Origin of the sequence: Actinomadura sp. J1-007 (assembly GCF_009793335.1) — a bacterium.
Classification (GTDB): Bacteria; Actinomycetota; Actinomycetes; order Streptosporangiales; family Streptosporangiaceae; genus Spirillospora; species Spirillospora yumaensis.
This window is the reverse complement of the sequence record NZ_WING01000002.1, coordinates 339,854-395,948: the sequence shown is the minus strand read 5'-3', so window position 1 is coordinate 395,948 and position 56,095 is coordinate 339,854. Positions and strand designations below refer to the sequence as shown.

Here is a 56,095-nt window from a genome sequence, read left to right as displayed (position 1 = left end):
GGTGCTCGGGCTGGAGGGCGGAGAGCTGGACCTGACCTGGCGCTCGCTGCGGGGCATCGGCAACCTGTCGTCGGTGTCGGTGCTGAACGTGCTCCAGGAGACGATCGCGCGCCGGCGGCCCCCGGCGGGCGAGCCCGGCCTGCTCATGGCGCTCGGGCCCGGGTTCTCCGCCGAGCTGGTCCTGCTGCGCTGGTGATCCCGTGGCCGCCTACCTCCTGCTCATCGCACTGGTCGCCGCCGAACGGCTCGCGGAGCTCGTCCTCGCGCGGCGGCACCTCGCGTGGGCGCGGGGGCTCGGCGGCGTCGAGCACGGCCGCGGCCACTACCCGCTGATCGTCGCCGTGCACGCCGGGCTGCTGGCCGGCGCGCCGCTGGAGGCGTGGGGGCTGGACCGCCCGTTCGTCCCGGCGCTCGGCTGGCCGATGCTCGCCGTGACCGTCCTCGCGCAGGGCCTGCGGTGGTGGTGCATCACCACGCTCGGACGGCAGTGGAACACGCGGGTGGTCATCGTCCCGGGGATGCCGCTGGTGGAACGCGGCCCGTACCGGTGGCTGCGCCACCCCAACTACGTGGCGGTCGTCGCGGAGGGCGTCGCTCTGCCGCTGGTCCACACGGCGTGGCTCACCGCGCTCGTCTTCACCGTCGCGAACCTCGTCCTGCTGAGGCACCGCGTCCGCGTCGAGGACGCCGCCCTCGCCTGACCGCCCTCCCTTCGGCCGCGCCCCGCCCGGCTCCGTCCGCGCGCCGAACGGACGCAAACCCGGAATGCGGGGGCGCCCGAAAGTGCCCGGACCCCTTATTCCACGGGGCCTCCGGGCGTCGCGCGCGTGAAATCGAGGCACGAAATCATCGGCCACAAGGCCAGTCAAATATGCGCCACGGAAGGGTCGAAGGCCGCCCGTTAAAGGGCTGCCGCGTTCCGTTACCGAGTCAGCCGAAGGTGCTTCCGCCGTTGACCGCGAGGGTCTGGCCGGTGACGAACGCGGCGCGGTCGGAGGCGAGGAACGCGACGGCGCCCGCGACGTCCGAGGGCGCGCCCATGCGGCCGAGCGGCAGCGCCCCGGCGTACTCGTCCTTGACGTCGGCGGGGACGCCCTCGTGCCGGTCGGTCGGGATCCAGCCGGGCGCGACGAAGTTGACGGTGACGCCGTACGGGCCGAACTCGCGCGCCCAGCTCCGGACGAGCCCGAGCTGCGCCGACTTGGCCGCGACGTACGCGCTGGAGCGCGCCGGGCCGACCGCGACGACGTCGGATCCGACGTGCACGATGCGCCCGTACCGGCGCTCCTTCATCCCCGCGATGACCCGCTGGGTGAGCAGCAGCGGGCTCTTGACGAAGAAGTCGAGCTGCCCGAGGACGTCCTGCCAGCGCAGCTCCTCGACCGCGGCCTCGGGCTGCGGGCCGGTCGCGTTCAGCACCAGCACATCGACCGGGCCCAGCTCCTTGACGACGCGTTCGTGCAGGTCGTCGACCTCCGCCTCGTCGGTGACGTCGGCCTGGAACAGCTCGGCCCGGCCGCCGGCGGCGGTGATCCGGTCGCGCAGCGCCTCGGCCGTGCCGCGGTCGCGGCGGTAGTTGAGGGCGACGGCGAGGCCGTCCGCGGCGAGCGCGGCGGAGATCGCCGCGCCGAGGCCGCGGGAGGCCCCGGTGACCAGGGCGGTCCGCCCGCCGGTCACGGCCGGGCCCCGCCGTCCGCGCGCGCACCGTGTCCGTTACGTCGCATGACCACCTCACCGCCTGGGCCGCCGCCGGCCCCGTACAGGCATGGCCCCCACGCTACAGATCCTGATCCGGAAGGGAAGCCCGCGAACCGGCGGGCGGTGCTCCATGGCGGACCCATCTCCTCGCGACGGGCGGGTCTTTGCCGTACGGCGCGGCGCGTTGCCGTGCCGTGGCCGGGGCCTGGAGCGGCCCCGACGGGGGCGGTGCGGCGGGCCGTTCCGCGGGTACGGCCGACATGTCGGGCTTGGTGGAGGGTGCCCGGGAAATCCGCGCCGTCAAATCAGGAAAAAGCCGCCCACAATCGGCCAACACTTAAATAAAAGATGAAAATACAGCGGGAACGCAGCGCATTAAGGTGGACATCGAGATCGGGTTACTATTTTCTTCCCCGCAGTCGGTACCGTGCCGAGGTAATACTCAATTACCATCAACTTGACAGACGGCCGGGATCCAGCAAACAGGTAGATCCCCTCTGCCGCAACTTTAATTCTAATTTACCCTTCGCGGGTCCGGTAGCGGAGATGCTCTGGAGAGCGGGTTACCGGAGAGCCAAGACGACCGCGCGTGACGCGGCCCGGCACATCCACGAGATCGAGAGAGCGGAGCGTCGCATGGCGTACCAAGTCCCCTACAGCGGGATCTCCAACAGACTGGGCGACGAAGAGATCAAGGCGGTGACCCAGGCGCTGGGCCAGGACACCCTGGCGATGGGGCCGAGCGGCGCGGAGTTCGAGGAGCGGTTCGCCGAGGCGCTCGGCGCCCGCCACGTCAAGGCGACCAGCTCCTGCACGACCGCGCTGTTCCTCGCCGCCCAGGTCCTGGAGCTGCGGCCCGGAGACGAGGTGATCACCACCCCGCAGACGTTCTGGGTGACGACCTGGCCGCTCCAGGCGCGCGGCTGCGTCGTCAAGTTCGCCGACATCGACCCCGACAGCCTCAACATCGACCCGGCCACCATCGAGCCGCTCATCACCGAGCGGACCAAGTCGATCTGGGTCGTGCACTACGGCGGCCAGGCCGTCGACATGGACCCGGTCATGGAGATCGCGCGCCGGCACGGCCTCACCGTCGTGGAGGACTGCGCGCACGTCGCGGGCGGCACCTACAAGGGCCGCTCCCTCGGCACCATCGGCGACATCGGCTGCTTCAGCTTCCACTCGCTGAAGAACATGACCACCGGCGAGGGCGGCGCGTTCGTCACCGGCGACGACCGCTACGCCGAGATGGCGCGCGCGCTCGGGACGATCCACAACTACGGCGAGATGCGCGAGCGCGAGGACCCCGCCATCGGCCCGTACCGCCAGCCCGCCTACTACAAGGACGCGCACGTCCTGCGGTCCTACACCCACGACTACGTCGACGGGCGCTACCTCGTCGGCAACAACTACCGGATGAGCGAGCTGAGCGCGGCCCTCGGGATCGTCCAGCTCGGCAGGCTCGACCGGCTGAACGACCGCCGGCGCGAGATCGCGCACCGCATCGACGCGGGCGTCTCCGGCGTGCCCGGCATCGGGATCCAGCACGAGAAGCCGTACGCGCGCCACGTGTACCACCTGTACACGCTCTTCTACCAGCCGGAGACCGTCGGCGCGCCCAAGGACGACTTCATCAAGCACCTGCAAGAAGAGGAGGGCATCGAGATCGTCATCCGGTACTTCCCGATCCACCTGCTGCCGGAGTTCCGGGCGCTCGGCCATCGCTACGGCGAGTGCCCGGTCGCCGAGAAGACCTACTTCGAGCACCAGATCCAGCTTCCCATCTACGACCACCTGACCGACGCGCAGATCGAGCACATGATCGGCGCCGTCCGCCGCGGGGTCGCCGCGCTGAGCGGCACCGCCTGACCGGACGCGCGGAGTCGCCCTCTCGGCCGGCGCGCCACCGGGCCCCGGGCCCGCCTTCGCCCCGCGCGGCGGGCGCGTCGACCGCCGAGACGTCCACGAGACGCCCCGGACCGCCCCGCTGACGCGCGGGGACGCGCCGGGCGGCGTCCCGACCAGCTCCGCCCCGTCCGCCGAGTCTTCCCCGAGACACCCCCTCACCGCCCCCTTCAGGCGTTCCGGCACGCCCATGTGCCCGGACGCCCCCGCGGAGCGCGCGCATCGCCTCGCTCCGTCCAACCCCCGTGCCCGCACGCCGGGACACACGACAACGGAGTCTCACCATGGGCAGCAACCCCCTCGGACCCACCACCCAGGACGACCGCGACACGGTCGCCGTCACCGGAGGGTCCGGCTTCGTCGGCGGCCATCTGGTCGCCGCGCTGACCGACCTCGGCAAGAACGTCGTCATCGTCGACCTCGCCAAGCCCCCGAAGGCCCTGGCCGACCTGCCGGGCGTCCAGCACCGGCGCGCCGACCTGCGCGACTACGGCGAGACGCTGCTCGCGCTGCGCGGCGTCGACACCGTCTACCACCTCGCCGGGAACGCCAGCGGCACCCTGTCCGTCGAGTACCCGCGGTTCGACTTCCAGATCAACGGGCTCGGGACGTGCAACGTCGGCAACGCCTGCGTGGAGCTCGGCGTCCGCCGGCTCGTGCACATGTCCTCGGCGATCGTGTACGGGACGCCCCGGCACTTCCCGATGAACGAGAAGCATCCGACCGCCCCGTTCCTGCCGTACGGCGCGTCCAAGCGCTCGGGCGAGCTGACGCTGCTCAGCCTGCACGAGGCGTTCGACCTGCCGGTGATGATCGGCCGCTCGTTCGTGGTGTGGGGGCCCGGCGAGGACCCGCGCACCGCCGGCGGGGAGGTCTCGCAGTTCCTGCGCTGGCAGCTCAACGAGCTGCCGATCCCCGTCGTCGGCGACGTCGACCGCAAGACCCGCGACTTCGTGCACGTCACCGACGTGTGCCGGGCGCTGATCGCGCTCGGCGACGCGGGCGAGCCCGGCGAGATCTACAACATCGGCAGCGGGACCGAGGTGTCCATGCGCGGCCTCGCCGACGCGGTCGCCGACGCCACCGGCAGGCCGGCGCGGCTCCAGGCCGACACCTCGGTGCTGGACGACAGCTTCCGGCTGGTGGCCGACATCGCCAAGCTGCGCGGCATCGGCTACCAGCCGAGCGTCCCGCTGGAGAAGGGCCTGAAGGACCTCGCGGACCTGCTCGGGCCGTTCCCCGAGCTGCCGACCGTGACGGTCGCGTTCCGCCGCGAGCACGCCGAGCGGGCGTAGGCGCGGCCCCGGCGGCGGCGCGGGCCGCCGCCGGGCCCCGGCCGCCGGCGACCCCGCGCGGCCGGGCCCCCGCCCGTCTCCACCTCACCCGACCCACAAGGAGGGACTGTGCGCAGAAGCGAGCGTGAAGCCGGCGCGCGCACCGTAGACGCGAACGCTTCTGTCGCTGGCCGTACGGCCAGGACGTATGAGGCGCTGCCCACCGCGCGCAAGCGGGCGGCGCGGGCCGCCGTCGGCGCGGTGTTCTTCGTGAACGGAGCGACGTTCGCCACCTGGGCCGCACGGGTGCCCGCCATCCGCGAGGGGCTCGGCCTGTCGCCGGGCGGCCTGTCGGTGGCGCTCACCGGGCTCGCCGCCGCCGCGTTCGCGGGGCTCCCGCTCGCCGGGATGCTGGTGGCCCGGTGGGGCAGCCGGCGGGTGCTGACCGGCGCCGCCCTGTACCTCGCGGCGCTGCCGCTGATCGCGCTGGCCCCCGGGCTGGTGTGGCTGGCGGCGGTGCTGGCGGTCTTCGCGATCGGCAACAGCACCCTGGACGTCGCGATGAACACCCAGGGCGCCTTGGTGGAGCGGGCCTACGCCCGCCCGCTCATGGGCAGCTTCCACGCGATGTTCAGCCTCGGCGGCGTCGTCGGCGCGGCGTTCGGCGGGGTGGCGGCCGACCTCGGCGTCAGCGTGCGGTCGCACTTCCTGCTGACCGTCGTGGTGCTGTCGTTCGTCCTCGCGGTCGCGACGGTGTTCCTGCTGCCGGACGTCCCGTCCGGGGACGCCGCGGGCCTGACCCTCGCGCTGCCCGACCGGCGGCTGTTCGCCCCGGGCCTCATCGCGTTCTGCGCGCTGATGGGCGAGGGCATGATGAACGACTGGAGCACCGTCTACCTGCACGACGTGGCGGAGACCTCGAAGAGCACGGCGGCCACCGGGTTCTCGGTGTTCTCGGCGGGGATGGTCGTCGGCCGGCTCGCCGCGGACCGGATCCAGGCCCACCTCGGCCCCGACCGGTTCGTGCTGGCCTGCGGGCTGCTCGCCTCGACCGGGTCGGCCCTCGCCGTCGCGGTGCCGACCCCGACGGCGGGCCTGGCGGCGTACGCGCTGATCGGGCTCGGCCTGGCCGCGATCATCCCGGTGACGTTCAGCCACGCGGCGCGGCAGCCGCACCGGGCCCCCGGCCCGTCGATCGCCGCGGTCTCCACGGTCGGGTACGTCGGGTTCCTCGCCGGGCCGCCGATCGTCGGCGCGGTCGCGCAGACGACGGGGCTGCGCGCGGCGATGCTGCTGTTCCTGGTGCTGACGACGGTCATGGTGTGCCTCGCGCCGCGGCTGCGGGCCGTCCCGGCCCGGCCCGCGCCCGCCGGGCCGCAGGCGCCGCCCGGGCACCCGTCGTCCAACGGGTCCGGGACGCGGAAGCGCTGACCGCGGGGCGTTGTAGCGTTCAGTGGCCGCCGGCGGCGGCATGACCGGAAGGGGGGCGGGGCCCGTGCGGATCGTCGATCTGTCGGTACCGATCGCGTCGGGGATGCCGGTGTATCCGGGCGACCCGAGGTCAGCGCGTGCCCGGCCCTCACGGTCGCCGCCGACGGCGTGAACGTCGCGCGGCTGTCCCTGGGCTCCCACACCGGCACGCACGTGGACGCCCCGTTCCACGTGGACGACTCGCTCCCGGCGCTGGAGGACCTGCCGCTGGAGCGCTTCGTCGGGCGGGCGGTCGTCGTGGACGCGCGGGGCCTGCCGCCGCGCGCGCCGCTCCGCCCGTCCCTGTTCGAGGGGCGGGCGCGGCCGGGCGCGATCGTGCTCGTGGCGACGGGCTGGTCGGGGCACTGGGGCACCGGGCGGTACGCGGCGCACCCGCACCTGACGGCGGAGGCCGCGGCGTTCCTGGTCGAGGCGGGGGTCCGCACGGTGGGGATCGACGCGCTCAGCGTCGATCCCACCCCGGCGGACGACTTCCCCGCGCACCGGATCCTGTGCCACGCCCACGCGGTCATCGCCGAGAACCTGACCGGGCTCGGCACGCTGCTGGACGCCCAGGAGGACGGCTCGCCGATCGAGGTGTCGCTCCTGCCGCTGCGGCTGCGGAGCGGCGACGGCTCCCCGGTCCGCGCCGTCGCCCGCATCGGCTGACGCGCCGTTCCGCGCGGCGGCCGGGCGGGACGCCCAGCGACCCAGGCGCACGCGGGCGGCACGCGGGCGGAGGACGGGCCGTGTCCGGAAGCGGGCACTTCGCCCGTCCGGCGCCCGCCCCCTGGCGGACCGGCCCGATAATCGGGCCGGGTAACCGTCCGACGCAGGGGGCTCATGTGATTCCGCTGACCGACAACCCGCTCGCCTTCCTCCACGAGGACGCGTACGGGTTCCGCCCCTTCGTGGAGCAGCTCGACGCGGCGGTCGCGCAGGCGCGCCCGCTGCCGCTGACCGTCGGCGTCTTCGGCGCGTGGGGCACCGGCAAGTCGAGCTTCCTCGGCATGTGGAGCGACCTGCTCGCCGAGCAGCCGCGGAACCGGCAGGTGCGGTTCAACCCGTGGAAGTACGACCGGAAGGTCGAGGTGTGGGCGGCGCTGCTGCACACGATCCTCGGCGAGCTGAAGAAGGAGGAGCGGCTCCGCGAGAAGGCCGGCCGGCTGGCGCGGGCGGCGACCTGGCTGTCGCTGCGCGCCGGGCTCGGCAGCGCGGCGACGCTCGCGACGGCGGGCATCGTGCGCCCCGAGCACGTCAACGAGCTCCTCGACACCTTCGCGCAGAACGACGCCGACGAGTACAGCCAGGTCAACACGTTCGAGGACGAGTTCGCCGAGGCGGTCGAGGAGTTCGTCGGGCCGGAGGGCCGGCTCGTGGTCTTCGTGGACGACCTGGACCGCTGCACGCCCGAGGCCGCGATGACCGTCCTGGAGTCGCTGAAGCTGTTCGTCGGGCACGCGCGCTGCGTGTTCGTCCTCGCGCTGGACGTGGACGTGCTGGCGGCGGTCGCGACGAACAAGTTCGGCGTCGACCTGAAGGGCGCCCCGAGGAGGCGATCTCGGGGATGAACTACCTGGAGAAGATCGTCCAGCTTCCGTTCTTCCTGCCCGACGTCGAGTTCGCGACGCTCCGGGCGACGCTCGCGCCGTACGTGGAGGGGCTGGGCGGCAACGAGGCGTTCTGGGAGCTGGTGCGGGTCGGGCTCGGCACCAACCCCCGGCGCGTCAAGCGCTTCGTCAACGTGCTGAACCTCGCGGTGGCCGCGCTCGGCTGGGACACCGGCCCGGCGGAGACCGCCACCGGAGGGCAGGACCCGCACTGGAAGCAGCTCCAGCTCGCCGAGCTGCTCATCATCCGCGGCCAGCACCGCGCGTTCTTCCGCACCCTCACGCAGCATCCCGAGGCGTGGCAGCTCCTGGAGCGTGCGGGCGGCGACATGGCGCGTCCCGGCGGCGGCCGCGACCTGGCCCTCAGCCAGCTCCCCCCGTACCTGCGCCCGTTCGCGGACGACGCGGCGCTGATGAGCCTCCTGGACACCCGTCCCGGCGGCCGGTACGAGCATCCGCCCGCGCCGGGCCCGGACGAGGTCGTACGCCTGTTCAGCACCCTGCACCGGGCCGCCGGGCCCCTGCCGGACGAGCAGTCGTCCGTCGCGCCGCCCCAGCCCGCGTAGCGGGGCCGGGGCGCGGAACGCCCGGCGGGGCGCGGCTAGCGGCGGTGGCGGTAGCCGATCCAGGCGCGGCGGCGTTCGGCGTTGGGGTCGTCCACCACGCGGGACGCCTCGTCGATGATCAGCGTCTCGCGGCGGCGCGCGGTGTACGCGGGCCATGACGGCCCCGGCGCGCCGTCCCGGACGAAGGCCAGCCAGTGGTCCTGGACGGTGCGGGTCACGGCGCGCAGCCCGGCCCGGCCGCCGAGCAGCGTCGCGGCGCGCCCGGCGCGGCCGTCCCCGGCTCCGAACAGCGCGAGCAGGTCGGTGCCGTGGGTGGCGCGCATGCCGGTCAAGTCGAGCAGGCGCGGGGCGTAGTCGTACCGGTAGGCGTAGGTGGGGGCGTGCGGGGCGTGGCCCTGCGCGCAGAGCACCGACGGCTCCCAGAACACGATGTCGCCGCCGAGGTCGGCGGCGGCGCGGCGGCCGGGGTACCCGGGGTAGGCGGCGAGGGCGCGGGCCTTCACCTCGGGGTCGGTCCCGTTGAACATCTTCTCGATCCGGGCCCGGTCGGTCGGGAGGATGTCGAGCAGCAGCGGGAACATCCGCCCCTCGTGCGCGGTGGTGCCGATGAGGAGCGGCACGGGGTGCGCCGCCCCGTCCGCGAACACGTCGAGCGGGTAGCGGGGCAGCACGTCGTCGCCGTGGAGGGGCGCGGTGGCGCGGGTGCCGGGCTCGGCGTCGGCGTTGCGCCGCGTCAGGGTGTGCTCGGCGGCGACGAGCGCCTCGGCGGGCGCGGACATCAGCGCCTCGGCCTCCTCCCCCGGACGCGCGCCGAGGACGCCGAGGAACTGCCGCGCCCACGGGCGGGCCCGTTCCGCCCCGTACACCGACGCGGCGGGGGGGCTCTGGGCGATCGCCCGCGCGAACAGCCCCCGCGCGGACGGGACGCACATCAGCGTGGTGACCGCGTTCCCGCCCGACGACTGCCCGGCGAGCGTGACGTTCCCGGGGTCGCCGCCGAACGCGGCGATGTTGCGCCGCACCCACCGCAGCGCGGCGATCTGGTCGCGGAGGCCGAGGTTGGAGTCGAACGCCGCGCGGGGCGTGGAGTGGTCGCGGAAGTCGAGGTAGCCGAGCGCGCCGAGCCGGTAGTTGAACGAGACGTAGACGATGCCGCCCCGGCGGACGAGGCGGTCGCCCGCGTACAGCGGCGCCGCCGACGAGCCCGCCACGTACGCGCCGCCGTGGACGAACACCAGGACGGGCCGCGGGCCCGCCGAGGGCTCGGCCGGGGCCGTCACGTTCACGGTCAGGCAGTCCTCGCCGCACGCCGCGCGCCGCCGCTGCGGGGCGGACGGCCCGAACTCGGCGGCCTCGCGCACGCCCTTCCACGGCTCGACGGGCTGCGGGGCCCGGAAGCGCAGCGGCTCGACGGGCGGCGCGGCGTAGGGGATGCCGCGCCAGGTGAGCAGCCCGTCCCGACGCCGTCCGCGCACCACGCCGTCGGCGGTGGCGACGTCGAGGCCGCCGGCGGCCCGTTCCGTGGGGCTGCGGCGTCTTCCGGGGGCGGCCATGCGCGCAGCCTAGCGATCCCCGGTACGCCCGGGACAGCCCGGTTGACGTGCATGAATCCGTCTTGCCCGGGAAGGGGCGACCGTACGGGCGGCCGTCCGAAGTGCCCCACCGGGCGCGGGACGGCCCCGATCGCACGGAACGAGGAGGCAGCGGCATGCGGATCGTCGTCATCGGGGGGACCGGCAACGTCGGTACCGCCGCCATCCGCGCGCTCAGCGCGGACCCGGAGGTGACCTCGATCCTCGGGGTCGCCCGGCGCGGCCCGGAATGGGAGATCGCCAAGACCGAGTGGGCCGCCGCCGACGTGGCGCGCTCCGACCTCGTGCCGCTGATGCGCGGCGCGGACGCCGTCGTCCACCTGGCGTGGCTGTTCCAGCCGACCCACGACCCGTCGGTGACGTGGCGGGTCAACGCCCAGGGCAGTTCCCGGGTGTTCAAGGCGGTCGCCGAGGCCGGCGTCCCGGCGCTGGTGTACGCCTCGTCCGTCGGGGCCTACTCCCCCGGCCCGAAGGACCGCGCGGTGGACGAGTCGTGGCCCACGCACGGATGGCCGACGGCGGCGTACGGCCGGGAGAAGGCGTACGTCGAACGGCTCCTCGACACGTTCGAGGCCGAGCACCCCGACCGGCGGGTGGTGCGGATGCGGCCCGGATTCATCTTCCGCAAGGAGACGGCGAGCCAGCAGCGCAGGCTGTTCGCGGGGCCGCTCGTCCCGGGCCGGATCGTGCGGCCGGGGCTGATCCCCGTCGTCCCGGACGTGCCCGGCCTGCGGTTCCAGGCGCTGCACGCGGCGGACGCGGGCGAGGCGTACCGGCTGGCCGCCACCCGGGACGTGCGCGGCCCGTTCAACCTGGCGGCCGACCCCGTCGTGGACCCCGCCGTGCTGGCGGACCTGCTCGGCGCCCGAACGGTGCGCGTCCCGGTGGGCGGGCTGCGCGCCGCGCTCGGGCTGGCCTGGCTGCTGCGGCTCGTCCCGGCGTCGCCGCAGCTGCTGGACCTGGCGCTGCGGGTCCCGATCATGGACACGTCCCGGGCCCGGAACGAGCTCGGCTGGACGCCCGAGCACACGGCCCGCGACGCGCTCGCGGAGTTCCTGGAGGGGCTGCGCGAGGGCAGCGGGATGGCGACGCCGCCGCTGTCCCCGGACACCGGCGGCCCGATGCGCGCCCGAGAGTTCACCACGGGTGTGGGAGGCAAGCCCTGATGGCGGAACGGCACGCGGAGCCCGAAGCCACCGGAACGAAGGCGGCGTCGGCGGACGCCCGGCGCGTGGTGATCGAGGACGGGGGCCCGATCCTGGTCGAGGGGCCCCTGGAGATCACCATGGAGGACGGGACCACGGTGGCCTCCGACCGCTTCATGGTGGCGCTGTGCACGTGCCGCCGCAGCCGCCGGTTCCCGTTCTGCGACACCAGCCACCGCGGCAAGGTCCGTTCCTCGAAGAAGGGCTCGGACTGAACGCCCGCGAGTCAGAGCACCGCGACGCCGGGGGCGTCGGGCAGCGGGGTCAGGAGCGAGGTCGCGCCCCGTTCCCAGTGGGTGAGGAGGCGGCGTCCGAGGCGTTCCTCCAGCAGCTCGGTCGCCTGCACGCCGAAGACCACGTCGGCGGCCAGCTCCGGCTCGCGGGCGAGCAGGTCGCCGACGACGTCGCGCCGCAGGACCTGCTCGTGGACGGCGTCGGCCTCGATGTGCTCGGTGAAGAACAGCAGGCACTCGGGCGCGGCGCCGAGCCGTTCGAGGGCCGCCGCGATGCGCCGCGCGCTCGGCGCGGTGGTGATCTCGGCCGCGGCGAAGTGCCCGACCAGGGCGGCGCGCAGCGACCGGTGCAGGCCGAACAGCGACATCATCGCGACCGGCGCGAGCGCCTCGGCCGGGACGGCGTCGAGGTACGCCAGGTAACCGCTGTCGAGCCCCGCGCCCTCCAGCAGGTCGGCGAACAGGCGGCTGTGCAGCCGCGCGCCCCGTCCCCCGCCGTACTCGTCGAACTCGACCGCGACCAGGGACGCCTTGGCCTGCCCCTGGAGGCGCGGGATCACCCAGGCGTGCGGGTCGGCCTCCTTGAGGTGGTAGATGGAACGCTGCGCGAAGTACTCGCGCGCCTGCCACCACTCGCCGGCGTCCTTGAGGTGGTGGGAGACGCCGCGCGCGTCCACGTCCTCGACCAGCAGCGCGTCCAGCGCGGCCGTCACGTCGTCGCCGCCCTGGACGCCGTCGCGCAGCGCGCCGAGGAAGGCGCCCTCCAGGCGGGCCCGGAACGCCAGCAGGCCGGGATTCCACTCCCACTCGGGATCGACCCCCGCGATCCCCCGGTAGTGCAGCTCGTAGCAGGTGTGCAGGGCGAGCTGGAGGTCGCCGCCGAACGGGTCGGCCCCGTCCAGGCTCGCGTCCGGGGCGCCGCCCGTCCCGGCGGGACGCGCAGCGCCTCCACCACGGTCTCGGAGAGCGGCCCGCGGGGACGCGGCAGGGGCGGCTCGCCGCCGCCGGGCCCGTCCCGCCGTGCCGGGCGCGCGGCGGCGGGCCGTTCCGTCCGCGCCGCGCGCGTGTCCTGGGCGGTCATGGTCTCTCCTCTCGGCGCACGCGCTTCCCCTACCCCTCCACGGCCGCGATCCGCCGCCCGTCGTCCGGCGGGTGCGCGCCGGACCCCGTCGGAACGCGGTCGGCGCGGATGACGACGAGGTCCTCGTGGCGCTGGCCCGGCTCGATCACCCGCCTGGCCTCCAGCAGCGCGGCCTGCGCGCGCATGACCGGCCCGAACGGCTCGGGCCTGCGGGCGACCACGGCCGCGCGCAGTCCCCCCGCGCGCAGCGACCGCAGGGTCTCGCGCACCCCGCTGAGCGCGGAGTGGACGAGCAGCAGCGTCCCGCCCGGCGCGAGGTGGGCGGGGGCGTCGGCGCAGACGCGGTCGAGGACCGTGCGGCCGTCCGTCCCGCCGTCCCAGGCGCGCGCGGAGCCGCGCACGATCGCGCCGTTCCCGCCGCTCAGCACGTAGGGCGGGTTGGCGAGGACGACGTCGAACGCCTCGCCCGCCACGGGCCCGAACAGGTCGCCGAGGCAGGCGTTGATCCGCACCCCGCGCAGGAACGCGTTGAACCGCGCGGTGAGCAGGGCGCGCGCCGAGACGTCGATCGCGGTGACGCGCGCGGCGCCGCCGCGCGCCGCCGCGAGCGCGACCGCTCCCGTTCCGGTGCCCACGTCCAGGACGCGGGCGCCGGGCAGCGCGCCCGACCGTTCCAGCGCCTCGCACAGCAGTTCGGTATCGCCCTGAGGCCGGTAGACCCCCGGGGGCCTCATCAAGAACATGAACCCCTCTACCCCCGACAAAACGGCCAAACATCCTGCTAACGGACTGCTGAGGCGCCCGAACCCCGCCACCCCCACTCCGAATGGCATCCGAAGGATCACATAGAGTGATTAACGCGACATCCAACAGAGGAGGGACGATGCGGGTCGTCATCGCGGGCGGGCACGGCAGGATCGCGCGGAAGCTGGAACGGGTGCTCGCCGGGCGCGGCGACCGGGCGGAGGGCCTGGTCCGCGACCGGGCGGGGATCCCCGACCTGGAGAGCGCGGGCGCGCGCGGGTGGTGTGCGACCTGGAGCGCGCCTCGGTGGACGAGATCGAGGGCCTGCTGAGGGGCGCCGACGCCGTCGTCTTCGCCGCCGGGCCGGGGCGGCCGACCCCGTCCGCACCGACGCTGTGGACCGGGGCGGGTCGGTCAAGGTGGGCGAGGCCGCGCAGCGCGCCGAGGTCGGGCGGCTCGTGCAGGTCTCCTCGACCGGCGCCGGGCGGCTGTACGAGCCGGACCACGCGCTGGCCGACTACCTCAACGCCAAGACCAGGGCCGAGGACGACCTGCGCCGGCGCGACCTCGACTGGACGATCGTCCGCCCCGGCCTGCTGACCGACGCCCCGGGCAGCGGCACCGTCTCGCTGGCCGCCGAGCCGCCGCCGAGCGACGGCCCGCACGGCGCGGTGTCGCGGGACGACGTCGCCGAGCTGATCGCCGCGCTGCTGCCCGTCACCGGCGCCCGCGGCCTCACCGTCGAGGTGACGGAGGGCGCGACGCCGATCGACAGGGCCGTCCGCGCGGTCGCCGCCCCCGCCCCCGCCAGGCCCTAGCGGCCGGCGCAGGCGTCGGCGTCGGCGCGGATGCCCGCGGAGGCCGTTCCCGTGGGGCCGGGTGCGCCGGCGCCGTCGAGGGTGCGGGCCCGGCCCGGCGCGGCGGCCCGTTGCCGCCCGCCGCCGGGGCCGGGGACGCGCTCGGGGCGGGATCGTCCGCCATGGCGTCGGCGCGGAGCGCGGCGAAGAAGCGGTCGCCGTCCGGGCGGCGCAGCGCGACGCGGTTGGGGTCGGCCGGGTAGGGCGCGACCGGTACGGTCACGAAGCGCAGCCTTCCGGCCGTGAGGCCCCGCATCCCCTGCGCGATCCGCATCATGGTGCCGAGGTCGAGGCCCTTGTCGGTGGTCAGCGACCTCGTCCCGGCCTCGGCCAGCGACAGCAGCCGCCGCGGGTCCGAGAGCGTCCCGGCGCTGAGGACCTTGGCGGCGAGCGCGCCCATGAACCGCTGCTGCCGCTCGATCCGCTGGAGGTCGGAGCCGTCCCCGAGCCCGTGCCGGTTGCGGACGTACGCCAGCGCGGTCTCCCCCTTGACCACGTGCCGGCCGCGACCGAGCCGCAGCTTGGAGTCGCGGTCGTCCACGTCCCGCGGCAGGCAGACCTCCACCCCGCCGACCGCCTCGGTGACGCTCTTGAAGCCGGTGAAGTCGACTTGCAGGAAGTGGTCGATCCTGACGCCGGCGAATCCCTCGACGGTCTTGACCGCGCAGGACGCGCCGCCGAGGGTGAACGAGGAGTTGAGCATCCCGGCCGGGACGGGCGCCGACCTCCCGCCGTCCGGCCGGGCGCACGCGGGGATCGGGACCATCAGGTCGCGCGGGAGGCTGACCCCCGTCGCCCGCCCGCCGCCGCGCGACAGGTGCAGCAGGACCATGGTGTCCGAACGCGCCGTGCCGTCCTTCATCGCGGGCCCGTACCGGGCGTTCGCGCCGTCCCGGCCGTCGGTGCCGAGCATCAGGATGTTGAGCGCGCCGTTGAGCCGCTTCGGCCGGTGGCCGCCGATCAGGCCGTCGGTGTCCTCGTGGCGGATGTTGTGCTGGAGCCGCCAGTAGAACCCGTACGCGGTGAGGCTCCCCACCACCAGCACGGCCGCCAGGCCCATCGACAGCCAGCCGAGGAGGCGGCGGCCCCGGCCTCCGCGGCGCCCCGCTCCGCCGTCCTCGCGCCGTCCGCCGCCCGTGTCCGCGGGCTTGCTGCTCATCGCTCCGACGACCCCCCTCGTTGCGCGGCCGAGCATACTGTCAAACACTCAAGCAATTGAGCAAATATTAGCCGGTGCCTCGAACGGCGGTACCCTCGCGCGGGGGCGGCGGGTCCCGTCCCCGCCGGGACGAACGGAGGCAATGGTGATCGACCGCGAGAGCGCCGCGGCCGGAGCGCCCGGGCGGCTCACTCCGGCGCTGCTCCAGGAGGCCGCGGGCAGGTTCGGGATGCTCGCCGCCACCACGCGGCTGCACATCGTGTGGATCCTGTCCCACGGCGAGCGCGACGTCGGCTCCCTGGCCGAGGAGATCGGCGGCACGGTCGCCGCCGTCAGCCAGCACCTGGCCAAGCTGAAGCTCGCCGGGCTCGTCCGCTCCCGCCGCGACGGGCGGCACCAGTACTACGTCGTCGACGACCCGCACGTCGTCGCCATCGTCCGCCAGATGATCGCCCTCCTGCGGGGCGCGGCGGACGGTCCGGGCGCAGCCGTGGCGCCGGCGCCTGACCTGCTCCCGCTCGCCGCCGCCCGCCCGCCGGACGGCGCGCCGCCGGGACCGGACGCGCCGGACGACCCGTCCGCCCCGGCCGTCCGGGAGCGGCTGACCGCGTTCGCCGACGCCTCCCCGCTGACCGTGCTGCGGCGGCTGGAGAGCTCGGCCAAGGGCCTGGACGAGCGGGAGGCCGAACGGCGGCTGCCGCGCGACGGCGCGAGGCCGCTCGTGCCCGGGGCCGTCCGGCGCGCCGCCGCGCACCTCGCCCGCCTCGCGCGGACCGCGACCGACCCGTTCGTGCTCGTGCTCGCCGGCCTCAGCCTGGTGTCGGCGGTGACCGGGGACCCGCGCGGCGCCGTGCTCATCGCGCTGGTCGCGGTGCTGAGCTGCCTGCTGCGGTTCCGGCAGGAGCACCGCTCCGACCTCGCCGCCGCGCGGCTGCGGGCCCTCACCACGGCGACCGCGACGGTGCTGCGGCGCGCCGAGCCCGGCGCGGCCCCGGCGGCCCGGGAGGTGCCGGTCGACCAGGTCGTCGCGGGCGATGTCGTCCTGCTCGGGCCGGGCGACATGGCGCCGGCCGACCTGCGGCTGCTGAGCTCGTCCGACCTGCGGGTCAACCAGGCCGCGTTCACCGGGGAGTCGCCGCCCGCGGGCAAGCGCGCCGCGTGGACCGGGACCGGCGGCGCGCCGGCCGGCGAGCGGCCCGGCCTGTTCGAACGGCGCGAGCTGTGCCTGATGGGAACGAGCGTCGTCGGCGGCACCGGCACGGCCGTCGCCGTCGCGACCGGCTCCCGGACCTACTTCGGCGCCACCCACCGCGACCTGCCCCGCCGGGCCCCGGCGACGACGTTCGACCGGGGCGTGCGGGCGGTGTCGTGGGCGCTGCTCGGCGCGGTGCTCGCCGCCGTCCCGGTCGTGTTCGCCCTCAACGGGATCGACCGCGGGAGCTGGTCGCACGCGCTGCTGTTCGCGGTGTCGACCGCCGTGGCGATCACGCCCGAGATGCTGCCGCTGGTCGTCACGACCGCGCTGGCGCGCGGGGCGGCGGTCCTCGCCCGCGGGCACGTGCTCGCGCGGCGGCTGCCCGCCGTCCACAACCTCGGCGCGATGGACACGCTGTGCACCGACAAGACCGGCACGCTCACGCTCGACCGGATCACCCTCGCCTGCCACGTCGACCCGCTCGGCGACCCCGACGCCGGCGTCCTGTACTGGGCGCGCGTCAACGCGCTCTGGTCAGCCGAGCTCGCCCCCGAGGCGGCCGGCGACACCATCGACGAGGCCCTCCTCGCCGCCGACGGGGCCGCCGGCGACCCCTACGAGGACGTGCGGGGCGTCGGCGCGGTCCCGTTCGACTCCGCCCGGCGCCGCGCCACCGTGGTCGTCCGGCCGCGCGACCGCCTCGGGTGCGAGGTCGTCGTGACCAAGGGCGCCGTCGAGGACGTGCTGGAGCTGTGCGAGCGCGTGCGGCTGCCCGGCGGGACGGCCCCGCTCGGCGCGGGCGAGCGGGACCGGCTGCGCGCGCTCGCGGACGGCCGGGCCGCGGACGGGATCCGGCTGCTCGCCGTCGCGACCGCCGAACGGCCCCCGTCCGGGCGCGGCCCCGGCCCCGCCGACGAGCGCGGCCTCACCCTGCTCGGCTTCGTCGGGTTCCACGACGAGCCCGACCCGTCCGCCGCCGGGGCGCTGGCGGGCCTCGCGCGGCTCGGGGTCCGGCACGTGATCGTCACCGGCGACCACCCCCTGGCCGCGCGCCGCACCTGCCGCGACGCGGGCCGCGTCCCCGGCCGGACGGTGCTCGGCGCGGAGCTGGCCGCGCTGGACGACGGTGCGCTGCGCGACCTGGTCGCCGCGGCCGACCCGGCCACCACGCTGATCTTCGCGCGGGTGGACCCGCGGGCGAAGGCCCGGATCGTCGCCGCGCTGCAACGGGCCGGGCGCACCGTCGGGTTCCTCGGCGACGGCGTCAACGACGCCCCGGCGCTGCGCGCGGCCGACGTCGGGATCTCCGTGACCGGGGCCGTCGACCTCGCCCGCGAGTCGGCCGACGTGATCCTGCTGCGCAAGGACCTGCGGGCGCTGGAACGGGCCATCACCGGGGGGCGGCGCACGTTCGGCGCGGGCGTCACCTACATCAAGATCGCGGTGACCTCGAACGTCGGCAACGTCGCGTCGATGCTCGCCGCGAGCGCGCTGCTGCCGTTCATGCCGCTGCTGCCGCTCCAGGTGCTGGCGCAGAACCTGGTCTTCGACCTGTCCCAGCTCTCGCTGGCCTACGACCGCGTGGACCGCGCCGGCCTCGCCGGGCCCCGCACGTTCGACGTCCGGGACCTGGCGCGGTTCGTGGCGTTCTTCGGGCTGATCGGCGCGGTGTTCGACCTCGCCACGTTCGGGCTGCTGTGGTGGGCGCTCCAGGGGTACGGCGACGGGCCGCGCGAGGCGCTGTTCCACACCGGCTGGTTCGCCGAGAACCTGCTCACGCAGGCGGTGGCGATCCTGCTGCTGCGCGGGCGCGGGCGGCGGCGCGGCTCCCCGCGGCCCGCGCGGCCCGTCGTGCTCGCGGCGGTCGCGCTCAGCCTCACCGGGCTGCTGCTGCCGTTCTCGCCGCTCGGCGCGGCGATCGGCCTGCGCCCGCTCCCCGCCGGGCTCCTGCCCGTGCTGGCGGCCGTCCTCGCCGGCTACGCCCTGGCCACCGTCCTGATGCGCCGCCTGTACCTGCGCCTGTTCCGGCGCTGGCTGTAGCACCGGCTGTAGCGGGCCGCCGCGACCGCCCCCGTGCCGGCCGCGGCGGGGCTCCCGGCTACGCGGCGGGCCGTACCGACAGGGCGTGGTGGAACACGTTCCGCGGGTCCCATCGCGCCTTGACCTGCTGGAGCCTGGCGTAGTTGTCCCGGAAGTAGAGCCGCTGCCAGGACGCGCCCTTGTTCAGGGCGGGGTCGGCGAGATCGACGTCCGGGTAGTTGATGAACGCGCCGTCGCCCGCCGCCGGGACGCCGCCGGTGTCCGCGTACAGGTCGCGGTACAGCTCCCGCAGCCAGCCGATGTGCTTGGCGTCGTCCTTCGGGTCCTCCCAGCCGTTGATGTAGAACAGCTTCAGGACGGTGTCGCGGTGGGGCGCGGCGGTCGCGTCCGGCGCCACCGTGTTGACCTTGCCGCCGAACGTGTAGAGGCTCAGGCTCCCGCCCGGATGGTCGTAGTCGGTCCGGGTGAGGTGGTGGTGCAGCACGCCGATCTGCGCGTCGGTCAGGCGCCTGCGCAGGTATCCGGACTTGACCTTGAGGCGGTAGACCGGGCCCGGGTCGCCCGGGGAGCCCGCGAGCGCGGCGGCCAGCCACGGCTGCCGCCGCAGCCTCCGGACGGGCCGCACCGGGACGCCCTCGTTGACCGCCTCAAGGTGCCCGTCCAGGAGCCGTTCGGCGTCGGCTCCCGCCGCGACCTGGCCGATCATGCCGACCGACCCGAGCGGGCGCCGGTTGAGCTGGAGTTCGCTGTAGAGCCTGGTGTACGGCGAGTCGGGGCCGCCGTTGCGTTCGGCCCACGCGCCGTGGTTGCGCACCAGCCGCGCGAACGACGTCGCGTCGAGCTTCGCCCAGTCCCACTCGACGCTGAAGCTCAGCACGGTCGGCGGCGGCGCGGGCAGGAGCCCGGCCGGGTCGTCGCCCCGCGCGCCGGGCGTGCGGAACCAGTACCGGGTGACGATCCCGAACGTGCCCGCGCCGCCGCCGGTGTGCGCCCACCACAGGTCGCGGTTCGCGCCGTCCCGGGACGCGACGACGGCGCGCGCCCTGCCGTCCCGGCCGACGACGACCACCTCGACGGCCTCCAGATGGTCGACGGCGAGGCCCATCAGCCGCGACAGCGGGCCGAACCCGCCGCCCGCGACGTGCCCTCCCGCGCCGACGGTCGGGCACCAGCCCGCCGGGACCGTCACGCCCCAGCCGAGGTAGAGCCTGCGGTAGACGTCGCCCAGCAGCGCGCCCGGCTCGACGGCGAACGCCCGCCGCGCGGGGTCGTGGTAGACGCCCGTCATGGCGGAGGTGTCGATCACGACCTCCACGGCCGGGTCGGCGACGAAGCCCTCGAAGCCGTGCCCGCCGCTGCGGACGGTGACGCGCCGTCCGCCGTCCACGGCCTCCTGGACGGCCCGTACGACGTGCGCGGTCGTGCCGACCACCCACACGTGCTCGGGCGCGCCGACGAAGCGCCGGTTGTAGCCGCGCTCCGCCAGCGACGCGTGGCGCGGGTCGCCGCGTCCGACCTTGGCGGGTCCGGGCGGCGGGGGCCAGGGCGTCCCGGCCGCCGCCGGTCCCGCGCCGAGTGCGGGCACGGCGGCTCCGGCCGCCGTCACGGCCAGGCCGCCTCGCAAGACGTTCCTTCTGCTGAACTCGCTCATCGCGGCTCCTCGTTGGGGGACGGCCCTCAACGTAGGTCGCGGTCTCCGCGCGGACAGTCGGCCCAGCACCACTCGCGGGGTGGAGCCAGCACCCCGGACGGGACCGGCCCGCGCCGCCCGTCAGGGCGCGAAGTCGGCGGGCACCGGCGGCGGGACGGGCAGCGGCGTCTCGACGGACGGGTCCAGCCCGGCGAACATCAGGTGCAGGTAGCGGCGCCACAGCCCGGGTACGGCGTCGCCCAGCGGCGCGGTGGCCTGGGAGACGGCCCCGACCAGCAGGACGATGTCGTGCCCGGTGACGTCGGCGCGGACGGCCCGCGTCTCGCGGGCCCGCGCGGTCAGGGCCTCGGCGACCTCGGCGAGGCGCAGCGTGGCGTCGCGCACGTCGGCCTCGGTGCGCGCGATCGACGCGGCGGACTGGCACAGGGAGCGGTCGCCGATCCGCAGCCCGGCCCCCGCGACCATGAACTCCAGCAGCGCGGCGCGCGGATCGGCGGCCTCCAGCAGCCGCCGGCCCGTCGCGATCAGGTCCTCGATCCGGTCGTTGAAGACCGCGGCGAGCAGGCGCTCCTTGGTGGCGAAGTGCCGGAAGACCGTGCCCTTGCCGATCCCGGCGCGGGCCGCGATGCGGGAGATCGACACGTCCGCGCCGTGCTCGGCGAACTCGGCGGCGGCGGCGTCCAGCAGCAGCCGGCGGTTGCGCGCGGCGTCGGCGCGCAGCCCGGACGTGGCGGTCATGGCCGCCACCCTACCAACAACCGGACCGGCCGGTCAGGTTGTGTGCTAGCGTCGCCGCGAAACCTAACCTGACCGTCCGGTCCGCTTAAAGGCCGGCCGGTCCGCCGAGCGCGGGAGGACGCGATGAAGGCCGTGGTGGCGAGGGAGTACGGCACGCACGAGGTGCTGGCGGTGGAGGACGTCCCGGCGCCGCGCCCGGGGCCGGGGCAGATCCTCGTACGGGTGCGCGCGGCTTCGCTCAACCCCGCCGACCTGCGGATGCTGAGCGGGGCCGAGCGGGCGTCCGCGCCACTGGAGTTCCCGCACGTCCCGGGGAACGACTTCGCCGGGACGGTGGCCGAGGCCGGTCCGGGCGTGACGCGGTTCGCCGCCGGGGACGAGGTGTTCGGGCTCGGCATGCCGCGGCCGGCCGCGGCCGCGGCGGCGCTCGTGTCCTCGCCGCCGTCGCTGACCACCGGGACCGTCGCGGAGTACGCCGTGTTCGAGGCGGACGCCCCCGCCCTCGCCCTCCGTCCCGCCGGGCTGGACCCGGTCCGCGCCGCGACGCTGCCCACCGCCGGGCTGACCGCGCTCCCGCTCGTCCGCGCGGACGCGTTCGGCCCCGGCCGGACGGTCCTGGTCGTCGGCGCGTCCGGCGGGGTGGGCACGGCGGCGGTCCCGCTGCTGGCCGCGACGGGCGCCCACGTGATCGCGACCGCGGCCGGCGGCGACGGGGAGCACGTGCGGGGGCTCGGCGCGGCGGAGGTGATCGACTACCGCGCGGCGGACACGGCCGAAGCCGTCCTGGAACGGCGCCCGGACGGCGTGGACACCCTGATCAACCTCGTGCTGCGCGGGGACGACGTGCTGGAGGCGGCCCGAGCCGTACGGCCGGGCGGGAGGGTGCTGACGATCGCGTTCCCCGCGCCCGAGCGCGACGACGTGCGGATCGTCCTCACCGACGCGCGGCCCGGCGACCTGGACGCGCTCGCGGCCAAGGCGCTCGACGGGACGCTCCCGCCGCCCCCGGTCCGCACGTACGCCCTGGACGACGCCGTCCGGGCGTACGCGGACCTGGCCACCCGGCACACGGCCGGCAAGCTGGTCGTCCTCCCCTGACCCGCCGCGCGCGGACCGGGAGAAAGGGACCGGCGCCGCCGAACGAGTGTGGGATCCGGGCGGCGGCGCCGGGGAACGGGACGAGCGGAGCGCGACCGGCGAACGAGCGGCCCGCGCGGGGGAACCGGGGAACGGCGCCGGGGGCGAACGGCGCCGTTCTCCGGCCGTCCGGTCAGAAGTTGCCGCGGCGGGCCTGCTCGCGCTCGATCGCCTCGAACAGGGCCTGGAAGTTGCCCTTGCCGAAGCCGAGCGACCCGTGCCGCTCGATGAGCTCGAAGAACACCGTCGGGCGGTCGCCGACGGGCTTGGTGAAGATCTGGAGGAGGTAGCCGTCCTCGTCGCGGTCCACCAGGATGCCGCGCTTCTGGAGCTCGGAGATCGGCACGCGGACCTCGCCGATGCGGGCGCGCAGCTCCGGATCCTCGTAGTAGGAGTCGGGCGTGGCGAGGAACTCGACGCCCTCGGCGCGCAGCGCGTCGACGGAGGCGAGGATGTCGTTGGTCGCGAGCGCGAGGTGCTGGGCGCCCGGCCCCTGGTAGAACTCCAGGTACTCGTCGATCTGCGACTTCTTCTTGCCGGCCGCCGGCTCGTTCAGCGGGAACTTCACCCGGTGGTTGCCGCTCGCGACGACCTTGCTCATCAGCGCGGAGTACTCGGTGGCGATGTCGTCGCCCACGAACTCGGCCATGTTGGTGAAGCCCATGACGCGGTTGTAGAACGCGACCCACTCGTCCATCTTGCCGAGCTCGACGTTGCCGACGACGTGGTCGAGCGCCTGGAACACGCGCTTCGGCGCTCCGGGCCGCTTGGTGTGGCTCGACGTCCGCTCGACGTACCCGGGCAGGTACGGGCCGCGGTACTGGGAGCGGTCGACCAGCGTGTGCACCGTCTCGCCGTACGCGGCGATCGCCGCGAGCCGCACCGTGCCGTGCTCGTCGGTGACGTCGTGCGGCTCCTCGACGATCGTGGCGCCCTCGGAGCGCGCGTGCGCGATGCACCGGTCGACGTCCGGGACCTCCAGCGCGATGTCGGTGATGCCGTCGCCGTGCCTGCGGTGGGTGTCGACCAGCGGGCTGGCCGGGTCCACCGCGCCCTTGAGGACGAACCGGATCGCGCCGCTGCGCAGCACGTACGCGTGGTGGTCGCGGTTGCCGGTCTCCGGCCCCGAGTACGCGACCAGCTCCATCCCGTACGCGGACTGGTAGTAGTGCGCCGCCTGGGTGGCGTTGCCGACGACCCACACCACCGCGTCCCAGCCGGTGACCGGGAACGGGTCGGTCGTGTCGTCGTAGGCGACCAGGCCCACGAGCTGCCGGAGCTGCTTCAGGTCCAGCTCGGCCAGGCGTTCCTGGCTGGTCAGGGTCTGCTCGATGCTCACGCTCGGCTCCTCACTCGCACCGCTGCCTCCGTCGGGCGGGCACCGCCCGTCGGGCAGATCACAACCGAGACCCGCTCCCCTGTGCAACAGTCCGCCGAACGGCTGGGCACACTGCTCAACTTGTCCATCGTTATCGGCGGACCTCTATACAGAGTGACCACACGATTTCCGTTCCGGGGGACACGTCGCCGCCCCCGACCGCGGGCTGGGGCGCGTGCCGGGCGGCGGCTACGATGGATCACGGTCCCGGTCACCGGGGCCGCGGCGGTGGGGCCCGCCGCCTCCGCCCCCGCGGGCGGGGAGACCGCGGCGCGCGCGCCGCCAACGGTCCCTACCAGTGAGGAACGCGCCGCCGGGCCGCCCGCGCGGCGCCCGCCGATCCTGGTAGGAGGAGCCATGCGCGACGCCGGACCCGAGCCGCTTCCGGTCGATCCCGACGTCGACCTGCACGCACCGGCGCAGCGGTCCGAGCTGCGGCGCGCGCCGTGGGCGGTCCTCGGCGCCGTCTCCGCGGGCGGCGCGGCGGGGGCGCTGGCCCGGCACGGCGTGTCCGAGGCGTTCCCGCACGCGGCCGGGTCGTTCGGCTGGGCGACGTTCGGGATCAACGTGAGCGGGTGCCTGCTGATCGGCGCGCTGATGGTGGCGATCACCGAGGTGCGGCGGGCGCACCCGCTGGTCCGCCCGTTCCTCGGCGTCGGGGTGCTCGGCGGGTTCACCACGTTCTCGACCTACGCCGTGGACGTCCAGCGCGCCCTCGACGCGGGCGAGCCGCGCACCGCGCTCGCCTACCTGGCGGCGACGCCCCTGTGCGCGCTCGCCGCCGTCCTCGCCGGCGTCCGGCTCACCCGCGCCCTGACCCGCCCGGCGCGCCGGTGACGGCGCTCGTGCTGGTCGCGCTGGGCGCGGCGCTCGGCGCGCCGCTGCGCTACCTCACCGACCGCGCCGTCCAGTCGCGCCACGGCACCGTGTTCCCGTGGGGGACGTTCACGGTGAACGTCGCGGGGTCGGCGCTGCTCGGGTTCCTGGCCGCGCTGCCCGCGGGCGGCGGGGTCATGGCCCTGGCCGGGACGGGGTTCTGCGGCGCCCTGACCACCTACTCGACGTTCGGCTACGAGACGCTGCGGCTGGCCGAGGAGGGCGCGAAGACGTCCGCCGCGCTGAACGCCGTCGCCTCGATCGCCGCCGGCCTCGGCGCCGCGTACTGCGGCATGACGCTCGCCGGGGCCGTCACCGGCTGACGGGGCCGGGCGCGCGGCCGGACCGGCCGGGCATCCTGTTCAGGGCCTCGCGCGCCCGCGCGACGGTCTCGGGCTCCATCAGGCGGTCGTCGAGGATGTCGAGCAGGGCGAGCGCGAGGCGCGGGTAGCCCTCGACGGACAGCGGGCTCGCGCCGAGCGCCCGGTCCAGGTGCTCGTGCAGGACGAGCATCCCGAGCCGCATCGCGGTCATCGCGGCCGCGTAGGCGCGCACGTCGCCGGTGGCGGGGGCGCGCACCCCGGGGCCGTCTCCGGAGAGCGTCTCCTCGGTCACCGCGAGGACGTCGTCGAACAGCTCCGCCGCGGCGGGCGAGCCGTCCGCCAGGGCGCGCGCGACGTACCGCTGGACGGGCAGCGCGGTCCGCACCGCGACCGCGAGGAACCCGGGGTCGCCGAGCCCGCCGTCCAGCGCCTCGCGGTTGGTCCTGCGGAGGGTCTCGATCGCGAACTCGTCGCACTCGCGCCGGAGCGCCTCCTTGGAGCCGAAGTGGTGCTGGACGAGGCCGGGCGACACCCCCGCCGCCTTCGCGATGCCGCGGATCGTCGCGCCCTTCACCCCGCGCTCGGCGAACGTCAGCAGGGCCGCGCCCCTGATCCGCGCGCGGGCGGTGAGGTCCTCCGCGGCCACCTCGCCGGCCTCCCGCATCCCCGTGCCCCCAATACAGCCGTGCAGTATCCGATACAAATGTACTACCACGGGGCCGTATCGCCATCAATGGGATCGAACGTCCCGTCCGGGGAGCGGGCCCGCGCTGCGGGCGGCGGCCGTCAGGTCGCCATCGCGGCGAGGACCGCGGCGGCGCGGGCGGTCAGCTCCCCGTCGGCCTCGGCGCCGGCGTTCTCGGTGAGCAGGCCCCGCTGGCGGGCGAGGCGGACCCAGTTGGCGACCGTCCGCCAGTTCTCCCCGCAGAGCTCGGCGACGCGGCGGACCGGCTTCGGGTCGCGCAGGTCCACGTAGCGGGCGTAGATGACGGCGACGGCCACGTAGAACTCGTCCGGCCGGCCCCTGCGCCCGGGGCGCGGGTCCACCTGCATCGCCTCGCGCACGAGGCGCGCCATGCGCTCCAGCGAGTGCCGGACGCGCTCGGCGTCGGGCTTGCCCTCCTGCGCCGACCGCCAGAGGCCCCGCACCTCCCCCGCGACCTCGCTCAGCGGGATGGCCCGCAGCACCCCGGTCGTGATGCCGCGCGCGAGCCGCCTCGGGTCGATGCCGGGCGCGGGCGAGATCCTGATCTCCGTCGGCCCCTCGTTGGCGAGGGACGGCCAGCGCATGGCCACGTCCCACGCGCCGACCCGCGTCACGCGCTCGACGCCGTCCGCCTCCCCGTCGGGAGAAGGGCTCACCATTCCCCGCGTCCGCGCGATCTCGCCGGGGCGAATGGTCCTGTCCGGACGCCGATTCGCTCGGGCGAACGGGTCCGGACAAGATCATTGACAATGAGGTCGACCACACGGTGAGGACGCCCAAACGGAAGTGCCGGTTTACCCGGTTCTGGTCCTTGAGCCGCGTTAAGGACACGTGAAAAGTCGTGGCCTGCGGCGCGCCGCGCGACGCGCCGTCCGTTACGGTCGTCGGGTGCGCGCACGCCAACTCGCCGTCGAGTTCCCCACCGTGACCCCGGAGACCAACGCGCTGGAGGCCGCCCGCCTCCTCGCCGAGCACAGCCTGCCCGGCCTGATCGTGGTGGACGGGTCGGACCGCCCGGTCGCGGTGCTGCCCGGCTCCCGGCTGCTGCGCTCGATCATCCCGCGCTACGTCCAGGACGACCCGGCCCTCGCCCGCGTCTACGACGAGGGGCACGCCGACCGGCTGTGCGCGCGGCTCGCCGACCGGCGCGTCGCCGACCTGCTGGCCGAGGACCGCACGCCGCCGCCGGTCGTGGACGGCGACGCCACCGCCGTGGAGATCGCCAGCGTCATGGCGGCCACCCGCAGCCCGCTCGTGGCGGTGTCGGGCGACCCGCGCCGCACCGACGGCCCGATGGTCGGCGTGGTGACCGTCGCGCAGTTGCTCACCCGGCTGCTCCCCGGCTGACCGGGCGGACACTTTCCGCGGCTTTCTCTACTCGGCGCACAATCGCGGGCCCCGACTCCGCGCTCGACCACAGTTTGCGGCGAACGCGCGGCGCGCCCTCGCCGGGGCGTGCTATTAGAAGTGCGCATGAGCGAGGGACGATCTCTCAGGAAGACGGCCGGGAAACTCACGGCGCCGTTCAAGGCACTGCGGGACGACTTCGGCCCGGGCACGAGCCGCCGAAGACGAGACTGACCCCGTCGACCGTTCGCAATAAACGATTCACTACCACACGGCTACGGCCCGGTTACGCGGTGGAGGAGGTCGACGACTTCCTCGACGCCATAGAACGCGAAATGGAGCGCCTCATCCGCGAGCGCGACGAGGCGGATTCCCGGGCCGCCGCGCGGCCGCCCGCGGCACGGGCGGAGGAGACGGCCTAGCGGGCGCCCACACGGTCTTTCGCCGCGCCCGCGCCCCGGGGGCGCTACCGAGGCCCCGCCCCCGGCGGGCGGGGACGGGGCCTCGGCTCGGGCGGAGCGGCCGGGTCAGGTCACCGGGTTCTCGACCAGGTAGACCTTCGGGGACGGGGCCGCGCAGGTCGCCTTCGCGGCGGTGGTGCCGTTGAACGTGAAGTCCGCGGCGGCCTCACCGAGGGAGACCGCGACGCTCGCGGCCCCGGGGCTCGGCGTGAACGGGCCCGCGGTGAGCGTGCCGTCCGCCGGGAGCGGCACGACGATCTTCTGGTCGCGGACGAGCGGCGTGCGCGGGATCTCGATGCCGGCTCCCGCGACGTTCTGCGTGGCGGGCGTGCCGCCGTCCACGTGCAGGTTCTGTGTGGTGACGCGCCCGGCGGCGGTCGTGTAGCCCTTGCCGATCAGCTTGTTGACCGTCTCGGGCGGGATCGTCAGCGCGCCCGACGCGCGGGTGAACGAGAACGACCCGCCCCGCCGCACGGTCAGCGGGATGTTGGCCCCGACCGCGATGCCGACGTCCAGCCGGTCGCCGCCGAGGGTGCAGGCGTACGGGGCGTGGATGATGCCGACGAGCTCGTTGGACGCGGGCTCGGCGAAGTTGAGCGGCGCGCCGGTGATCTTCGCGGGCGGCTGCCCGGCCGGGCCGCCGACCCCGATCTTGAGCAGCGCGTTCCCGGCGGCGGGCTTGCAGTCGGCCTTGATCGGCAGCGCGAAGCCGAGCGAGGACTTCAGGTCCACCTCGGCGGTCGCGCGGACGAACTGGAGCGTGGTCGCGCCGCTCGCCGGCGCCGTGAACGGCCCGACGTCGAACGTGCCCGACACCGGCGCCCCGACCTTGAGCGGCTTGCCCGCCTCGATCGCGATGTCCTTGATCTCGATGGGCCTGTCCTTGGCGATGTTGACGGCCTCCGGGGTGGAGCCGCTCGCGCCGATGCTGAGGTCGGTGATCCGCGCGTCCGCCTTGCCGATCCCGAGGATCGGCGCGAGCGCGGTCAGCCAGGACGGGAACGTGATGCTGCCCGAGCCCTGCGTCAGCCAGAACTCCTGCCCCGGCCCGAGCTGCACGGGCGCCACGCCCTGCACGTCCACGTCCGTCGGCAGGTAGAAGACGGGCAGCCCGCCGAGGGTGATCGTGCAGCCGATCGGCAGCTTGAACCGGCCGGTGTCGACCCCGATCGCCGGGACGTCGCCGGGCGGCAGCGCCCGCGCGGGCGGCGCCGAGACGAGCCCGAGCAGGACGAGCGCCGCGGCGGCGGCCGCGCACAGCCTGCGGAGGGCCGGCGGCGTGCGGTGTCTCCATCTCATGGGAACCTCCCAGAAATACGGTGACGTACTTATGGCGAGGCCACCTTCACCCGGCGGGGCCGTGCGGCGATATCCACGGCGGTGAGGATTGCGCCCGCGGGCTTTGACACCGGCGCTCAGATCGCGGGTCCCTAGACTGGCCGCGCCACGTTGACCGGGAAGCCCACGATGACCGAGCAGACGAACGACCGCGCGCGCCGCCCGCGGCTCGCGGAGGTGTACGAGCCGGGCCGCCCGGGGCTGCCGCGCGGCCGCAGCAGCCTGCCGCGCACCGCCGTGCGCGACGCGCAGCGCGCGCGGCTGATGCGCGCGGCCATCGCGGCGGTCGCGGAGAAGGGCTACGCCAGCACGACGGTGGCCGACGTGGTGGGCCGGGCGCGCGTCTCCCGCAAGGCGTTCTACGAGCACTTCCCCGATCTGGAGCGGTGCTTCCTCGCGTCGCTGGCCGGGGCGCAGCGGACGATCCTGAGGCGGCTGGCGAGCGTCCCCCGGACCGGGGCCGCGACGAGCCGGGCCCCCGGGGGACGCTGCGTTCGGGCGCGCGGGCGTACCTGGAGCTGTGCGCGCAGGAGCCGGAGTTCGCCCGCTGCATCCTGGTCGAGCTGCCCGCCGTCGGCCCCCGCGCGCTGAAGGGCCGCAACAAGGGCTACCGGCAGGTCGCGGCGCTGCTGCGGACGTGGCGCGAACGGGCCGGCGAAGGCTGGCCGCCGGTGCCCGAGGAGATGTACCTCGCCGCCGTCGGCGCGATCTCCGAGCTCATCCAGGTGCGGCTGGCGGACGGGGACCCCGGCGGCCTCCCCGGCCTGGAGGACGCCGTGACCGAGATCCTGGTGCGCCTGCTGGCCGTCCCCGCCCCTCCGGACGCGCCCTGACGGACGCGCCCCCGGACGCGCGCCTCGGACGCGCCCTGACGGTCAGCCGGACGGCTCCCGCCGGCCGCGCTGGACCATGACCGTGTAGCGGGGGTCCTCCGCGCTGGCGCGGCCGGCCTCGAAGATGCCGAAGCGGGTGCAGGCCGAGCCCGCGAGGAGCGCGCCGCCGCACAGCGCGGCGGCGGCGCGGGACCGTCCGGCGAAGACCGCGGCCCCCGCCGCGCCGGCCACCGTGAGGGCCTGCGCGGCGCGCATCAGCCTGCCGCCGCGCCCCGTGCGGTACGGCTCGGCGATCGGCCCGAGGCGGCGCTCCAGCAGCCGGGTCGCGGCGACGTCGAGCACCGCGCCGAAGACGGCCGCGCCGCGCGCCGGGGCGGTCTCGCGCACCGGCGCGGCGACCAGGCCGAGCCCGGCTGCGGCGGCGGCGCCGGAGCCCGCGAACACGAACGGCAGCTCCCGGTACGCCTCGTGCCAGGCGGGCACGGCCGTGTCGGCGATCAGCACCGAGGTGTACGACACGACGGCGGGTCCGGTGAGGGCCGTCCAGCCGGTCGCGGCGCGGCCGATCCGGCGGAACAGGCCGGTGGCGTCGGTGACGGCGGCGAGCCCGGCGGCGGGGCCGTACGCGACCAGGATCCACGAGCCCATGCTCATCGGCGAGGTCGGCTTGGCGACCCGGAGCATGTTGACGAACCGCTCCGGGCGGCCGAGGTCGTGGATCAGCGCGGCGGTGGACAGCGAGATCGCGCCGAGCGCGCCCGCCTTCGCCGCGCGGGCGAGCGCGGGGCGGCCGGTGACCTCCGCGCCGAACGCGAGGACCGACGAGGCCCCGGCGAGCCCGCCGAGGAACAGGTACCCGGCGATGTCGGTCGCCGCCCACGTCGGCGCCTTGATGATCGGCCTGCCGTAGTACGAGCGGAACTCGGCGTCCGGCACCATCGCCCGCTCGCCGCGCCGCCCGCCCCGGCGGCGCCGCCGGCCGCCCTCGGAACCGGGCGACGCCTCGCGGCCGGGCCGCTGCCCGAGCGATCCCTCCCGGGTGACCTCCGCCTCGCTCACCGCCGCCTCCCCGCCGCGTACGCGGCGGCCATGCCGCCGAGGAGGGTCAGGGCCGCGACCCCCGCGTGCCGCCACATGGACGGCAGGTCCCGGGTGGTGACGACCGGATCGGGCGGCAGCCCGTACGCCTCGGGCTCGTCCAGGAGCAGGAAGAACGCCCCGTCGCCGCCGACGCCGTCGCCGGGGTCGTCGCCGTAGAGCCGCGCGTCGTCCACGCCCGCGTCGTGGAGCTGCTCGACCCGGGCCGCTGCGCGCTCGCGCAGCTCGTCCAGCGGGCCGTACTGGATGGAGTCGGTGGGGCACGCCTTCGCGCAGGCGGGTTCGCGGCCGTCGGAGATGCGGTCGTAGCACATCGTGCACTTCCACACCCGCCCGTCGTCCTCGCGCTGGTCGATCACCCCGTACGGGCAGGCGGGCACGCAGTAGCCGCAGCCGTTGCAGATGTCCTCCTGGACGACGACCGTGCCGTACTCGGTGCGGAACAGCGAGCCGGTCGGGCACACGTCCAGGCAGGCGGCGTGCGTGCAGTGCTTGCACACGTCGGACGCCATCAGCCAGCGCAGCTCGCCCCGGTCGCCGTCGCCGCCGCGCGCGGCGGCCTCCGACGCCATGCCGAGGACGTCCACGCCGTCGTAGGCGTCGTACGACCCGTGCTCGACGCCCGGGTCCTGGAGGCCGAGGGGCTTGCGCTGCTCGATGAACGCGACGTGCCGCCAGGTGTCGGCGCCGAGCCCCTGGGTGTTGTCGTACGACATGCCGGTGAACGTCAGCCCGTCCTCGGGGATGGCGTTCCACTCCTTGCACGCCACCTCGCACGCCTTGCAGCCGATGCACACGGAGGTGTCGGTGAAGAACCCCATCCGGGGCGGGTGGCCGATGTGCCCGGCGTCGCCCGCGACGTCGTCCAGGGGGCCCGCGATCCGTCCCATCGTCATACCTCCAGACCGGTGTCCTGGTCGATCCCGGCGCGGCGCCGGTAGGCGCGGACCAGGCCGGGCAGCCCGGGGCCGCGGGGCCGGCGGCCCGGCCGGATGTCGGCGGTGAGCGCCTTGACCTCCTGGATGTGCACGTTCGGGTCGAGCGCGATCGCCGACAGCTCGTTCGCGGCGTCGCCGGTCGTGTAGCCGTTCGGGCCCCAGTGGTACGGCAGGCCGATCTGGTGGAGGGTGCGGCCCTGGACGCGCAGCGGCGCCATCCGGTCGGTCACCATGACGCGGGCCTCGACGGCGTTGCGGGCGGTGACGATCGTGGCCCAGCCGCCGTGCTCCAGATCCCGTTCGGCGGCGAGCTCCGGGGAGACCTCGCAGAAGAACTCGGGTTGCAGCTCGGCGAGGTACGGGCTCCAGCGCGACATCCCGCCCGCCGTGAAGTGCTCGGTCAGCCGGTACGTGGTCACGACGTACGGGTAGACGTCCGCGCCGGGGTCGGAGCCGCTCGGATGGAAGCGGTTGTGCTCCCGCGAGAACACCTGCCGTGCCGGGTTGCGGCTGTGCCCGTACAGGGGGTTGTCGAACGGGGAGTCCTGCGGCTCGTAGTGGGTGGGCATCGGCCCGTCCACGAGCCCGGCGGGCGCGAACAGCCAGCCCTTGCCGTCGGCCTGGAGGATGAACGGGTCGTTGCCCGCGATCGCGTCCGGTCCCCTCGCCCCGTGCGGCGGGGTGTAGGACGGCGCCTTGTCGGCCTTGAAGTCGGGGACGTCGTGCCCGGTCCACCTGCCCCGCTCCCCGTCCCACCAGACCAGGGCCTTGCGCTCGCTCCAGGGCTCGCCGTCCGGGTCGGCGGACGCGCGGTTGTAGAGGACGCGGCGGTTGGACGGCCACGACCACGCCCATTCGGCGGCGATCCAGTCCTGCTCGGAGCCCGGCTTGCGGCGGGCGGCCTGGTTGACGCCGTCGGCGTGGACGCCGCAGTAGATCCAGCAGCCGCAGGAGGTGGACCCGTCGTCCTTGAGCTGGTCGTAGGTGGACAGGTGCGCGCCGTCCGGGCCGTACCCGTTGATCTCGGCGAGGACGGCCTCCGCGGACGGCTCGTCCAGCGGCCCCTCGACGGGGTAGTCCCAGGTCAGGTCGAGGACGGGCCGGTCGCGTTCGTCGGTGGACCCGGCCAGCCGCTCGCGGATGATCCGCCCGAGGTGGTACATGAACCACAGGTCGCTGCGGGCGTCGCCGTCCGGCTCCACGGCGGCGTGGTGCCACTGGAGCGTCCGGTTGGTGTTGGTGAAGCTGCCGGACTTCTCGGTGTGGGCGGCGGCGGGGAAGAAGAACACCTCGGTGCCGACGTCCTCGGTGCGCATCTCGCCGGTCTCGATCTCCGGGCCGTCCTTCCACCACGTCGCCGACTCGATCAGCGAGAAGTCGCGGACGACGAGCCACTCCAGGTTGGCCATGCCGAGCCGCTGCACCTTGGCGTTGGCGGACCCGACGGCCGGGTTCTCGCCCATCAGGAAGTAGCCCTTGCACGCGCCGTCGATCTGGGCGAGCGCCGTCTCGTACGTGCTGTGGCTGCCGGTCAGGCGCGGCAGGTAGTCGAAGCGGAAGTCGTTGTCCTCGGTGGCGGCGTCGCCCCACCACGCCTTCAGCAGGCTGACGACGTACGCGCGCATGTTGCCCCAGTAGCCCTTCTCGGGGCGTCGGCGCGGACGAACCTGTCCAGGTCGAGGTCGGCGTGCGCGTGCGGCATCGGAATGTAGCCGGGCAGCAGGTCGAACAGCGTCGGGATGTCGCTGGACCCCTGGATGCTGGCGTGGCCGCGCAGCGCCTGGATGCCGCCGCCGGGACGTCCGATGTTGCCGAGCAGGAGCTGGAGGATGCTCGCGGCCCGGATGTACTGCGAGCCGACGGTGTGCTGCGTCCAGCCGACGGCGTAGGCGAACGCGCTCGTGCGGTCGCGGCCGGAGTTGCGGACGAGCGCGTCGCAGACCTTGGCGAACAGCTCGGGCGGCACCCCGCAGACCCGTTCCACCATCTCCGGCGTGTAGCGGGAGTAGTGGCGCTTCAGGATCTGGAAGACGCAGCGCGGGTCCGCCAGCGTCGGGTCGCGGGTCGGGTCGCCCTCGCCGAGCGACGCGCCGCCCGCGCCGTGGCTCTCGCCGCGGCCCGCCCTGCGGATGCTGTACTCGTTGCCGGTGCGGCGCTCGAAGTCCTGGTCGCGGGCGCCGGAGGCCGCCACCACGTCCATCCCCTCGTACCGCCAGGTGTCGAACTTGTAGTGGTGCGTGCCCTCCTCAAGCCCGGAGAACAGCCCGTCCAGGTCCTCGGTGTCGCGGAAGTCCTCGCGGATGATCGTCGAGGCGTTGGTGTAGGCGAGGACGTAGTCGCGGAAGTACGCCTCGTTCGTGAGCACGTGGTTGATGATCCCGCCGAGGAACGCGATGTCGGACCCGGCGCGCAGCGGCACGTAGATGTCGCTGACCGCGCTCGTGCGGGTGTAGCGGGGATCGACGTGGATCACCGTCGCGCCGCGCGCCTTCGCCTCCATCACCCACTGGAACCCGACCGGGTGCGCCTCGGCGAAGTTGGACCCCTGGATCACGATGCAGTCGGAGTGCTGGAGGTCCTGCATGAACGTCGTCGCGCCGCCCCGCCCGAACGACGTGCCGAGCCCCGCGACCGTCGAGCTGTGGCAGACCCGCGCCTGGTTCTCCACCTGGACGACGCCGAGCGCGGTGAGCAGCTTCTTGATCAGGTAGTTCTCCTCGTTGTCGAGGGTCGCGCCGCCGAGGCTCGCGATGCCGAGCGTGCGGCGCACCCGCACGTCGCCGGAGTCCCATTCGAACGTCTCCGCGCGCGTGGCGAGGACCCGGTCGGCGACCATCTCCATGGCGGTGGCGAGGTCGAGCTCCTCCCAGTCCGCCGCGTGCGGGCGGCGGTGCAGGACGGTGTGGCGGCGGGCGGAGCCGGTGGTGAGCTGGAGCGTCGCCGAGCCCTTCGGGCACAGCCGTCCCCGGCTGATCGGCGAGTCGGGGTCGCCCTCGATCTGCACGACCCGGTCGTCCTTGACGTACACCTCCTGGCCGCAGCCGACGGCGCAGTAGGGGCAGACGGACTTGACGACGCGGTCGGCCGTCGCGGTGCGGGGCCGCAGGCCCGCGGTCCGCGCGGACTCGGCCGCGGCGCCGCGGCCGAGCCGGTCCCCGCCTGTGAGCTGCCGGTAGACCGGCCACTTCTCCACCCACGCGCGTGCCCCCACGGCACCTCCAGATCCGGATGCGGATTCGCCGACGACCGTCCCCGCCTACCCGGCTGAACGCCGTCCAATCGCCGTGACGTGGCGTTCCGCACAGGCTTTGGCCCCCAGGCTTGCGGATCTTGACGAGCCGTTGCCGCTTGCGTTGGGAACGCTCACTTCCAGGGGAGCTGGAACGCGGCGAGCAGGGCGACGCCCGCGACCAGCCAGGCGACGTAGTCGCCGAGGTGGCCGGAGTGCGCGGCGCGGACCGGGGCGAGGGCCGTACGGGTCCAGCCCTGGACCCGGTGCAGCGGCCGGGGCAGCAGATGCCCCCAGACGCCGACCGCCGCGACGGCGAAGGCCGCGGCGACGGTCAGGCCGCCGACGGCCAGGTGCTTCACCTCCAGCAGGTGCGGGCCTTCCGCCGCCGGCACGTCCGTCCGGACGCCGTGGAGCACGGCCGCCGCGTAGCCGGAGCCGTCGGTGAAGGCCGCCGCGCCCGACGCGAGGGCGCGGCCGAGGCCGGGCACCGCGCCGAGCGCCAGCGCGGCGGCCGTCAGCAGCATGCCCGGCGAGACCATCGTCCAGGGGATGGCGGACAGGGTCACGCTCGTCTCCTTGCCCTCCTTCGCGTGCGCGTGCCGGGCGGGCCGTCCCGCGCCCCGGAACACGTGCAGCCACACCCGCAGCACCGCGCCGCCGGTCAGCGCAGAGGTGACCAGGCCGAGCGGCATCACCCACCACCAGCCCTGGTGCCCGGCCGCCGTCTCCATGGCCGACTTGCCCGCCCACAGCCCGGACGGCGGCAGCCCCGACAGCACGAGCCCCCCGGCGAGGAACGTCCAGGTGGTGACGCGCAGCGTCCCGCCCCGGCCGTGCAGCTCGTCCTCGTCCACCGACTGGAAGTGGTTGAGCAGCGCGCCCGCGCCGAGGAACAGCGCGGCCTTCACGCCCGCGTGCCCGAGCAGGAAGAACGCGGCGCCGCCGAGCGACTCGCCGTCCAGCAGCGCGACGCCGACCAGCAGCAGCCCGACATGGCTGATCGTCGAGTACGCCAGCAGCCGTTTGACGTGCCGCTGCGCCACGCACAGCACGGCCCCGAGCAGCGCGGTCGCGACGCCGAGCACGGCGAGGGAGCGGCTCGTGCCCGGCGCGGCGTCCGCCCCGGCGAACGTCGCCCAGTAGAGCCGCGCGACCGCGTACACGCCGAGCTCGACCATGACGCCGGAGAACAGCACGCACACCGGCGTCGGCGCGACGGCGTGCGCGTCGGCCAGCCAGAAGTGGAACGGCACGGCCGCCGCCTTCACCAGGAACCCGGTCACGACCAGCACGAACCCGGCGAGCCGTACGGCGCCGGGCGCGCCGTCCAGCCCGCCGCCGATCGCGGCGAGGCCGAGCTCCCCGGTCTGCGAGTACAGGATCGCGATGCCGGTCAGGGTGAGGTAGGCGCCGAGGGAGTTGACGACGCCGAAGCCGAGCGCGCCGTGCACGGTCTTCGGCTCCTCGGGCAGGTAGCCCGTCAGCACGTACGCGATGACGCTCATCAGCTCGAAGAAGACGAACTGGTCGAACAGGTCGCCGGTCAGCGCGAACCCGCACATCCCCGCGACGAACAGCAGGATCAGGGCGTGGAACGCGGCGTGCACCTCGGTGAAGTACCGCCAGCTGAACACCAGGGCGGCGAGCGCGAGCACGGCGACCAGCAGCGCGAGGCCCGTCCCGAACGGGTCGGCGACGAGCGGGATGCCGTTCGAGACGCCGCCGCGGGGCCGCCAGCCGCCCAGCCACTCCACCACCGTCCCGTGCCGCGCCTCGGCGAGCGTCCAGCCGAGCAGCACGGCCGTGGCGGCGACGGCGAGCGCCGCGAGGGCGTCCACCACGGGGCGCGGGGCCCACCGGCCTCCGGCGGCGAGCACCGCGGCGGCGAGGACCGGCACCGCGAGCGCCGCCTGGACGATCATCCGCGCGGCTCCGACTCCTCGCTCATCCCCGCCTGCGTCTCCAGCGACCGCAGCTCGTCGGGGTCGAGGGTGCCGCGCCGCCGCGCGACCTGGACCGCGAGCGCGAGCAGCAGCGCGGTGACGGTCGCGCCGACCACGATGTCGGTGAGCGTCATCGCCTGCACGACCGGGTCGACGGTCGGCGTCCGCGCGTCGGGCGGGATGTCGGAGAACACCGGCGCGGTGCCGGGCCGCCGGTACCCGACCGCGAGGAGCAGCACGTACGTGGCGGACTGCGCGACCGACAGGCACACCACGGCGTGCACCAGGTTGCGGCTCGTCACGACCCCGTAGATCCCGACGAGGAGGATCCAGGCGGCGACGGCGTACGGCAGGACGTCCATCATCGCTCCGCCCTCCCCGCCGCCGGCCGTCCGGCCCGCCGTGGACCATCAGCGCCTGCTCGAAGAACCGGGCGAGCACGAGCACGACCGCGCAGCCGACCTCCACGCCGACGGCGGCGTTCAGGGCGGGAACCGAGTGGGTGCCGCGCTCCTGCGCCACGACCGCGCTCGCCGTCAGCCCGAACGCGACGAACGCGCCCGCCGCGACCGCCTCCCCGACCTCGAACAGGGGGACGGGCCGCAGCCGGCGCAGCGCCGGGTAGTCGCCCGCGAGGTAGATCAGGTGGATCGCCGTGCCGAGCACCACGCCGCCCTGGAACCCGCCGCCCGGCGACTGGTTGCCGTGCGCGACCACGTACGCGCCGACGACCAGCGTGACCGGCAGCATCACGTAGCCGACGATCCGGAGCGCGTCGAACACGTCGGCCGGGCCGTGCCCGAGCCGCTCGCCGCTCTCGACCCGTTCGTCCCGGACGGCGCGCAGCAGGATCACCGCGCCGAGCACGGCGGAGAACAGGATCAGCTCCTCGCCGATGGTGTCGAACGTCCGCTGGTCGAAGTTCACCGAGGACACGGCGTTGGACGTGCCCTGCGCGAGGCTCGCCGGGACGGCGCGCTGCCCGTACGGGTGCCGGTGCCCCCCGAAGCCGGGGAGCGCGGCGAGCGCGGGCAGCAGCAGCGCCGCGAGCCCCGCCGCGCCCGCGAGGAACAGGACCAGCCGGGCGCGTCGCGTCACCGCGCCTCCCCCGCCGCCGGGCCGTCCCGTGCGCCCGTTCCGCCGCCTTCGCCTTCGCCTCCGTCGCCGTCGCCCTGGTCCCCTCCGTCCTGCCCGCCGCCGCGGGCCGCCCGCGCGGCGCGCAGCGCCAGGACGACGAGGAGCGGCACGATGACCGTCCCCACCCCGATCTGCGACATGGCCACGTCCGGGGCCTGGAAGACGACGAACAGCACGCCGAGCGCGATGCCGAACCCCGACAGCACGATCGCCTGCCGGGCCGGGTCGCGGGTCAGCACCACCGCCGTGGCCATCAGGGCCACGGCCGCGAGCGAGGCGACGACCAGGGCGTCATCCATCCCGGTCCCCTCGCCCGCGCCCTCGGGCCCGCTCTCGTCCGGCGCCGCGGGCCCGTACGCCGCCCGCGCCGTCGCGACGACGGCGGCGGGCCCGGACCCGAACACCAGCACCCCGATCAGCACGATCTTCAGCACGTCGTGGAACGAGCCCCACACGCCCGGCGCGAGGGCCAGCCCGGCGACGACGAGCGGCGCGGCGACCGCCGTCCCCGGCCCGACGAAGTGCAGCCGCGTGAACACCCGGCCGGTCGCGAGCAGCCGGACGGCGGCGGCGACGGTCACGGCGACGCCCGCCCACGCCAGGGCGTACGCGGCGGCGGTCACAGGGTCCTCCCGAGGAACCGGGCGTACACGAGCGTCCCGGCCAGCGACAGCAGCGCGAGCAGCAGCGCCGCGTCGAGGTAGGCGGGGCGCCCGTACGCCGCGGCGAGCAGCGCCAGCACGAGCGTCCCGGTGGAGCCCGCCGACACCAGCGCGGCGAGCCGCGCGAGCGGGCCGCCGCGCAGCATCGCGACCAGGCACGGGCCGAGCCCCCCGCACAGCAGGACGAGCGCCGCCGCGCCCCACACACCGTGGATCATCGCTCCAGCCTCCGTTCGAGCCGTCCGGGCCGGTCGCCGAGCCGGTGCACGACGAGCAGGTCCCGGTCGGGGTCCACCTGCGCGACGTAGGTGCCCGGCGACGTCGAGACGAGCAGCGTCACCAGCCCGAGCCGGCTCGGGCCGCCGCGTCCGGGCGGGCGGCGCGGCGTCACCTCGCCGAACCCGCCGCCGCGCGCGGGCAGCGCGAGCCACCGCGCGTCCCAGACGATCTCGGCGGGCAGTTCCGCCGCCGCCCGCGCGAGCCGCCGCACGTCGCGCCGCGCGGGCTCGGCCCCGTCGCGGCGGAACAGGGCGCGGCGCGCGGCGCACGCGACGGCCGCCGCCGCGGCGGCCGACAGCGCGCCGACGATCAGCTCGCTGAGCAGGAACGACGACACGATGGCGAGGTACCCAGCGAGCAGCGCCGCCCACCACGCGACCCCCTCGGCCCACGCCGCGCCCCGCCGCGCGGGACGGGCGCGGGCACGGTCGCGGCCGCGGTCGCCGCCGTCCCCGTCCACGGTCGCCCGGCCCTCAGCCGGACGAGCGGCCGAACATCTCCTGCGCCTTGGTGCGCAGGCCCTTCTTCACCACGCCGAACGAGTCCGGGTCGCCCTTCGCGATCGCCTCCGCGACGTCCTTCATCTGCGAGAAGTCGGCGTGCGGCGGGATCGGCGGGACGTCCGGGTCGCAGCGCACGTCGATCACCGCCGGGCGGTCGGCCGACAGCGCGCGGTCCCAGGCGGGGCCGATCTCCTCGGGCTTCTCGACGTCGATGCCCTCCAGCCCGATGGACCGGGCGAACGCGGCGTACGGCACCTCGGGCAGCACCTGCGACTCCTCGAACTTCGGCGCGCCGCCCATCGCCCGCAGCTCCCAGGTCACCTGGTTGAGGTCGTTGTTGTGCAGCACCGCGACGACCAGCCGCGGGTCGGCCCAGCGGTCGTGGTAGCGGGCCATCGTGATCAGCTCGGCGAGCCCGTTCATCTGCATCGCGCCGTCGCCGACGAGCGCGATCGCCGGACGGACCGGATGGGCGAACTTCGCGCCGATCGCGTACGGCACGCCGGGCCCCATGGTCGCGAGGGTACCCGACAGCGAGCCCCGCATCCCCTTGCGGAACCGCAGGTCGCGGGCGTACCAGTTGGCGGCCGAGCCGGAGTCGGCGGTGACGATCGCGTTGTCGGGCAGCCGCGACGACAGCTCCCAGAACAGCAGCATCGGGTTGATCGGGTCGGCGGGGACGCGCGCCTGCTTCTCGACGGTGTCCCACCAGCGCTCGACGCTCTTCTCGATGTTCTTGCGCCACGAGCCGCCGCCGCGCTCGCGCAGGTGCGGGATCATGCGCGCCAGCGTCGCGGCGGCGTCGCCGACGAGGTTGACCTCCGTCGGGTACCGCATCCCGATCATCTTGCCGTCCACGTCGATCTGCACCGCGCGGGCGTCGCCGAGCGGCGGCATGAACTGGGTGTACGGGAAGTTCGAGCCGACGATCAGCAGCGTGTCGCAGTCGCGCATCAGCTCGTAGGACGGGCGGGTGCCGAGCAGCCCGATCGAGCCGGTGACCATCGGCAGGTCGTCGGGCAGCACGTCCTTGCCGAGCAGCGCCTTGGCGATCCCCGCGCCGGTCAGGTCCGCGACCCGCAGCACCTCGTCGGCGGCGCTCCGGGCGCCCTGCCCGACGAGGATCGCGACCTTCTCGCCCTGGTTGAGGATCTCGGCGGCGCGGGCGATCTCCTCGTCCGGCGCGTGCGTGACGGCCCGGCGGTATCCGGGCGGGGACGAGGGGACCTGCTTGAACGCGTGCTTCGGCGGGCTGTACTCCTCCTCCTGGAGGTCGGCCGGGACGATGATCGCGGTCGGGCAGGACTCGGCGAGCGCGGTCCGCATGGCCCGGTCGATGAGGTTCGGGAACTGCTCGGAGACCGTCGCCATCTGGACGTACGGCCCGGCGACGTCCTTGTAGAGCGAGAGGAGGTCCACCTCCTGCTGGTAGCTGCCGCCCATCGCGGCGCGGGCCGTCTGGCCGACGATCGCGACGACGGGGACGTGGTCGAGCTTGGCGTCGTACAGGCCGTTCAGCAGGTGGATCGCGCCGGGACCGCTCGTCGCGGCGCACACCCCGACCTTGCCGCTGAACTTGGCGTAGCCGACGGCCTCGAACGCCGACATCTCCTCGTGCCTCGACTGGATGAAGCGCGGCCGGTCGCCCGCCTTGCCGAACGAGGCGACCAGGCCGTTGATGCCGTCGCCCGGGTAGCCGAAGACCTGCTCGACACCCCATTCGCGCAGCCGCTCCAGGATGTGGTCGCCGACGGTCGTGGTCATTGCGGTGCTCCCTCGTGGTGCGGGCCGGTGGTCGCGTTCACCGCAGGCGCGGCAGGACCTGCCCGGCGTAGAAGTCGAAGAACTCGTCCTGGTCGGGCCCGATCTGGTTGACGTAGACCTCGTCGTAGCCGGCGTCCACGTACGCGCGGAGCGCCGCGGCGTGCACCTCGGGATCGGGCCCGCACGCCAGCTCGACCATGTCGTCGGTGACGACGCTCGCGAGCTGCTCGAAATGCCTCGGCAGCGTCAGGATCTGCATGGCCTCGCCGCTGAGCTGCTCGGTCGGCCAGATCCGCCGCACGGTGGCGCGGGCCTGCGCCTCGTCCGGCGCCCAGCACACCTTCAGGCCGCCCGCCGCGGGCTTGCCCCCGCCGCCCTCCGCGGCGAAGAGCTTGCGCAGCTCGGCGTCGGGCTGGACGCAGATGAACCCGTCGGCGATCCGCCCCGCGGCCCGGGTGGTGCGCTTCCCGAGCCCGGAGACGTAGACGGGCGGCGGCTCCTCGGGCAGCGTGTAGAGCCGCGCGGTGTTGACGTCGAAGAACTCGCCGTGGTGGGTGACGAGCTTGCCCGTGAACAGCCGCCGCATCACCTCGACGGCCTCCTCCAGCATGGCGAGCCGGTCGGCCGCCGGAGGCCAGGACGAGTCGGTGACGTGCTCGTTCAGCGCCTCGCCGGTGCCGACGCCGAGCCGGAACCGCCCGCCGGTCAGCACCGCGCTGGTCGCGGCGGCCTGCGCGACGACCGCCGGGTGCATCCGCTGGGTCGGGCAGGTGACGGCCGTCGTGATCGGCAGCGAGGTGACCTCCGACAGGGCCCCGATGACCGACCAGACGAACGACGACTGGCCCTGCGCCTCCGTCCACGGGTGGTAGTGGTCGGAGATCCAGAGCGCCTCGAACCCGGCCCGCTCGGCGAGCTTGGCCTGCCTGATCAGCTCCCGCGGGGAGTGCTCCTCCGACCCCAGGAAATAGCCGAATGTCGTCATGCGGCCCCCTCCGCTCGTTCTCGGCGTTCCGCCTCGATCCCCCCGTCCTGGGGACGCTTCCCCCGGGACATGGTTGAAACGTGCCCCGCGGGTAACCGACGCAACATGGCCGTTGGCACCCGGAATGAGCTGCACGAGGACCTGAGGACGCACGTGGACGGGGAGGTCCGCTTCGACGCGGGGTCGCTGGCCGCGTACGCGCACGACTCGTCCAACTACAGACAGCCGCCGATCGGCGTGGTCGTGCCGCGCACGATCGAGGCCGGAATCGAGGCCGTGGCGGCCTGCCACGCGCACCGGGTGCCGGTCCTGTCACGCGGCGGCGGGACGAGCCTGGCCGGGCAGTGCTGCAACGAGGCCGTCGTGATCGACTGGTCGAAGTACTGCCACCGGCTGGTCTCGCTGGATCCGGACGCGCGCCGCGCCGTGGTCGAGCCGGGCGCCTGCCTGGACGACCTCAACCGGGAGCTGTCCGGGCACCGGCTGATGGTGGGCCCGCGGCCCTCCACCCACGACACCTGCACGATCGGCGGGATGATCGGCAACAACTCGTGCGGGGCGTCCGCCCAGGCGTACGGGAAGATGGCCGACTCGGTGGCGCGCCTGGAGGTGCTCACCTACGACGGGACCCGGATGTGGGTCGGGCCGACGTCCGGCGAGGCGTTCGACCAGATCGTCGCCGAGGGCGGGCGGCGCGCCGAGATCTACCGCGCCCTGCGGGACCTGGTGGACGGGTCGATGGCGCTGATCCGCACCCGCTACCCCGACATCCCGCGCCGGGTGTCCGGCTACAACCTCGACGCGCTGCTGCCCGAGCGCGGCTTCGACGTCGCGCGGGCCCTCGTCGGGTCGGAGTCCACGCTGGTCACCGTTCTGCGCGCGGAGATCGAGCTGGTGCCGGTCCCGCGCAGGCAGTCGCTGGTCGTGCTCGGCTACGACGGCATCGTGGCGGCGGCGGACGCCGTCCCCGACGTCGCGGAGCACGAGCCGCTCGCGCTCGAAGGGATGGACGCCACGCTGCTCGACCTCGCCAAGGAGCACCACCTCGCGAGCGAGGACGTGGTGCGCGACCTGCCGGACGGCGCGGGCTGGCTGATGGTGCGGTTCGGCGGCGACACCGCGGAGGAGGCCGACGGGAAGGCCCGCGCGCTCATCGACGCGCTCAACACCTCCGAGCGGTCGCCGCGCTGCGCGTTCGTGGACGACCCGGCCAAGGAGCAGAAGCTGTGGCGGGTCCGGGAGGCGGGGCTCGGCGCGACCGCGTACCCGCCGGGGGGACCCGACACCCACGAGGGCTGGGAGGACGCCGCCGTCCCGCCCGGCGTGCTCGGCTCGTACCTGCGCGGGTTCCAGGAGCTGATCGACGCGTTCGGGTACGGCCCCGTCTCGCTGTACGGGCACTTCGGCCAGGGCTGCGTGCACACCCGGATCCCGTTCGACCTGGAGGACGAGGGCGGCGTGGAGCGCTACCGCGAGTTCGCCGAGCGGGCGGCGCGGCTGGTCGCCGACCACGGCGGCTCGCTGTCGGGCGAGCACGGGGACGGCCAGTCGCGCGGGGAACTGCTGCCGATCATGTTCGGCCCGGAGGTGGTCGAGCTGTTCCGCCGGACCAAGTCGATCTTCGATCCGGACGGGATGATGAACCCCGGCAAGGTGGTGGACCCGTACCGGCTGGACGAGAACGTCGACCGCCTCGGCTACCACCCGCCGGAGCCGGACACGCACTTCACCTACCCGGAGGACGGCGGGCGGTTCGCGCACGCGGCGGCGCGCTGCGTCGGGATCGGCAAGTGCCGCGCGTCGTCGGGCGGCGTGATGTGCCCGAGCTACCGGGTGACGGCCGAGGAGGAGCACTCCACGCGCGGCCGGGCCCGGATCCTCATGGAGATGATGCGCGGCATGCAGGACGGCGGCCGTCCGGCCGCCCCGACCGGCGGGGGGAGCGGGGCGGCGCTGCCCGACCCGTCCGAGCCGGGGCCGGGCGGCGCGGCGATCATCACGGACGGGTGGCGCTCCACTGAGGTGCTGGACGCGCTGGACCTCTGCCTGGCCTGCAAGGGCTGCCGGAGCGACTGCCCGGTCAACGTGGACATGGCCACCTACAAGGCCGAGTTCCTGGCGCACCACTACGAGCGGCGGCTGCGGCCGATGGCGCACTACACGATGGGCCGGCTGCCGTTCTGGGCCCGGCTCGCCGCGTACGCCCCGCGCGCGGCGAACGCGGCGCTGCGGGTGCCGCTCGCGGACCGCGCGGTCAAGCGGGCGGCGGGCATCGACCCGCGCCGCGACCTGCCGCGCTTCGCGGCGCGGCGCTTCACCGACGCGTTCAAGGAGCGCGAGAAGAAAGGACCGAACGGACAAAGCAGGCAAAACAATCGGCACGGACGGAATGACGGCGAGTCCGGGAGCGGGCGGCGGGTGGTGCTGTGGCCCGACACGTTCACCAACAATTTCCACCCGCGCATCGCCGAGGACGCGGTGCGGGTGCTGGAGGCGGCGGGCTACCGCGTCGAGGTGCCGCCCGCCGCGCTGTGCTGCGGCCTCACGTGGATCTCGACGGGGCAGCTCGACACGGCGGCGCGGGAGCTGCGCCGGACGGTGCGCGCCCTCGCGCCGAGGCTCCGCGAGGGCGTGCCGGTCGTCGGGCTGGAGCCGAGCTGCACGGCCGTGTTCCGCGCGGACGCGCCCGAGCTGCTGCGCGACGACCCGCTCGCGGACGACGTCGCGCGGCTGCGCGACCAGACCCGCACCCTCGCCGAGCTGCTCGACGAGCACCAGGACGAGCTCGGCGGGACGTCCCCGCTCGGCTCCCGCGACGTGGTCGCGGGCCTCGACCGCGAGCCGGTCCGCGCGATCGCCCAGCCGCACTGCCACCAGCACGCGGTCACGGGGTTCGGGACGGACGAGCGGGTGCTGCGGCGCGCGGGCGTGGACGTCGAGGTGCTCGACGTCGGCTGCTGCGGGCTCGCGGGCAACTTCGGCTTCGAGGCCGGGCACTACGAGGTGTCGACGGCCGTCGCGGAGCAGGGCGTCTGGCCCGCCGTGCGCGGCGCGGAGCCGGGCACGGCCGTGCTCGCGGACGGCTTCTCGTGCCGTACGCAGATCGAGGCGGGGACGTCCGCGCGCCCGCGCCATCTGGCCGAGCTGCTCGCCGACCTGCTCCCGGACGGCCCCGAGCGGTAGCGCCGCCCGCGGGCGTGCCCGCGGTCAAAGATCTTTGGCGTGTCGGTATTACGGATGTCCATAAGTGGGACCGATATCATGATCACACTTATGAGAACCATTCTTCTCACCGGCGCATCGGGAGTGGTGGGCACTTCTCTGCTGCCCAGGCTCCGCCATCACCAGGTCATTTCCCTCACCCGAAATAGGGCCGTACCCGGGGCGACCGTCCGCGGCGACGTCGCGGCGCCCGGCCTCGGCCTCGGCGCCGCCGCCTACCGGCGGCTCGCCGGGACGGTCGGCACCGTCGTGCACTGCGCGGCGGTCACCGACTTCGGCGCCTCCGACGAGCGCACCGCCGAGGTGAACGTGCGCGGCACCGAGCACGTCCTCGCGTTCGCCCGCGACGCCGGGGCCGGGGTCCTGTACCTGTCCACGGCCTTCGTGACGCGCGAGAAGGAGGCCGTGGACGCGGGCGCGCCGCTCGGCTACATCAGCTCGAAGATCGCCGCCGAGGACCGGGTGCGGGAGTGCGGCCTGCCCGCCGCGATCGTCCGCCCGTCGGTGGTGGTCGGCGACTCGGCCACCGGCGAGCTGGCCCCGGTCCAGGGCTTCTACGCGTTCCTGCGCACCATGCTCCGCAACCGGCTCGGCGGCGTGGTGCCGTGCGGGGCGGACGACCTGGTCGACTTCGTCCCACGCGACGTCGTCGCGGACTGCATCGCCGCGCTGGTGGACCGGGGCGCGACCGGGGAGTACTGGCTGACCAGCGGCGACCGGGCGCCGAGCACGCGGCGGCTGTTCGAGCTCGCCGAGCGGGCCGCGGCCCGGTACGGGCGGCGGCTGGAACCGGTGCGGATGGTGTCGGCCCGCGCCTCCCGCAGGCTCGCGCGGATGGACCCGGTCCACCACGCGCCGCAGGCCCAGTTCTCCGACCTGCTGGCGCTCGCGGTGATGTTCGACGGGGCCGAGCCGTTCCCGAGCTCGCTCGGGGCGATCCCGGGCGGCCCGCCCGCGCCGACCGCCGAGACCGTGGACGGCTGGTTCGGCGCCGTCATCGGCTACCTGTACCGGGAGCACGTGCCGCCCGTCGGCCCCGCCCGGCCGCTCGCGACGCGGCGGGAGTGACGGCTTGCCCGTCGCCCCGGCCGCCCGCACCGCTCGCGCTCTCCCGCCGGCCGCCCCGTTCGCGGGGCGGCCGTCCCGGTCCGAACGGCTCGCCCTCGCGCTGGTGCGGCGGGCCCGGCTCGTGCTCGTCCTCGCGGCGCTCGCGGTCGCCGCCGCCGCGCCGTTCGCCTGGAACGTCGCCTCGCACATGTCCAGCGGCGGCTTCGCCGACGCGGGCGCCGAGTCGAGCCGCGCGGACGCCGCGCTCGCCCGCGGCGCGGGGCCCGGCGTGCCGAACCTCGTGCTCGTGGCCGCCGCGCCCCGCCCGGTGGACGATCCGGGCGTGCGCCGCGACGGCGCCGCGTTCACGCGCCGCGTCGCCGCGCTGGCGGGCGCCGGGACGCCGGTCACCTCGTACTGGGACGGCGGCGGGCCCGCGCTGCGTTCGCGCGACGGCCGCACGGCCCTGGTCGCGCTGCGGCTGCGCGGCGGCGAGGACGAACGGCGGCGGGCGGCCAGGAAGCTCGTGCCGCGCGTGACCGGACGGCACGGCGCGCTGCGCGTCTCGGCCGCCGGGGCGGAGGCGGCCGGGCTCGCCGCGCAGGACCTCAGCGAGCGGGACCTGCGCCGTTCGGAGCTGATGTCGCTCGCCCCCACGTTCGCGCTCCTCGCGCTCGTGTTCGGCGGGCTGGTCGCGGGCGCGCTGCCCGCCGTGGTCGGCGCCGCCGCCGTGACCGGGACGCTCGCGCTGCTGCGCCCGCTCGCCGAGCTCACGCCGGTGTCGCTGTACGCGGTGAACCTGACGACCGCCCTCGGCCTCGGCCTCGCGATCGACTACGGGCTGATCCTGCTCACCCGGTACCGCGAGGAGGTGGACGGCGGCCGGGGCCGGGACGCGGCGGTCGTCGCGGCGACGCTGGCCGCCGGGCGCACGATCGCGTTCTCGGCCGTGACGGTGGCGCTGTCGCTGTCGGCGATGCTGGTGTTCCCGCTGTACTTCCTGCGGTCGTTCGCGTACGCGGGGATCGCCGTGGTCGCGCTCGCCGGGATCGCCGCGCTCACCGTCCTGCCCGCGCTGCTCGCCGTGCTCGGGCCGCGCGTGGACGCGTTCGCGCTGCGCCGCACCCGCCGCCCGCGCGTGGACGCGTTCGCGCCGATCGGAGACCGCCGCCCGCGCGGGCCCGGCGCGTTCTGGGAACGGCTCGCGACGGCGGTGATGCGCCGCCCGTGGCCGGTCGCGCTCGGCGTCGGCGCGCTGCTGGCCGCGCTGGCGCTGCCGTTCGCGGGCGTCAGCTTCGGGCTCATCGACGACCGTGTGCTGCCGCCCTCCTCGCCCGTCCACCAGGCGTCGCAGGAGCTGCGCCGGGGCTTCGACACCCGTGAGCCCGTCGCCTCGGCCGTCCTGCCGGGCCTGGACCCGCGCCGCGACGCCGCCCGGCTGGCCGCCTACGCGGCGGCGCTGTCCCGCGTCGAGGGCGTGGACCGCGTCGAGACCGGGCCCGGCCGGACGGCGTGGGCGGCGGTCCGGTCCCGGGTCGAGCCGTACTCCGACGCGGGCACGCGGCTCGTGGCCGCCCTGCGCGCCGTCCCGGCGCCGGGCGGGGCGCTGGTCGGCGGGCCCGCGGCGCGCCTCGCCGACACCCGCGCGGCCGTCGCGGACCGGCTGCCGTGGGCGCTGCTGATCATCGGGACGGCCACGGCGGCGCTGGTGTTCCTGCTCACCGGCGGCGTGCTGCTGGCCGCGAAGGCGCCGGCGGTGGGCCTGCTGAGCCTCGGCGCGTCGTTCGGGGCGGTCGTGCACGTGTTCCAGGAGGGGCGCCTGCGGTGGCTGGTCGGCGACTTCGTCGTCACGGGGATGACCGACCTGACGGTCCCGGTGCTGATGTTCTGCGTCGCGTTCGGCCTGTCGATGGACTACGAGATCTTCCTGCTGGCCCGGATCGTCGAGTGCCGCGCGGCGAGCGGCGACACGGCGCGCGCGGTCGCGGCCGGGCTGCGGCACACCGGCCGCCCGGTCACCTCGGCGGCGGCGGTCGTCGCGATCGTCTTCGCCGCGTTCGCCGCGTCCGGGCTGACCCTGCTGAAGGTGCTCGGGGCCGGGCTCGCGCTCGCCGTGGTGCTGGACGCCACGCTCGTGCGCGGCCTGCTCGTCCCGGCGGTGATGCGGCTGGCGGGCGAGGCGAACTGGTGGGCCCCCGCGCCCCTGCGCCGCGCGCTCCCGGGGGCGGGCGGCGCGCCCCGCCGGCGGTGATCTCTTTGCCTCCGCGCGGTGTTACGCAGACCCCATAACGGTCAGGAAGCCGACAGGAGGCTGCGAAACGGGGGCGATGCGGAGCATGTGGACGTACTCGTGCAGGGACACCGCCGTCGACCTGGGCAGCGCCACCGTGCGGATGCACCTCAACGGGCGGGGCGTGGTCGCCCGCGAGCCCGCCGTCCTCGCCCGCTCCCGGCAGACCGGGAGGATACTGGCGCTCGGCGCTTCCGCCCGCGCCCTCGCGGGCCGCAGCACCGACATCTCGCTGATCCACCCGATCCGGCAGGGCGCCCCGGCGGAGGCCGACGAGACCGAGTACCTGCTGCGGCACCTCGTGCGCACCCACCACGGGCGCCGCTACACCGCCAAGCCGCGCATGGTCGTGTGCGTGCCGAGCGGGCTCACGCCGGTGCAGTTCGACGCCGTGCAGGCGGCGGCCTTCCAGGCGGGGGCCCGCCGGCTCAGCCTCGTCCCGACGCCGCTCGCCGCGGCCGCGGGCGCCGGGCTCTCGGTGACCGACGGCGAGGTCGTCATCGTCGCCGACATCGGCGCGGAGGTCACCGACATCGGCATCATCGCGTTCGGCGGGCTGGTCAGCTCGCACATGGCGAAGGTCGGCGGCGCCTCGCTGGACCGCGCCATCATCGCCCAGGTGCGGCGCGAGCACGACGTCGCGCTGTCGCCGGTCGCGGCCGAGTCCGCCAAGCTCGCCGTCGGCTCCGCGCTGCCCAAGGGCAAGCAGCGGACCCGGCGCATCCTCGTGCACGGCCGCGACCTCGCCAGCGGGCTGCCGCGCCCGGTCGTGCTGACCGGCGCGGAGGTGCAGCGCGCCATCGCCCGCGCGGTGGACGCCATCGTGGACGCCGTCCGGGTCGGCGTCGGGCGCTGCTCCCCGGAGATCTCCAGCGACCTGCTCCACTCCGGCCTCACCCTGACCGGCGGGACGGCGCGGCTGCCGGGCCTGGACCGCTACATCCGCACCGAGACCGGGCTGCGCGCCGAGGCCGGGCAGAACGCCCCCGACGCCGCCGTGCTCGGGGCCGCCGCGTTCCTGCGCGGCGACTACCCGCGCGTTGGCCGGTTTCCGCTGCGAAGCGAGCGGCACGGCGTCACGATGGGTGCATGGCCTTCGAGGGGATGCCCGGGTACGACCTGATCAACGTCGTCAGGGACCTCGATCCCGTCGAGGCGGTCCGCGACCAGGAGGCCGCCGAGCGGATGCGCGTCTACCCCAAGGTCGTCGGCGCGGGCCCGCCCGACTTCGGCTGCGCCGAGCAGGCCGGCGGGGCGTGGCGCGTCCTGTCCCTCGGCGCGGCGGAGCCCGCGGGCGCCCGCGTGGACCTCGCGATCCACCTGCGGACGGCGGCCGAGACCAGCCCCGCCGACGCGCGCGAGCTGGTCGCGGCGGCGCGGCGGCTCGACCCCGAGGAGGACGAGGGCGAGGCCGACCGGGCGAGCGACTGGCCGGTGGCCGGGCGGCGCTTCCGCATCGTCCGGGTGCTCGGGTTCACCCGGTTCGGCGCGGACGGCCCCGAGCCCGCGCGGGCGACCGACACCGAGGAGGCGCCGCTCAAGGGCTACCCGATCGACCCGGTCGCGCCGGTCGGCCCGTCCGAGGCCGCGCTCCGGCTGGAGCTGCTCAGCCTCGTCCCCGCCGCCGGAACGGTCCCCGAGACCGAACGGCGCGAGGCCGTCGACGCGGTCAAGAACCACCCCGGCGTGGTGCTGCTGCCGCCCGAGTACACCGTGGTCGAGGAGCGCGACGCCGGCTGGAGCCCGATCACCGGAGGCAGCGGCCCCGGCGACGCCCGCCGCGCCCTCGCCTACACCTTCCGCGAGATCCTCCCCCGCTTCCCGCTGCCCGGACGGCCCGAGCCGACGCCGGGCGAGCTCGCCGAGTACGCGGCCGCCGCCGGGCGCATCGAGGCCGCGGCCCACGAGGTCGAGTTCGTCGTCGCCGGGCGCCGCTACCGGACGATCCGGGTGGTGCGGATGATCCGGGTCGGGCCCGACGGCCCCGAACCGGCCCGCCCGTCCGACGAGTCGGCCGCCGACGCCTACTTCACCGACGACTGACCCTGTCTCTCTGGGCCCCGCCGCCGTCCGCCGCTACGCGGGTCGTTCCCCGTGGACGTCGGCGATCGCCGCGAGGATCTGCTCCCGCGCGTCCTCGGGTTCGGTGATGCCGATGAGGACGTAGTAGGCGAGCCCTTCGGCCAGTGCCGCGAGCCGTACCGCCGCCGTCCGGGGGTCGAGTCCGGCGGGCGCGGCGCCCGCGTCCTGGGCGCGCCGTACGAGCACGGCCAGCTCGCGGTGGAACTCGGCGTACCGGGCGCGCATCCGTCCGGCGATGGCCTCGTCCGACAGCGCGAGCGCGGTGAACGACTGCCGTACCCGCAGGTGCGTGCGCGTCTCGGGGTCGTGCGGGACGAGCTGGGTGAGCACGACCGTGAGGGCCTCGCGGGGCGGCGCGGTGAGCGGGTCGCCGCCGACGAGCCGCCGGATGCGGGCGGTGCTCCGCGCGTTCGCCCGGTCGAACGCCGCCTCGATCAGCTCCTTCTTCGCGGGGAAGTAGTGCTGGACGCGTCCGGCCGAGACCCCCGCCCGCGCGGCGACCTCGGTCTGCGAGACCGCCTGGAGCCCGCGCCCGGCGACGATCGCGAGGACCGCGTCGGCGATCTGCTCGCGCCGCTCCTCGTGCCGCGCGCCCGGCCCGCGCGTGCGACGGTTCACCGCGTCTCCCCTTTTCAATGTAGACGCATCGGATTGACGGGACGAGTCTAGCGACCCTAGCCTTCGGGCGACAGTCATAACGATGCGATCACATTGATTTGATCGGGAACGGGGGCGCGGATGGGCGGGCGCGGCGCGGCGCGGGCGGGAACGGTGCTGGCCGTGGCGTGCGCGGCGCAGTTCATGGTCGTCCTGGACGTGTCGGTGGTGAACGTCGCGCTTCCGGCGATCCGGGACGACCTGGGGTTCGGCCCGTCGGGGCTGCCGTGGGTGGCCGGGGCCTACGCGCTCGCGTTCGGCGGGTTCCTGCTGCTCGGCGGGCGGCTCGCCGACCTGTACGGGCACCGGCGGGTCTTCGTCGCGGGCCTGCTGCTGTTCTCGGGCGCGAGCCTGGTCGGCGGCCTCGCCACCGGACCCGCCACGCTGATCGCGGCCCGCGCCGCGCAGGGGCTCGGCGCGGCCGTGCTCGCGCCGGTGACGCTGACCGTCCTCACGACCGCGTTCCCCGAGGGGCCCGCCCGCACCCGCGCGCTCGCGATCTGGACCGCCGTCGGGCTGACCGGCGGCGCGGCGGGCAACCTGCTCGGCGGGCTGCTCACCGAGGCGGCGTCGTGGCGGTGGATCCTGCTGGTCAACGTGCCGGTGGGCGCGGCGGCGGTCGCCGCGGCCGTCCGCGCCCTGCCCGCCGGTCCGCCGCCGTCGCGGGGGCGGCGGCTCGACCTGCCCGGCGCGGTCCTGGTCACCGCCGGGCTGTCGGCGCTGACGTACGGCCTGTCCCGCGCCGGGGAGCACGGCGGTCCGGCCGACCCGGCGGCGGCGGGCGCGCTCGCCCTCGCGGTCGTCGCGCTCGCGGCGTTCGCAGCCGTCGAGGCCCGGTACGCCGCGCACCCGCTGATGCCGCCGCGGCTGCTGCGGACCCGCGCGATCGCCGTCGGCAACGCGGTCATGCTGCTCGCCGGGGCCTGCTTCCAGATCCCGCTGTGGTACTTCCTCACCCTGGTCATGCAGAACGTGCTGCACTACTCGGCCCTGCGCACCGGCGCGGCGTTCCTCCCGCACACCCTGCTCACCCTCGCGGTCGGCCTGTACGCCACGCCCCGCCTCATGCGGCGGCTGGACGACCGCGTGCTGATCGCCACCGGGGCGCTGGTCGCCGCCGCCGGGTTCCTGTGGCAGAGCCGTACCGGCGCGGGCGACGGGTACGTCACCGGCGTCCTCGGGCCCGCGATCCCGATCTCGGTCGGGGGCGGGCTGTTCACCACCCCGCTGACGAGCACGGTCACGGGCGGGGTCGCGGACGGCGACGCGGGCGCGGCGTCCGGGCTGATGAACACCGCCAAGCAGGTCGGCGGGGCGCTCGGGCTGGCGGCGCTGAGCACGTTCGCGCCGGGCTCCTCCGGCAGCGCGGCGGCCGCGTACGGGCACGCGTTCCTCGGCTGCGCGGCCTTCCTCGCCGTCGCCGCGGGGCTCGCTCTCGTACTGCCCGCGGCGCCGCGGCACTCGGGCGCGCCGGTTGACGCGCCTTCCCGCGGGTGATGGGATTTCCGTTCCGACATGGCCACTGAATCGAACGAACGACTCGCCGCCTTCGGCAACCAATTGGTCGAGGTCCACCTCTGGCTCCGCGACGAACTTGACCGGCTTCGCGACGACCTCGACGCCTATCTGGACGGCGGCGGCGAACGTCCCCGCGAGCTGCGCGCGCACTGCCTCTCCTTCTGCTCCGCTCTGGACCGGCACCACACCGGCGAGGACGGCGGCGCGTTCCCCGTCCTCGAACGGCGCTTCCCGCAATTGCGTCCCGTACTCGATGAGTTGCGGAACGATCACGTACTGGTGTCCGACGCGCTGCGCCGACTGGAATCCCTGATGAGCGGACTCGAAACGGAGAAGGCCGACCCGGGGAAAGCGCGATCCGTACGGGCCGAACTGGATACGCTTGCGGCTCTGATGGAAACGCATTTCGTCTACGAGGAGAAGCGGATCGTCTCCGCGCTCAACTCGCTGGACGTCCCCGGCTGGCACGCGTCACGCCCCGACTTCCTGGACGGCCCCACATGAGCGACACCTCCGCCCCGGTCCCCCCGGGGATCGACACGAGCGTCCCGCACCCCGCGCGGGTGTGGGACTACTGGCTGGGCGGCAAGGACCACTTCGCCGCCGACCGGGAGGCGGGCGAGCACCTGCTCGGCGCCATGCCCGACTGGGTGGAGGTCGCCCGCGCCGACCGGCAGTTCCTCGCGCGCGCCGTCCGCTACCTGGTGCGGGAGGCGGGGATCCGGCAGTTCCTCGACATCGGCACCGGCATCCCGACCGCCAACAACACCCACGAGGTCGCGCAGTCCCTCGCGCCCGAGAGCCGCATCGTCTACGTCGACAACGACCCGATCGTCCTCGTGCACGCGCGGGCGCTGCTGACCAGCACGCCGGAGGGCGCGACCGCCTACCTCGACGCCGACGTGCGCGACCCGGACCGGATCGTCGAGGCCGCCCGCGCGACGCTCGACCTGTCCGAGCCGGTCGCGGTCACCATGCTGGCGATCATGGAGTTCATCACCGACCAGGCCGAGGCGCTGTCGATCGTCGGCCGGCTGCTCGCGCCGCTGCCGTCCGGCAGCCATCTGGCGATCGCGCAGCCCGTGCACAGCGAGGCGATCGACGAGGCGGCGCGGCGGTGGAACGAGAGCGGCGCCACGCCCGTGTCGGGCCGCCACCCCGAGGAGATCGGCGCGCTGTTCGCCGGGCTGGAGCTGGTCGAGCCCGGCCTGGTGCCGCTGCCGAAGTGGCGGCCGGACGAGGCGACGAGCTTCACCGACCGCGACATCCCGAGCTACTGCGCCGTCGGCCGCAAGCCGTGAGCGGCGTCGCCCGCGACGTCACTTCCCCCGGCAGGCCGCGCCTGGAGGAGGTGTCCGAGGGGATCTACGCCTACCTCCAGCCCGACGGCACCTGGTGGATCAACAACACCGGCTTCCTCGCCGGCCACCGGGGCGTGGTCAGCGTGGACGCCTGCTCCACCGAGCGCCGCACCCGCGCGTACCTGGACGCGATCGCGTCGGTGACGCCGCGGCCCGTCCGCACGCTCGTCAACACCCACCACCACGGCGACCACACGTTCGGCAACTACCTGTTCGCGGGCGCGACGGTCGTCGGGCACGAGCGGACCCGCGAGGGCGTGCTCGGCTGGGGCCGGCCGTTCGACGCGCCGGTCTGGACGCCGGTGGACTGGGGCGGCATCGAGCTGGAGCCGCCGTTCCTCACCTACACCGAGGGCGTCACGCTGTGGGTGGACGACCTGCGCTGCGAGGTGCGCCACGTGGGCGCTCCGGCGCACACGCCGAACGACTCGATCGTGTGGGTCCCGGACCGGCGGGTGCTGTTCTGCGGCGACCTGCTGTTCAACGGCGGCACGCCGTTCCTCATGCAGGGCTCCGTCGCGGGCGCGATCTCCGTGCTGGAGGAGGTCGTCAAGCCGCTCGGCGCCGAGACGATCGTGCCGGGGCACGGGCCCGTCTCCGGCCCCGGGCTGATCGACGAGGTGCTCGGCTACCTGCGGTTCGTCCAGGACACCGCGGTCGCGGGCCGGGCCGCGGGCCTGTCCCCGCTGGAGGCGGGGCGCGAGACCGACCTCGGGCCGTACGCCGGCCTGACCGACCCCGAACGGATCGTCGGCAACCTGCACCGCGCCTACGCCGAGCTGGACGGGGCCGAGCCCGGCGCCGAGATCGACGTGGTGATGGCCATGGCCGACATGGTCACCTACAACGGCGGAAAGCCGCTCACCTGCCGGGCGTAGTCACCGCTACTCAGAGGTAACCGAGTAGGGGGACGGATGTCCCGGGCGCCCGGCGCGCGCGACGCTGGGCGGCATGGACGGACTCTACGCGCTCAAGCCCTGGTACGCGGACCGGCTCGGCGGCGTCCGGGCCGCGCTCGTCCGGCGCCGGGTGTCCCCGACGCGGTCACGGCCGCCGGGGTCGCCGCGGGCGCCGGGGCGGGCTGCGCCCTCGCCCTCACCGCGCCCGGCCCGCTCGCCGGGCTCCTGGTCACGCTGCTGCTCGCGGCGCGGCTCGCGTGCGCCAACCTCGACGGCGCGATCGCCCGGGAGACCGGGCGCGGCACGCCGTGGGGGTCGGTGCTGAACGAGCTCGGCGACCGCGCCGCCGAGCTGGCCGTCCTCGCGGGCTGCCTCGCGCTCGCGCCCGCCTGGATCGTGGCCGCCGCGGCGCTCGCGGCGACGCTGCCGTCCTGGGTGTCGCTCGCGGGCGCGGCGGCCGGGGGCCCGCGCCCGCAGGGGTGGCCCGTCGGGAAGACCGAGCGCTGCCTGCTGCTCGCGCTCGTCGCGTTCACCGGCTGGGCCGTCCCGCTGCTCGCCGTGCTCGCCGCCGGATCGCTGCTGACCGCGGCCGTCCGGCTCGGACGCATCCGGAGGTCGCTGTGACCGTGCCCCTCCAGTCCCTGCCCTACCTGACCGGCGCGTTCGCCGTCAGCGGCGTCGCGGTGCTCGGCGCGGGCCGCCGGGAGCTGATCGAGCGCTGGCTGAGCTGGCTGGTGATCGTCCCGCTCTTCGGCGCCGCGTTCTGGCTGGGCGCCCCCGGCACGGCCGCGCTCGCGGCGGGGGCCGCGCTGGTCGCCGCCGCCGAGTACGCCCGCCTCGCCCGCCTGCGCCGTACGGACCTCGCGGTGATGGCCGCCGCCCTGGTCGCGTTCCCCCTCACGGCCTGGCTCGCGCCGGGCCACCTGCTCCGCCTGCTGGTGGCGGCGCTCCTCGCGGTCGCGCTGCTGCCGGTCCTCGCGGGCGACACCGCGACCGGCGCGGAACGGGCCCGCGGCGCCGCGTTCGGCGTGGTCTGGCTCGCGCCGCTCAGCGGGCTCGTC

General features: G+C 75.2%; 53 protein-coding genes and 2 pseudogenes (2 of these 55 cut by a window edge). 31 read left to right on the top strand and 24 right to left on the bottom strand.

The genetic code is table 11. The features are described from left to right. Both GEV43_RS35795 and GEV43_RS35790 read left to right on the top strand, forming a co-directional pair. Positions 1-196: the 3' end of a 3-oxoacyl-[acyl-carrier-protein] synthase III C-terminal domain-containing protein gene (locus GEV43_RS35795; protein ID WP_309240115.1), read on the top strand. It extends 881 nt beyond the left edge of the window; only the last 196 of its 1,077 coding nucleotides appear in the window; the start codon falls outside the window, past its left edge; it ends in the stop codon at positions 194-196. Between the two features lie 4 nt (positions 197-200). Beyond that, positions 201-701, top strand: a complete 501-nt coding sequence (locus GEV43_RS35790; RefSeq protein WP_160825202.1) for an isoprenylcysteine carboxyl methyltransferase family protein — start codon at positions 201-203, stop codon at positions 699-701. 229 nt (positions 702-930) lie between these two features. Here GEV43_RS35790 and GEV43_RS35785 read toward each other — a convergent pair whose 3' ends face one another. After that, on the bottom strand, positions 931-1,677 hold the full coding sequence (locus GEV43_RS35785) for an SDR family NAD(P)-dependent oxidoreductase (protein ID WP_160825201.1): 747 nt from the start codon (positions 1,675-1,677) through the stop codon (positions 931-933). Between the two features lie 657 nt (positions 1,678-2,334). Here GEV43_RS35785 and GEV43_RS35780 point away from each other — a divergent pair. From GEV43_RS35780 to GEV43_RS35755, 6 genes are all read left to right on the top strand, one after another. Then, positions 2,335-3,567, top strand: coding sequence for a DegT/DnrJ/EryC1/StrS aminotransferase family protein (locus GEV43_RS35780; protein WP_160825200.1), 1,233 nt, complete (start codon positions 2,335-2,337; stop codon positions 3,565-3,567). A 320-nt stretch (positions 3,568-3,887) separates the two neighbouring features. Next, positions 3,888-4,898: an NAD(P)-dependent oxidoreductase gene (locus GEV43_RS35775; protein WP_160825199.1), complete on the top strand. Its 1,011-nt coding sequence runs from the start codon at positions 3,888-3,890 to the stop codon at positions 4,896-4,898. 108 nt (positions 4,899-5,006) lie between these two features. Further along, on the top strand, positions 5,007-6,308 hold the full coding sequence (locus GEV43_RS35770; protein ID WP_160825198.1) for an MFS transporter: 1,302 nt from the start codon (positions 5,007-5,009) through the stop codon (positions 6,306-6,308). A 168-nt stretch (positions 6,309-6,476) separates the two neighbouring features. Beyond that, positions 6,477-7,016 carry a cyclase family protein gene (locus GEV43_RS35765; RefSeq protein WP_309240114.1) on the top strand — a complete coding sequence of 180 codons (540 nt, stop codon included), beginning with the start codon at positions 6,477-6,479 and terminating at the stop codon, positions 7,014-7,016. Positions 7,017-7,192: 176 nt separating this feature from the next. Then, positions 7,193-7,918 (top strand): P-loop NTPase fold protein, encoded by a 726-nt coding sequence (locus tag GEV43_RS35760; RefSeq protein ID WP_160825197.1) that lies wholly within the window; start codon positions 7,193-7,195, stop codon positions 7,916-7,918. Further along, the gene (locus GEV43_RS35755; RefSeq protein WP_160825196.1) at positions 7,915-8,523 is read left to right on the top strand and encodes a hypothetical protein; all 609 of its coding nucleotides are present in this window, start codon (positions 7,915-7,917) and stop codon (positions 8,521-8,523) included. Before GEV43_RS35760 ends, GEV43_RS35755 begins: the two co-directional genes overlap by 4 nt. Positions 8,524-8,558: 35 nt before the next feature. Here GEV43_RS35755 and GEV43_RS35750 read toward each other — a convergent pair whose 3' ends face one another. Beyond that, on the bottom strand, positions 8,559-10,076 hold the full coding sequence (locus tag GEV43_RS35750) for a carboxylesterase/lipase family protein (RefSeq protein WP_160825195.1): 1,518 nt from the start codon (positions 10,074-10,076) through the stop codon (positions 8,559-8,561). Between the two features lie 155 nt (positions 10,077-10,231). Here GEV43_RS35750 and GEV43_RS35745 point away from each other — a divergent pair, with 155 nt between their 5' ends. Together GEV43_RS35745 and GEV43_RS35740 are read left to right on the top strand one after the other, a co-directional pair. Next, on the top strand, positions 10,232-11,281 hold the full coding sequence (locus GEV43_RS35745; protein WP_160825194.1) for an NAD-dependent epimerase/dehydratase family protein: 1,050 nt from the start codon (positions 10,232-10,234) through the stop codon (positions 11,279-11,281). Continuing rightward, positions 11,281-11,535, top strand: a complete 255-nt coding sequence (locus GEV43_RS35740) for a CDGSH iron-sulfur domain-containing protein (protein WP_160825193.1) — start codon at positions 11,281-11,283, stop codon at positions 11,533-11,535. Before GEV43_RS35745 ends, GEV43_RS35740 begins: the two co-directional genes overlap by 1 nt. Before the next feature lie 11 nt (positions 11,536-11,546). Here GEV43_RS35740 and GEV43_RS35735 read toward each other — a convergent pair whose 3' ends face one another. From GEV43_RS35735 to GEV43_RS35730, 3 genes are read right to left on the bottom strand one after another with little or no spacing between them, the layout of a single operon-like run. Continuing rightward, on the bottom strand, positions 11,547-12,266 hold the full coding sequence (locus GEV43_RS35735; protein ID WP_309240113.1) for an iron-containing redox enzyme family protein: 720 nt from the start codon (positions 12,264-12,266) through the stop codon (positions 11,547-11,549). Further along, positions 12,263-12,634 (bottom strand): hypothetical protein, encoded by a 372-nt coding sequence (locus tag GEV43_RS55440; RefSeq protein WP_309240112.1) that lies wholly within the window; start codon positions 12,632-12,634, stop codon positions 12,263-12,265. The genes GEV43_RS35735 and GEV43_RS55440 overlap by 4 nt, the downstream gene beginning before the upstream one ends. Before the next feature lie 29 nt (positions 12,635-12,663). Next, positions 12,664-13,368 carry a HemK2/MTQ2 family protein methyltransferase gene (locus GEV43_RS35730; protein ID WP_309240111.1) on the bottom strand — a complete coding sequence of 235 codons (705 nt, stop codon included), beginning with the start codon at positions 13,366-13,368 and terminating at the stop codon, positions 12,664-12,666. A 149-nt stretch (positions 13,369-13,517) separates the two neighbouring features. Between GEV43_RS35730 and GEV43_RS52010 the strand changes: the two genes are divergently transcribed. Together GEV43_RS52010 and GEV43_RS52005 are read left to right on the top strand one after the other, a co-directional pair. Next, the gene (locus GEV43_RS52010; protein ID WP_241684157.1) at positions 13,518-13,709 is read left to right on the top strand and encodes a hypothetical protein; all 192 of its coding nucleotides are present in this window, start codon (positions 13,518-13,520) and stop codon (positions 13,707-13,709) included. 64 nt (positions 13,710-13,773) lie between these two features. Continuing rightward, a complete protein-coding gene (locus GEV43_RS52005; protein ID WP_309240110.1) occupies positions 13,774-14,196 on the top strand; it encodes an NAD(P)H-binding protein in 423 nt (140 codons plus the stop codon). Here GEV43_RS52005 and GEV43_RS35720 read toward each other — a convergent pair. After that, positions 14,114-15,394, bottom strand: a complete 1,281-nt coding sequence (locus GEV43_RS35720; protein WP_160825191.1) for an LCP family protein — start codon at positions 15,392-15,394, stop codon at positions 14,114-14,116. The genes GEV43_RS52005 and GEV43_RS35720 overlap by 83 nt on opposite strands. Positions 15,395-15,536: 142 nt before the next feature. On the opposite strand from GEV43_RS35720, the gene mgtA reads away from it, so the two are divergent. After that, positions 15,537-18,629: a magnesium-translocating P-type ATPase gene (gene mgtA / locus GEV43_RS35715; protein WP_160825190.1), complete on the top strand. Its 3,093-nt coding sequence runs from the start codon at positions 15,537-15,539 to the stop codon at positions 18,627-18,629. A 58-nt stretch (positions 18,630-18,687) separates the two neighbouring features. Here the strand turns inward: mgtA and GEV43_RS35710 are convergent, their stop codons facing one another. Both GEV43_RS35710 and GEV43_RS35705 read right to left on the bottom strand, forming a co-directional pair. Continuing rightward, the gene (locus GEV43_RS35710; RefSeq protein ID WP_160825189.1) at positions 18,688-20,280 is read right to left on the bottom strand and encodes an FAD-binding oxidoreductase; all 1,593 of its coding nucleotides are present in this window, start codon (positions 20,278-20,280) and stop codon (positions 18,688-18,690) included. A gap of 120 nt (positions 20,281-20,400) precedes the next feature. Continuing rightward, on the bottom strand, positions 20,401-21,018 hold the full coding sequence (locus GEV43_RS35705; protein WP_160825188.1) for a TetR/AcrR family transcriptional regulator: 618 nt from the start codon (positions 21,016-21,018) through the stop codon (positions 20,401-20,403). Between the two features lie 123 nt (positions 21,019-21,141). Between GEV43_RS35705 and GEV43_RS35700 the strand changes: the two genes are divergently transcribed. Further along, a complete protein-coding gene (locus tag GEV43_RS35700) occupies positions 21,142-22,116 on the top strand; it encodes an NADP-dependent oxidoreductase (RefSeq protein WP_160825187.1) in 975 nt (324 codons plus the stop codon). 172 nt (positions 22,117-22,288) lie between these two features. Here GEV43_RS35700 and hppD read toward each other — a convergent pair whose 3' ends face one another. Continuing rightward, a complete protein-coding gene (hppD, locus tag GEV43_RS35695) occupies positions 22,289-23,416 on the bottom strand; it encodes a 4-hydroxyphenylpyruvate dioxygenase (protein WP_241684292.1) in 1,128 nt (375 codons plus the stop codon). Between the two features lie 474 nt (positions 23,417-23,890). On the opposite strand from hppD, the gene GEV43_RS35690 reads away from it, so the two are divergent. Together GEV43_RS35690 and GEV43_RS35685 are read left to right on the top strand one after the other, a co-directional pair. Then, complete coding sequence (locus GEV43_RS35690) at positions 23,891-24,370, top strand: CrcB family protein (protein ID WP_160825185.1); 480 nt, start codon at positions 23,891-23,893, stop codon at positions 24,368-24,370. Further along, positions 24,367-24,732, top strand: coding sequence for a CrcB family protein (locus GEV43_RS35685; protein WP_160825184.1), 366 nt, complete (start codon positions 24,367-24,369; stop codon positions 24,730-24,732). Before GEV43_RS35690 ends, GEV43_RS35685 begins: the two co-directional genes overlap by 4 nt. Here the strand turns inward: GEV43_RS35685 and GEV43_RS35680 are convergent. Next, positions 24,722-25,396 (bottom strand): TetR/AcrR family transcriptional regulator, encoded by a 675-nt coding sequence (locus GEV43_RS35680; RefSeq protein WP_160825183.1) that lies wholly within the window; start codon positions 25,394-25,396, stop codon positions 24,722-24,724. The genes GEV43_RS35685 and GEV43_RS35680 overlap by 11 nt on opposite strands. 122 nt (positions 25,397-25,518) lie before the next feature. Continuing rightward, the gene (locus tag GEV43_RS35675; protein WP_160825182.1) at positions 25,519-26,097 is read right to left on the bottom strand and encodes a hypothetical protein; all 579 of its coding nucleotides are present in this window, start codon (positions 26,095-26,097) and stop codon (positions 25,519-25,521) included. Positions 26,098-26,326: 229 nt separating this feature from the next. Between GEV43_RS35675 and GEV43_RS35670 the strand changes: the two genes are divergently transcribed. Next, complete coding sequence (locus tag GEV43_RS35670) at positions 26,327-26,785, top strand: CBS domain-containing protein (protein ID WP_160825181.1); 459 nt, start codon at positions 26,327-26,329, stop codon at positions 26,783-26,785. A gap of 74 nt (positions 26,786-26,859) precedes the next feature. Further along, positions 26,860-27,207, top strand: coding sequence for a DivIVA domain-containing protein (locus GEV43_RS56600; RefSeq protein WP_375539121.1), 348 nt, complete (start codon positions 26,860-26,862; stop codon positions 27,205-27,207). Between the two features lie 105 nt (positions 27,208-27,312). On the opposite strand, the gene GEV43_RS35660 is transcribed toward GEV43_RS56600, so the two are convergent. Next, positions 27,313-28,545, bottom strand: coding sequence for a DUF6801 domain-containing protein (locus GEV43_RS35660; RefSeq protein ID WP_160825180.1), 1,233 nt, complete (start codon positions 28,543-28,545; stop codon positions 27,313-27,315). A gap of 168 nt (positions 28,546-28,713) precedes the next feature. Between GEV43_RS35660 and GEV43_RS35655 the strand changes: the two genes are divergently transcribed. Both GEV43_RS35655 and GEV43_RS35650 read left to right on the top strand, forming a co-directional pair. After that, the gene (locus GEV43_RS35655) at positions 28,714-29,175 is read left to right on the top strand and encodes a TetR/AcrR family transcriptional regulator (protein WP_160825179.1); all 462 of its coding nucleotides are present in this window, start codon (positions 28,714-28,716) and stop codon (positions 29,173-29,175) included. Positions 29,176-29,255: 80 nt separating this feature from the next. Next, positions 29,256-29,417 carry a hypothetical protein gene (locus tag GEV43_RS35650; RefSeq protein WP_160825178.1) on the top strand — a complete coding sequence of 54 codons (162 nt, stop codon included), beginning with the start codon at positions 29,256-29,258 and terminating at the stop codon, positions 29,415-29,417. Between the two features lie 42 nt (positions 29,418-29,459). On the opposite strand, the gene nrfD is transcribed toward GEV43_RS35650, so the two are convergent. The 11 genes and pseudogenes from nrfD to GEV43_RS35595 form a co-directional block, all read right to left on the bottom strand. Further along, the gene (nrfD, locus tag GEV43_RS35645) at positions 29,460-30,476 is read right to left on the bottom strand and encodes an NrfD/PsrC family molybdoenzyme membrane anchor subunit (RefSeq protein ID WP_160825177.1); all 1,017 of its coding nucleotides are present in this window, start codon (positions 30,474-30,476) and stop codon (positions 29,460-29,462) included. Then, positions 30,473-31,405 (bottom strand): 4Fe-4S dicluster domain-containing protein, encoded by a 933-nt coding sequence (locus GEV43_RS35640; protein ID WP_160825176.1) that lies wholly within the window; start codon positions 31,403-31,405, stop codon positions 30,473-30,475. Before GEV43_RS35640 ends, nrfD begins: the two co-directional genes overlap by 4 nt. Positions 31,406-31,407: 2 nt before the next feature. Next, a pseudogene (gene fdh / locus GEV43_RS35635) lies at positions 31,408-34,664 on the bottom strand (formate dehydrogenase). Between the two features lie 152 nt (positions 34,665-34,816). After that, positions 34,817-36,607, bottom strand: coding sequence for a complex I subunit 5 family protein (locus GEV43_RS35630; protein ID WP_160826021.1), 1,791 nt, complete (start codon positions 36,605-36,607; stop codon positions 34,817-34,819). After that, on the bottom strand, positions 36,604-36,993 hold the full coding sequence (locus GEV43_RS35625) for a sodium:proton antiporter (RefSeq protein WP_160826020.1): 390 nt from the start codon (positions 36,991-36,993) through the stop codon (positions 36,604-36,606). Before GEV43_RS35625 ends, GEV43_RS35630 begins: the two co-directional genes overlap by 4 nt. A gap of 142 nt (positions 36,994-37,135) precedes the next feature. Next, positions 37,136-37,378 (bottom strand): annotated as a pseudogene (locus GEV43_RS52000) (MnhB domain-containing protein); the annotation flags it as partial. Positions 37,379-37,722: 344 nt separating this feature from the next. After that, positions 37,723-38,388: a DUF4040 domain-containing protein gene (locus tag GEV43_RS35615; RefSeq protein WP_160825175.1), complete on the bottom strand. Its 666-nt coding sequence runs from the start codon at positions 38,386-38,388 to the stop codon at positions 37,723-37,725. Next, positions 38,385-38,645: a monovalent cation/H+ antiporter complex subunit F gene (locus GEV43_RS35610; RefSeq protein WP_160825174.1), complete on the bottom strand. Its 261-nt coding sequence runs from the start codon at positions 38,643-38,645 to the stop codon at positions 38,385-38,387. Before GEV43_RS35610 ends, GEV43_RS35615 begins: the two co-directional genes overlap by 4 nt. Continuing rightward, on the bottom strand, positions 38,642-39,166 hold the full coding sequence (locus tag GEV43_RS35605; RefSeq protein ID WP_160825173.1) for a hypothetical protein: 525 nt from the start codon (positions 39,164-39,166) through the stop codon (positions 38,642-38,644). Before GEV43_RS35605 ends, GEV43_RS35610 begins: the two co-directional genes overlap by 4 nt. A 13-nt stretch (positions 39,167-39,179) precedes the next feature. Beyond that, a complete protein-coding gene (locus GEV43_RS35600) occupies positions 39,180-40,973 on the bottom strand; it encodes a thiamine pyrophosphate-requiring protein (protein ID WP_160825172.1) in 1,794 nt (597 codons plus the stop codon). Between the two features lie 37 nt (positions 40,974-41,010). Beyond that, positions 41,011-41,958, bottom strand: coding sequence for a TIGR03557 family F420-dependent LLM class oxidoreductase (locus tag GEV43_RS35595; protein WP_160825171.1), 948 nt, complete (start codon positions 41,956-41,958; stop codon positions 41,011-41,013). Positions 41,959-42,063: 105 nt separating this feature from the next. On the opposite strand from GEV43_RS35595, the gene GEV43_RS35590 reads away from it, so the two are divergent. The 5 genes from GEV43_RS35590 to GEV43_RS35570 all read left to right on the top strand — a co-directional run bounded on the left by GEV43_RS35590 (position 42,064) and on the right by GEV43_RS35570 (position 50,560). Continuing rightward, positions 42,064-45,141 (top strand): FAD-binding and (Fe-S)-binding domain-containing protein, encoded by a 3,078-nt coding sequence (locus tag GEV43_RS35590; RefSeq protein WP_160825170.1) that lies wholly within the window; start codon positions 42,064-42,066, stop codon positions 45,139-45,141. Positions 45,142-45,231: 90 nt separating this feature from the next. Continuing rightward, entirely contained in the window at positions 45,232-46,248 is a 1,017-nt protein-coding gene (locus GEV43_RS35585; RefSeq protein ID WP_160825169.1) for an SDR family oxidoreductase, read from the top strand. Between the two features lie 4 nt (positions 46,249-46,252). Next, on the top strand, positions 46,253-48,478 hold the full coding sequence (locus GEV43_RS35580) for an MMPL family transporter (protein WP_160825168.1): 2,226 nt from the start codon (positions 46,253-46,255) through the stop codon (positions 48,476-48,478). A gap of 85 nt (positions 48,479-48,563) precedes the next feature. Beyond that, complete coding sequence (locus GEV43_RS35575) at positions 48,564-49,640, top strand: rod shape-determining protein (RefSeq protein WP_160825167.1); 1,077 nt, start codon at positions 48,564-48,566, stop codon at positions 49,638-49,640. Next, complete coding sequence (locus tag GEV43_RS35570; protein ID WP_160825166.1) at positions 49,607-50,560, top strand: DUF5954 family protein; 954 nt, start codon at positions 49,607-49,609, stop codon at positions 50,558-50,560. Before GEV43_RS35575 ends, GEV43_RS35570 begins: the two co-directional genes overlap by 34 nt. Before the next feature lie 33 nt (positions 50,561-50,593). Here the strand turns inward: GEV43_RS35570 and GEV43_RS35565 are convergent, their stop codons facing one another. After that, entirely contained in the window at positions 50,594-51,217 is a 624-nt protein-coding gene (locus GEV43_RS35565) for a TetR/AcrR family transcriptional regulator (RefSeq protein WP_309240109.1), read from the bottom strand. A gap of 120 nt (positions 51,218-51,337) precedes the next feature. Here GEV43_RS35565 and GEV43_RS35560 point away from each other — a divergent pair, with 120 nt between their 5' ends. The 6 genes in view from GEV43_RS35560 to GEV43_RS35535 are tightly spaced (at most 36 nt apart) and all read left to right on the top strand, a layout consistent with a single transcriptional unit that may run on beyond the window. Beyond that, positions 51,338-52,753: an MFS transporter gene (locus tag GEV43_RS35560; RefSeq protein WP_160825164.1), complete on the top strand. Its 1,416-nt coding sequence runs from the start codon at positions 51,338-51,340 to the stop codon at positions 52,751-52,753. Positions 52,754-52,771: 18 nt separating this feature from the next. Beyond that, a complete protein-coding gene (locus GEV43_RS35555; protein WP_160825163.1) occupies positions 52,772-53,278 on the top strand; it encodes a hemerythrin domain-containing protein in 507 nt (168 codons plus the stop codon). Next, positions 53,275-54,075, top strand: coding sequence for an SAM-dependent methyltransferase (locus GEV43_RS35550; protein ID WP_160825162.1), 801 nt, complete (start codon positions 53,275-53,277; stop codon positions 54,073-54,075). Before GEV43_RS35555 ends, GEV43_RS35550 begins: the two co-directional genes overlap by 4 nt. Continuing rightward, a complete protein-coding gene (locus tag GEV43_RS35545) occupies positions 54,072-55,013 on the top strand; it encodes an MBL fold metallo-hydrolase (RefSeq protein ID WP_160825161.1) in 942 nt (313 codons plus the stop codon). Before GEV43_RS35550 ends, GEV43_RS35545 begins: the two co-directional genes overlap by 4 nt. Positions 55,014-55,049: 36 nt before the next feature. Further along, entirely contained in the window at positions 55,050-55,658 is a 609-nt protein-coding gene (locus tag GEV43_RS35540) for a CDP-alcohol phosphatidyltransferase family protein (protein WP_241684156.1), read from the top strand. After that, positions 55,655-56,095 carry the 5' portion of a phosphatidate cytidylyltransferase gene (locus tag GEV43_RS35535; RefSeq protein ID WP_160825160.1) on the top strand. The gene runs 363 nt beyond the window's last position, so only the first 441 of its 804 coding nucleotides appear in the window; its start codon is at positions 55,655-55,657; its stop codon lies off the right edge, out of view. Before GEV43_RS35540 ends, GEV43_RS35535 begins: the two co-directional genes overlap by 4 nt.

Coding starts and splice junctions, on each gene's coding strand:
- GEV43_RS35780 (WP_160825200.1), top strand. CDS start 2,335: ATGGCGTACCAAGTCCCCTACAGCGGGATCTCCAACAGACTGGGCGAC.
- GEV43_RS35775 (WP_160825199.1), top strand. CDS start 3,888: ATGGGCAGCAACCCCCTCGGACCCACCACCCAGGACGACCGCGACACG.
- GEV43_RS35755 (WP_160825196.1), top strand. CDS start 7,915: ATGAACTACCTGGAGAAGATCGTCCAGCTTCCGTTCTTCCTGCCCGAC.
- GEV43_RS35750 (WP_160825195.1), bottom strand. CDS start 10,076: ATGGCCGCCCCCGGAAGACGCCGCAGCCCCACGGAACGGGCCGCCGGC.
- GEV43_RS35745 (WP_160825194.1), top strand. CDS start 10,232: ATGCGGATCGTCGTCATCGGGGGGACCGGCAACGTCGGTACCGCCGCC.
- GEV43_RS35740 (WP_160825193.1), top strand. CDS start 11,281: ATGGCGGAACGGCACGCGGAGCCCGAAGCCACCGGAACGAAGGCGGCG.
- GEV43_RS55440 (WP_309240112.1), bottom strand. CDS start 12,634: ATGACCGCCCAGGACACGCGCGCGGCGCGGACGGAACGGCCCGCCGCC.
- GEV43_RS35730 (WP_309240111.1), bottom strand. CDS start 13,368: ATGAGGCCCCCGGGGGTCTACCGGCCTCAGGGCGATACCGAACTGCTG.
- GEV43_RS52010 (WP_241684157.1), top strand. CDS start 13,518: ATGCGGGTCGTCATCGCGGGCGGGCACGGCAGGATCGCGCGGAAGCTG.
- GEV43_RS35720 (WP_160825191.1), bottom strand. CDS start 15,394: ATGAGCAGCAAGCCCGCGGACACGGGCGGCGGACGGCGCGAGGACGGC.
- mgtA (WP_160825190.1), top strand. CDS start 15,537: ATGGTGATCGACCGCGAGAGCGCCGCGGCCGGAGCGCCCGGGCGGCTC.
- GEV43_RS35710 (WP_160825189.1), bottom strand. CDS start 20,280: ATGAGCGAGTTCAGCAGAAGGAACGTCTTGCGAGGCGGCCTGGCCGTG.
- GEV43_RS35705 (WP_160825188.1), bottom strand. CDS start 21,018: ATGACCGCCACGTCCGGGCTGCGCGCCGACGCCGCGCGCAACCGCCGG.
- GEV43_RS35700 (WP_160825187.1), top strand. CDS start 21,142: ATGAAGGCCGTGGTGGCGAGGGAGTACGGCACGCACGAGGTGCTGGCG.
- GEV43_RS35690 (WP_160825185.1), top strand. CDS start 23,891: ATGCGCGACGCCGGACCCGAGCCGCTTCCGGTCGATCCCGACGTCGAC.
- GEV43_RS35680 (WP_160825183.1), bottom strand. CDS start 25,396: ATGCGGGAGGCCGGCGAGGTGGCCGCGGAGGACCTCACCGCCCGCGCG.
- GEV43_RS35675 (WP_160825182.1), bottom strand. CDS start 26,097: ATGGTGAGCCCTTCTCCCGACGGGGAGGCGGACGGCGTCGAGCGCGTG.
- GEV43_RS35660 (WP_160825180.1), bottom strand. CDS start 28,545: ATGAGATGGAGACACCGCACGCCGCCGGCCCTCCGCAGGCTGTGCGCG.
- GEV43_RS35655 (WP_160825179.1), top strand. CDS start 28,714: ATGACCGAGCAGACGAACGACCGCGCGCGCCGCCCGCGGCTCGCGGAG.
- GEV43_RS35640 (WP_160825176.1), bottom strand. CDS start 31,405: ATGGGACGGATCGCGGGCCCCCTGGACGACGTCGCGGGCGACGCCGGG.
- GEV43_RS35630 (WP_160826021.1), bottom strand. CDS start 36,607: ATGATCGTCCAGGCGGCGCTCGCGGTGCCGGTCCTCGCCGCCGCGGTG.
- GEV43_RS35625 (WP_160826020.1), bottom strand. CDS start 36,993: ATGATGGACGTCCTGCCGTACGCCGTCGCCGCCTGGATCCTCCTCGTC.
- GEV43_RS35610 (WP_160825174.1), bottom strand. CDS start 38,645: ATGATCCACGGTGTGTGGGGCGCGGCGGCGCTCGTCCTGCTGTGCGGG.
- GEV43_RS35600 (WP_160825172.1), bottom strand. CDS start 40,973: ATGACCACGACCGTCGGCGACCACATCCTGGAGCGGCTGCGCGAATGG.
- GEV43_RS35595 (WP_160825171.1), bottom strand. CDS start 41,958: ATGACGACATTCGGCTATTTCCTGGGGTCGGAGGAGCACTCCCCGCGG.
- GEV43_RS35590 (WP_160825170.1), top strand. CDS start 42,064: ATGGCCGTTGGCACCCGGAATGAGCTGCACGAGGACCTGAGGACGCAC.
- GEV43_RS35585 (WP_160825169.1), top strand. CDS start 45,232: ATGAGAACCATTCTTCTCACCGGCGCATCGGGAGTGGTGGGCACTTCT.
- GEV43_RS35575 (WP_160825167.1), top strand. CDS start 48,564: ATGTGGACGTACTCGTGCAGGGACACCGCCGTCGACCTGGGCAGCGCC.
- GEV43_RS35570 (WP_160825166.1), top strand. CDS start 49,607: ATGGCCTTCGAGGGGATGCCCGGGTACGACCTGATCAACGTCGTCAGG.
- GEV43_RS35560 (WP_160825164.1), top strand. CDS start 51,338: ATGGGCGGGCGCGGCGCGGCGCGGGCGGGAACGGTGCTGGCCGTGGCG.
- GEV43_RS35555 (WP_160825163.1), top strand. CDS start 52,772: ATGGCCACTGAATCGAACGAACGACTCGCCGCCTTCGGCAACCAATTG.
- GEV43_RS35550 (WP_160825162.1), top strand. CDS start 53,275: ATGAGCGACACCTCCGCCCCGGTCCCCCCGGGGATCGACACGAGCGTC.
- GEV43_RS35540 (WP_241684156.1), top strand. CDS start 55,050: ATGTCCCGGGCGCCCGGCGCGCGCGACGCTGGGCGGCATGGACGGACT.